Raw genomic sequence first — 57,018 nt, forward strand, 5'->3', positions numbered from 1 at the left:
CCCTGCCGTGCCAGAGCCGCCGTATCCCGCGTGTGGATATGCGCGATAGAGACCGTGCAACCTTCTGCCAGCAGCAGCAGAGCCAGCGGCTTGCCGACCAGATTGGAGCAGCCAATTACCACGGCGTGCTTGCCGCGCATGTCGCCCAGCTGGTCACGCAGCAGCAGCAGGCAGCCCAGCGGCGTGCAGGGGATCAGGCTGGGCAGGCCAATGGCCAGACGCCCGGCATTGATTTCCCCCAGACCATCCACATCCTTTTCCGGCTGAATGGCATTGGTCACCCGCCGCGCGTCCAGACCGTTCGGCAGGGGGAGCTGCACCAGAATACCGTGAATTTCCGGGTCATGGTTGAGCCGTTCAATCAGCGCGAGCAGCTCTTCTTCAGACGTTGTTTCCGGCAGCATGTGCATGAAGGAGCGCATGCCGGCATGGTGCGTCTGAATGGCCTTGTTGCGCACATAGACTTCACTCGCCGGGTCATTGCCTACCAGAATGACGGCCAGACCGGGGGTGACGCCATGTTCGTCATGAAACGTGCGCACATCTTCGCGGATCTGCTGCCGGAGGGTGGCGGCAAAGCCTTTGCCGTCGATGAGGGACGCCTGATGGTCAGACGGAAGGGAGGGGGATGTGCTCATCGTCACTGCTGCGGTCAATCCGGAAAAAAGGCGGTTGGAAGACCTGTCTGCCATACGCAAAAAAACGGGCGCCGACAATGGCAGGGCCTGCATGGAGGGCGTGCGGAAGAGGCAGAAAGCTGCCGAATATGGTAACGGTAGCTTACGAAAAACGCAGCAGTGAACCAGTGCACGAGGCGGTGCCTCAGGGCTGACCCTGTTCATCCTTTTTGTAAGGTGAAAAAGTGCTCAGCGCTTCCGCTTCGGCCCGTATGGCCGGACGTTCTTCCGCCAGAAAAGCGGAAACGGCGGAACGGAGTGACGTATTTTCCAGCCAGTGGGCGGAATGGGTCAGGCTGGGCACATAGCCCCGCTGAATTTTATGCTCACCCTGTGCCCCGGCCTCTACGCGTTTCAGTCCGTGGGCAATGGCAAAATCAATCGCCCGATAATAGCACAGCTCAAAATGCAGGAAAGGCCAGTCCCCTGTGCAGCCCCAGTTGCGGCCATAGAGCGTATCGCCCCCCAGCAGGTTGAGGGCGGCTGCGACGGGTCTGTCACCATGCCGGGCCATCATCAGCACAACCTTGTCGCCCAGCCGTTCGGAGAGCAGGGGGAAGAAAGCCGGCGTGAGGTAAGCGCTGCCCCATTTGCGGTCCACCGTGTTGCGATAGAACGTATAGAAGGCCTGCCAGTCTGCGGCGGTAATCTCATCGCCGCGGAGGGTATGGAAGGTTAGCCCGGCGGCGTTGGCATCCCGCCGCTCGCGCTTCAGCACCTTGCGCTTGCGAGAGGCAAGGGTGGCCAGAAAATCGTCAAAGCTGCTGTAGCCGTGGTTATGCCAGTGATACTGCACCCCAAGGCGGGGCAACCAGCCACGCTGGCTGAGCAGGGCGCTTTCCTGTTCCTGACAAAAGGTGACGTGCGCGGAGGAAAGGCCGGTTTCTCCACAAATCTGGCGGAGGGCATCTGCTAAGACGGCGGCTGTTTCTGCCGGGGCGGAAGGTGCGCATAGCAGGCGCGGGCCGGGGGCGGGTGTGAAGGGAACAGCCACCTGTAATTTTGGGTAATACTGGCCGCCAGCGGCCTCAAAGGCACGGGCCCAGCCCTGATCGAACACATATTCGCCCCAGGAATGGCCTTTCAGGTAGGCCGGGCAAACGGCGGCCAGAGTGCCGTCCGGGGCGTGCAGGGTGACATGCCGGGGCAGCCACCCGGTGCGCTGGCAGACAGATCCACTGTCCTCCAGCGCAGAAAGAAAGGCGTAGCTGACAAATGGATTGTCAGCGCCCGCGCAGGAGTCCCACGCGGCGGCATCGATGGCATGAAGGCCGTCATGCAGAGAGACAGACCAGTCAGACATGACGACGCCTCTTCATTCAGCCGATCTCAAACAGGCCTTCAACTTCAACCGGTGCATCCAGCGGGAGGGAGGGCACACCAACGGTGGAGCGGGCATGGCGACCGGCATCACCGAACACTTCAACCGCCAGATCGGATGCGCCGTTCATAACGGAAGCGTGTGCGGTGAAGTCCGGCGTACAGGCAATAAAGCCACCCAGACGCACGACACGTTTCACGCGGCTGAGGTCACCCACAGCGGCTTTGACCTGAGCAATCACGTTGATCATGCTGTAGCGCGCTGCTTCCACAGCGGTATCCACAGCAACAGCGCCACCCAGCTTGCCGGTGGCAAACAGCTTGCCATCAGCCAGCGGAAGCTGACCGGAGACAATCAGCAGGTTGCCGGTCTGCACGCAGGCGACATAGTTGGCCACAGGGGCAGCCGGTGTGGGCAGGGTGATGCCGAGGTCTTTCAGGCGGGCTTCAGGCGTGGTGCTCATGAGATGCGAGTCCTTGATTGAAAGGGTTCTGGCAGGCTCGGGCTAGCTGACCAGCCGCAGGCTGCCACGTTTGCGGGGAGCAGGTTCGCCCTCCTGCGTCGGGAAATCAAGCGGCAGGAGCGGGTCCGGGTCCATCTGGCTGTCCTGATGCGGGCCATCGGGCAGCTTTTTGTCCAGATACGCATCGGACAAGGCCCGAAACGTATAGTCCAGCATGGAGGTGGCGTAAGAGGCCACAGGGTCTCCCTCCACTGTGCCGGAGGGGCCGAAGCAGGAATAGGCAAAGCTGCTGACATACGCTTCCAGCGGCGCGCCATATTGCAGGCCAATGCTCACGGCTTCCCCAAAGCTTTCCATCAGGCCTTTGACCATGGAGCTTTCCCGCGTGGGGTTCAGGGCCAGTTCCCCTAATGTGCCGTCTTCATACTCACCCGTGCGCAGGAACAGCCGGTGGCCGCCAATGCTGGTTTTCTGTGTAAAGCCGCCGTGCCGCGGGGGCAGGGCGCGGCGCATGCCACGCTCCAGCTTGCGGACCAGCGTTTGCGCCGTCGGGTCAGGCCGGGCTGGCATCCGGTCAATAAAGCCGGTCAGAGCGCGATACATCGCCATATGGGCGTTCGGGCCGGGCAGCGGCAGCACAGGCTCACCCGCCAGTGCGCCGGCGAGTGCCGTTTCTGTCGTAAAGCCCCGGGCGTCCAGTCGGTTACGCGTGCTGGGGGACAGCCGGCCATCGGGCCGGAGCAGGGAGAACACCGGAGCCATCCCGCAGGCTTCTACGCCCAGAAGCCCATCCACTGCGCTGCATGTGGAAAAGCCGGTTTCTACCGTAGCCAGAGGGGTCTCGGTCGCTACGGCGGCTTCTCGCCATACGGCGCGCAGCGTCTCGCTCAGGCCGGGCAGAACGGTGCGCACGGGCGGCAGCGGCAGGGACTCGGGGCCGGTGCCGGAATGGGCCGTCAGGGTCGCCAGTGTGGCAATGGCGCAGGCGGCAGCGCGGCCATCTTCACTGTCATAATCCAGACCGACTCCAGCCAGACAGGCATCAAGATTGGTGAGCATAATGTCACCGGCGATGACCGGCGGGGCGGCCTGCTCATCACTGTCTTTTGCCGCAGGTTTGGCCGGAGCTTCCGCTTCCGGGACCGGGGCAAACAGGTCGGGCAGAGGCAGTTCACCATTCCGCTGGTCTGCCGTGGTGCGGGCCGCACTGCGCAGAACGGAGGAGAGCAGGCGGATAGCGGCCACAAAGGTCTCAGCCGCAAAGCCCTCACCGGGAGAGATAAAGGCGGCCAGATTCACCAGAAAGCCGGGCGGGCGATCAAATTCGCAGGACCAGACAGGCTCCGTGGGGGCGGCCTGCCGCAGCAGCAGCAGCCACACCAAAGAGCGGGCGGTTGCATCATCCTGCGTCAGCGCGTCCACCCAGCGGGAGGCGACGGTCGCAAGGTCCACGGCATCTGTACCGGGCACAAGCTGGGCCAGAGCGGAAGCTGCGTCAGCATCCCACTCAGCGGGCAGTGTCACGGAGCGAAGGGGCGCATCCGGGTCAGCTGCGGCCTGTAGCGTGCTCATAAGCACGCCGTTCCAATGGCGTCTGGCTCTTGTCATGCCGGGAGTTTACGCGTGTCCCAAACCCCGGTGGAACCCGTGCAAAGCGCCATTTGCGGTATACAATGCCCGGTATAACGAGGATATGGGGGATAACTTTTTACACGCCCGGTTTTGCTGGCAATCAGGGGGATCTGATCGAGTGGAGTTGATCAGTTTTCCCCCGAAAAACATGGACCAGCGGGGGTGTGGAGTCTTATTCTCGCACCCATGGCAAACTTCGGAACATGGCTGCATACCCGCCGCAAAGGCCGCCTGATTGGCAAGGATTGTGACGGTCGATGCTATTACGAATCCACAGGCCCCGCCCGGCGTGGCGGTGGTGTGGACCGGCCCGAACGCTGGGTCATTTATCTGAAGGGGGAAGACCCTTCCGCTGTGCCGCCGGAATGGTGGGGCTGGCTGCATCACACGCTGGATGCGCCCATCCCGCAGGAGGAGCGCAAGCTCTGGCAGCTCCCGCATCAGCCAAACCTGACCGGCACCGCGCAGGCCTACCGGCCAGCAGGCAGCCCGTATAAAACCGGCCAGCATCCTCCTGCGACAGGAGATTACGAGTCCTGGTCTCCTGAGGCGTGATCTGAAACGCATTCCCTGCTAAGGTGCGTGTCCAGACAGGGAGTAGACAGGACGCATGGCTTCAGTAACGGCAGTAAAACCCCGGCGCACTTCTATGGAATTGCTGACCGGCGTTCTTGTTCTCGGCCTGCTCGGGCTGATGCTTGTTGCCGCTGTGGTGGGGGAAGGTCGCAAGACCGACACCAGCGGATATCGGCTGCATGCCAGTTTCTCCCATATTGACGGGCTGGGCGTTGGTTCGGATGTGCGGCTTGCCGGTGTGACCGTCGGGCAGGTGGTCTCCGAACACGTCAATCCGCAGACGTTCAAGGCGGAAGTGACCTTTACCGTGCGCCCAGACATCAAACTGCCGACGGACAGTGCCGCCATCATCACTAGTGACAGTCTTCTGGGCGGCAAATACATCGCCCTTTCTCCCGGTGGGGATGACCACATGATGGCCGCGGATGCGACCATCAGCGAGACGCAGGGTGCCATCAGTCTGGAACAGCTACTCAGCAAATTCATCTTCTCGGTGACTGATACGCTCACCCGTGCGAACAAAGACGCCGCAGGTGGCAAAGCGCCAGCCGGGGATGCAGGCAAGGCCGACCTTCCATGAGCCGTTCTGACCTGACGCTGACTGTCTGAGGAGGACGCCCCGCGTGGAAAGCCCGAAACTCTGGCTGCAGGACGATGGGCAGCCTGTCTCCTGTCAGGAAAAATTACGTGTGCTGGATGAAAACTGGCAGGAAGTGCAGGAGATCCTGCGCGATGCGTTTGAGGATGCCGTGCTGATGGGCGTGAGTGAACAGGGGATGCGTGCGCGTCTGACTGATCTTGTCGCTTCTCTTCAGTCTCCGCATCAGGGAAACAAAGCATGAGCAAAAAGCATTTTTCCCCTCTGGCCTTTCTGGGCGGCCTGATGGCTGTGGCGAGCGGCGGCTGGGTGGTTGCACCGTCTGACGCGCAGGCCGTGGGCACTCCACTGGCTCCGCCCGCTGTCTATGGGCAGGGCGTATGGCAGGGAAAGGGAACTGCCGTGGTGCGGGTGCTGGACCGGCTGGATGCGCATGTCGAGATGATTTCGGTCCCGACGGGAACCACTGCGCACTACAAGAGTTTGGATATCAGCGCAGGCCGGTGCCTGGAACGGCCTAAAACACTGTCCCCCGATGCGGCAGGCTGGCTGGAACTGCATGATACGCATCCGGATGGCGCAACTTTCAAAGGCTGGATGCTGGCCGCGGAGCCGGGTCTGGGTGTGTTTGAAAGCGCTGTGTATGACGTGCGGATGGTGCGGTGTGAGGGTGCGGATGTCGCCCCCATGACGCCCCCGCTCCCAACGCCTGCCGTGCCCGTGCTGACGCCGTCCGCGGGTGACCAGTCCGCACCCACGGGTGATGTGCCCGGTAACGGGGGGAGCCATGCTCCTGCTGGTTCGGGTGCACCACCTGCGGGAGATGCGCTCCCTGCATCTCCTGAATCCGGCGGGGAATATTAAGCCGGACAGGCCTGACCGTTCATGAGGGTGCGGTCTGTCTTGCTTTTCAGGGAGTTGTCGGGCTGGACAGGGTCAGGCATCGTTTCAGGTAGCAATCGGACGGTCAGCGTAGGGTCTGGCCGGTCCGGTCTGTGACAAAACAAGACGAGGTGTACGTGATCGGTTCTTCTTCCAGTCAGGAATTTCGCTTTCAGGTTCCCTCTCTGGATCAGGCGGCGTTCCTCCTAGATTTTGACGGTACTCTGGTCGATATCGCGCCCACACCAGATTCCGTCGTTGTGCCGGAAGGGTTGCCGGAAACCCTGCGCCGCCTGCGCGCGGCGTGCGGAGATGCGCTGGCTATTGTGTCTGGCCGTTCGATTGATCAGATTGATCATTTTCTGGGGGATATTCCGTTTGCCGTGGCAGGTGAGCATGGCATCGCTGTAAGGCATCGCCCCGGTGGCCCGATTGAACGGGCCGCACTTCCGTCAGTTCCGCAATCATGGTTTGCCGAGGCGCGGGATCTTATTGCCGCATGGCCCGGTGCGCGGCTGGAGCATAAGCCGGGTGGCTTCGTTCTGCATTATCGCGCCGTGCCGGAAGCCGGCGCCGCCCTGCGTGAGGCAGCTGAGAGCTGGGTGAAAGGTACCAATGGTGCCTTTGAAGTCCAGACGGCCAAAATGGCGTGGGAAATCCGGCCTGCTGGTGTCGATAAAGGCTATGCCGTCAGCATGTTGATGAAATCTCTCCCCTTTACTGGCCGGAAGCCGGTTTTTGTGGGGGACGATGTCACGGATGAAGACGGGATGGCGGCTGCAAAGCGCCTTGGTGGCGTGGGCCTGCGTATCCCCACCGATTTTCCAAACCCCACAGCATTTCGTGCCTGGCTTGCGTCTCTGGTTGAGGGGAAGGGTTAAGCTATGGGGCGTTTAGTTGTTGTTTCCAATCGTGTCCCTGCGCCGCGGGACCGGTTGCAGCCCGCTGGTGGGCTGGCTGTTGCCCTGCGTGCGGCGTTAAAGGAAGGTAGTTGCCTGTGGTTTGGCTGGTCTGGTCAGCAGGTTTCTGAAAAAGAGGGGCATGACCCGGAGGTCAGTCTCGATAAGGTAGAGAACGTCACCTACGCCACCATTGACCTGACACACGCGGAATATGACGGATTTTACCAGAAATATTCCAACGGCATCTTGTGGCCGCTCTGCCATTACCGGGCAGGGCTGATGGATTATGATCGGAAAGATCAGGTCATTTATCACAACGTCAACGCGTTGTTTGCCCGCAAATTACTGCCGCTTTTGCAGCCGGGAGATATGATCTGGATTCACGATTATCATCTGTTCCCGCTGGGGCAGGCGTTGCGGGATCTGGGCGTGACAGCTCCCATCGGGTTCTTCCTGCATATTCCGTTCCCGCCATGGAGCCTGATGCGGGCTCTGCCGGAAGCGGATGCCCTGCTGCGCGCCATGCAGGCGTACGATGTGATCGGTTTGCAGACCGAGGATGATGCCCGGAATATGAATGACGGGTTCTCTCTCGGCGGCGTCAAGGCAAAGGCGGAGGTCTTCCCGATCGGGATTGATCCCGACAGTTTTGCAAAACAGGCAGAAGATGGGTTGAGCAATCCGGATGTTCAACGCCTGAAGGAAAGTCTGCGCGGCAAACCGTTTATTATCGGCGTGGACCGGCTGGATTATTCCAAAGGCCTCCCGGAGCGCTTCAAGGGATATGAAATCTTTCTGGAACGCTATCCCGAGCATCGGGGGAAGGTGGTGTATCTTCAGGTGACCCCCGTCTCTCGCGGGAATGTGCCGGAATATCGCGCTTTGCGGCGGGAGCTGGATGAAGCTGCGGGCCGCATTAACGGCACGTATGGTGATTTTGACTGGACGCCTATCCGTTATCTGACTCATCCTGTGCCGCGCGCCCTGCTGGCCAGTTTCTATCGGCTGGCGGATGCAGCGCTCGTTACCCCTCTGCGCGACGGCATGAATCTGGTGGCCAAGGAATATGTGGCTGCACAGGATAAGGCGAATCCGGGTGTGTTGATCCTCTCCCATTTTGCAGGTGCTGCCCCGGATATGGAGGCCGCTCTGATGGTCAATCCGCATGATGCAGATGATATTGCGGACGCTCTGCACAAAGCGCTCACCATGCCTGATGGGGAGCGACGTGCGCGGTGGGACCATCTGGAACCGGATGTCTGGCGCGTGACGGCGGTGACGTGGGCGCGTGACTTCATTCAGGCTCTTGGGAAGGCCCGTTTAGCGTGAGATCAGCATTTTCTACCAGAAAAATGGGTCTCTTTCTGGCGCTGGCCGGTGCTTTGGCGCTGGGTATTGCGTGGTGGGTGGAGCATGTTCTGCACATCATGCCCTGCGAGCTGTGTCTGGTTGAGCGCTGGCCCTGGCGTATTCTGATTGTTATTGGCGTGGTGGATGTCCTGCTGCCCGGTGCTGCAGGCGGCCCCGTGCTCTGGCTGTGTGTGCCCACTCTGCTGGCTTCTGTCGGTCTGGCGTTCTGCCACGCCGGGGTGGAGTGGGGCTGGTGGCCCAGCCCGTTGCCCGGGTGCCATGCCCCCCACATTAGCGGCACCACTATGGCGGAGCGGCTGGCTTCCATGCCGCTTCTGCCGTCCAAGCCCTGTGACGCACCGACGTATCTGATTCCAGACCTCCCCTTGTCCATGTCTGTCATGGGCGGCCTGTATGCGGCGGGTGTGCTTGGGGTGTTTGGGGTCTGGCGCTACCGCCTTAGCCGGACAGCGCGCAGAATATTTTATTAAGCAGAGATTAAAGAGCCGGAAGCTGCCTGTGTCTCAAATTACAGGCGGCTTCCGGCTCCTGTTTAGTCAGGCTGTTCTGTTCCCTGTCTGCATCCTGTGCTAATATTTTCGTAAGCAATGCGGGCTTGTTGCCCTGCTTCGTCTAAATATATAGTCACACTCAAATAGGCAGTTCTGGGAAATTTCAATGACGGCATATGATAAAAATAAGAAGCTGGACTGGAGTGTATTTGATTGCGTCTGGTATAAAGAGAAATATAAAGACGTTCTGAGCTTTTTACGGGTTGAGACGGACGAAGCAGTTCAGGATTTTTATAGAAGTGAAGGCGTCAGCCTTAAACACTCGCCCAATCCTTATTTTGATGAAGACTGGTATCTGAGCAAATATCCCGACGTTGCTGAGCAGATCGTTCGGGGTGATTTCCGGTCGGGGTTTGAGCATTATTGCCAGAAAGGCTTTGCGTCTCATAATCCTCACTGGCTCTTTGATGAAGAATATTATCTTAAGCGGCACCCGGATATTTCCGACGTCAGCCTGGCCGAGCAGGGTTTCAGAAATGGCTACGATCATTATCTGAATATCGGGGATTTCCAGTATAGTAGCGGCTCATGGTTCTTTGACCCGAATGCCTATCTGAAAGGCGGTCAGGCCACGACCACTGAACTGGGGCCATATTCTCAGTGTGTGCGGGCGACTAAGCCCGTCGCGGGCTATGGCCACAGACTGTCCTGGTATTTTGACCCGGAATGGTATCTGGAAACCTACCCGGAAGTGCGTAAGGAGCTGGATGCCAAAGAGTGGACATCCGCCCTTCACCATTATCTGGCCAATAAAACGCCGACATTGTTCAATCCTGATCCTTACTTTTCAGAAGAATTTTACGGCAGCGTGAATAACGATGTGTCCGGCGCAGTTGAAAGTAAACACTTTCGCAATTTCTTCGAGCATTTTCTGAAATATGGCGTGCATGAGCTGCGTAAGCCGCTCTCCACGGTGGATCTGGAAGGCTATTACCGGAACCCGGCTGTGCAACAGGAAGTCAGCCGGGGGGATTACCCTGATGCTTTTGCACACTACATTGCGCATGGTGGCAAGGTTGAGGATGACGCGGCTTTCCAGAAGGAAAGCGAGCATGTCTCCAAGAAAATCTACCATGAAATGTGCCGCATCAGGATGCCGCTTCTGTTGAATCAGACGCTGGATTTCACATACGAATATCCTGATTTTACCGTTATTATTATTGCGCATAACCATTTTGCCATGACGCTGAGCGCGCTGGCGTCTCTGCGTGCCAATTATAATGGCCCGATGCAGGTCATTGTGGTGGATTCCGGCTCAACAGACGGGATGCGCACTATTGAACAGCATGTGCGTGGGCTGGAAGTTATTCGTTTTCCGGGGAATATTGGCTTTTTGCTCGGTTGCAATGCGGCCCTTGAAAAAGTCCGTGGTCCTTTCACGCTCTATCTTAATAACGATCTTGAACTTATGCCGGGGGCCATCGGCAATGCGCTGGCGCGTTTGCGGAGTGAGCCCAAAACGGGGGCGGTTGGGGCCAAGCTGGTCCGGACGAATGGCATGTTGCAGGAGGCCGGAAGCATTGTCTGGCGAGATGGCTCCGTGTGCGGTTATCTGCGTGATAAGCGCCCGGATGTGCCGGAAGCCAACTTTGTTCGCTCGGTTGATTTCTGTTCCGGTGCGTTTCTGCTGGTCAGATCTGATCTGCTGAAAAAGCTGGGTGGGTTCGATACGGATTATGCCCCGGCCTACTTTGAAGAAACGGATCTGTGTATCCGGATTCATGAAGCCGGATTTGATGTGGTGTATGACCCGTCCATTGTGGTCATTCACTATGAATATGGAACCTCCGGCTTTATCAGCGGCGCGTCCATGATTGCGCGTAATCAGGAAATCTTCCGCAAGAAGCATGGGGCGTATTTGCGGCAGAAAAACCTGTTCCATGAGCGTTTGCTGGTGCGGGCGCGTTCGTCCGCTACGCGGCAGAAGCGGATTTTGTTTATTGAAGATCGCCTGCCATATCGCTTCCTTGGGTCAGGGTTTACGCGTTCCAATGACGTTATCCGGAGCATGATTGATCTGGGATACCACGTTACGGTGTATCCGGTTTATCGGCCGACGGAGCCAATGGAAGAGATTTGCAGTTCCTTCCCGGATCGTGCGGAAGTCATCTGGGATCGGGAATTGCCGGAACTGGAAGATTTCATCAAATCCCGTGCCGGGTATTATGACCTTGTCTGGATTGCCCGTACCCATAATGCGGACCGTCTGGCACCGGTGCTGATGCAGTGTGCGGACGCTATCTCGTCCCGTGCGGTGATTATTGACACCGAGGCCGTGGCCGCCCCGCGTGAACATCAGAAGCGTGTTCTGCGGGGTGAAGGTGATCTTGATCAGTCGGTGGAAGAAATGCTCACGCATGAATTCCGCCATCTGTTCATGGCCGAGAAAATCGTTGCTGTGAACAAAAAGGATGCCGACATTCTGAAAGAGAATGGCTTCCCGAATGTCGGTGTTCTGGGGCATATGCAAAAGGCGCTTCCGCATTCTCCGGGATGGGATGCGCGGCGGGACATTCTGTTCCTTGGTGCGATGCATGACATTGATTCTCCCAATGTCGACTCTCTCGCCTGGTTTAGCGGGCAGGTTCTGCCACTTCTGGATGGACGTCTGCCGGATGATGTGAAATTCACAGTCTGCGGTTACATCAATCCGAAGGTGGACCTTACGCCTCTGACGAAAAACCCGCGTGTTAAATTGCTTGGCCGTGTGCCTGATGTTGGCCCGGTTTATGACCGGCACCGGGTTTTTGTGGCTCCTACACGTTTTGCTGCGGGTATTCCGTATAAAATTCATGAGGCCGCAGCCCATGGTCTTCCCATTGTGGCGTCGTCCATTCTGTGTGAGCAGGTTGGCTGGACGTCGGGTGAGGATATGCTGAGCGTGAGCACCACAGATCCGCAGGCATTCGCGGATGCCATTGTTCGGCTTTATGAAGATAAAGAGCTATGGGAAAGCGTGCGTGAGCATGAACTTGCCCGGGTGCGGGATGATCATTCGCATCAGAAATATCTGGAACAGCTCAAGGCACTTCTCAGTTTTTGAGAAAAGCCTGTCGGTGTTGCCTGAGTAAAACTGGCGAGAGTATGTTCGGTGGGGTGTTACGGTATGACACCCTGCCAAACCCGACAGTGCATATGGGCTAAATTGTTCTTTCCTGTATTGCCTTGCAAAAAACAGCTATTATTTCGATAAATTTCAGTGATTTTGTGTCTGTGGCGCGGGTATAATTTTCTGCGTCAGTTCAAACAGGCGCGCGCAGGCTTTGGGGCCGAGGCTGCTGACTTCATTGTAAGAAAACCAGCGGGCTTCCAGGGCATCGTCTGAGGCGTGTGGCTCGGTGGGGTGGGGCGTGGCTTCCTCACACAAAATCGCAATAATCACATAATGGAAGGCCAGTGTACCATCGGGGGTGTGATGGAGGCTGTCAAAAACATCCACTGTTTGGAGGGCCTGCGCCGTCAGGCCTGTTTCTTCCTGTAATTCACGTTCAGCTGCCTGAAACAGAGTTTCTCCAGCTTCAACGCGCCCACCGGGGAAACCCCATAAGCCAGCATCTGGGGGATTGGCCCGGCGCACCAGCAGAACATTCTGGCCGTGCCGGACAAGAGCCAGAACGCCTACACGCGGCATGAAGGAAGGATTTGCAGAGGTCATAACCGGAAAATGCAGAAATTTTCCAGCAATGGTCAAGTGTTGCGCAGATTTTACGCGGCAGAACGGGTGCGTCCCTGTAGGAACATGCCCGCTTTTCGCAGGTTGAATGCAACACATGGGACGCAGAGCGTTTAAGCTACATGAATTCTGTCCGGCAGGTTTTGTAACGGGACTGGCGGGGCAGGACAGTTATCTTTGACGTTTCAGGAGTGTCTGATCATGACGGCAGAAACCCTTACCATTCCAGGGCTGGCCAAGCCCGCATCCCGTATCGCTCTGGGAACATGGGCGATTGGCGGAGCCATGTGGGGTGGCCCGGATGATGTGAACGCCGCTCAAACTATTGAGAAGGCACTGGATCTGGGCATCAATGTCATTGATACAGCGCCTGTGTATGGTTTTGGCCATTCGGAAGAAGTGATTGGCCGTGCGCTGGAAGGCAAGCGGGACAAGGTCATTCTGGCCACCAAGGTGGCGCTGAACTGGCAAGATGGCAAAGTGTTCCGCGATAGTCGCCCGGCCCGGATCGCGCAGGAAATTGAAGATTCTCTGCGCCGCCTGCGTACCGATCATATCGACCTGTATCAGGTGCACTGGCCGGACCCCAAAACCCCGATGGAAGAAACCGCCCGCGCGCTGGAAAAACTGGTGAAGGACGGCAAGGTGCGGGCGCTGGGCGTGAGCAATTTCTCACCTGCGCAAATGGATGAGTTCCGTAAATTTGCGCCACTGGCGACCATCCAGCCGCCGTATAATTTGTTTGAGCGTGAGATTGAACAGGACGTTCTGCCTTACGCCATCAAGAACAATCTGGTTGTGCTGGCTTACGGGCCGCTGTGCCGCGGGTTGCTGTCTGGCCGTATGACGGCGGACCGCAAGTTTGAAGGCGATGATCTGCGCAAGAGTGACCCCAAATTCCAGCAGCCGCGCTTTGGCCAGTATCTGAAGGCGGTAGAAGAGCTGAAGGCCATTGCGGAAAAGCATGGCAAGAGCATGCTGGCTCTGGCCATCCGCTGGGTGCTGGACCGTGGGCCGACCATTGCCCTGTGGGGTGCGAGAAAGCCGGAACAGATCAGCGGCGTCGATGAAGCGTTCGGCTGGAAGCTGGATGAGGCTGATATGAAGGCTATTGATGCCATTCTGACGCGCGATATTACTGACCCTGTCGGGCCGGAATTCATGGCTCCACCTGCCAGAAGCTGACAAAGGCTTTAAGACCTGTGGTGACCGCAGGGCAGGCGGTCAGGGGGAAGCGTTGACGAAAGGCTCCGTTTTTTCGCAAGCTTAACCCCCATGGAAAAGCCGCCCGCCCACGCTGACCGGCCCGCACAACAGGCCACAGTCTGCCAGTTTCCGCTCCAGCAGGTGCTGAACCGGACACAGGCTGCGGAGTATCTGGGTGTACCAGCGCGCCGGTTGCAGGCGCTGGCGTTACTGGGCGGCGGCCCGGAGCGGGTGCGCCAGCCCGGTGGTGCAGCCCAGTTCCGTAAGGATGATCTGGACCAGTATAGCGCTGAGATGTTCAGCAGGGCCGGTTTGTCCTCTGATGCGCTTAACCGTTATCGGGGCATGCGTGCGGCCAGCGGCTATGCCGGGCGCGATGCTTTTATGGATATGGCCAGCCGGGATGAACTCTCACAGGCCTGTGCATATGTGGGCGACAGGGTGATTATCCTGCTGGGCATGGTGGTGATTGTGTTGTCCCACACACCTCTGTCGCGTTTCCTGTTTCATATGCAGTAGGGCGTTAAGGGAGGCGGAGACGGCCAGCGTGCGTCTCGCTATCCGGTTTCGCCTGTGGAAATGAGGCTTGCAGGCCGTAAGGCCGCGCACCATGTTGGAAATCATGGCCACACGTACCGCTCCCGATTCCGCGTCTCACTCCTCCTCTGCTCCGGCGGCTAAGCGCGGTAAGAAGCGCGGCACGCTGAGTGAGCGGGCTGCAAGCCTGCCGCCAGTCACCTTTGAACCGGACCGGCAGGCCGCTCGCCCTAAGCTGCGGCGCATGGAAGTGGTGTCGGAATATGAACCGGCAGGGGACCAGCCACAGGCGATTGCCGATCTCCTCAAAGGGATTGAAGAGAACGAGCGGGATCAGGTCCTGCTGGGTGTGACGGGTTCGGGTAAAACCTTCACCATGGCCAAGGTGATTGAGGCCACCCAGAAGCCAACCCTTATCCTGGCCCCCAACAAGACACTTGCGGCGCAGCTTTACGGGGAAATGAAGCAGTTTTTCCCGAATAATGCAGTCGAATATTTTGTTAGTTATTATGACTATTATCAGCCGGAAGCCTACGTGCCCCGGTCCGATACCTTTATTGAAAAAGACAGCCAGATTAACGAGCAGATTGACCGGATGCGCCATGCGGCAACGCAGGCGCTGCTGGAACGGAACGATGTGATTATCGTGGCGTCCGTGTCCTGCATTTACGGTATCGGCTCAGTCGAAACCTATTCCCGCATGGTCGTCAAACTGGAACTGGGTGGAGAGATTGACCGGGACCGTCTGGTGCGCGGGCTGGTTGAACTGCAATATCGCCGGAACGATGCCGCTTTTACCCGTGGCACTTTCCGTGTGCGCGGCGAGACGGTGGATATTTTCCCCGTGCAGAATGAGGACCGCGCCTGGCGCGTCTCCCTGTTTGGTGACGAAATTGACGGGATTGTTGAGTTTGACCCGCTGACTGGCGAAAAGACGGCTGATCTTCAGGAAATTACCATTTACGCCAACAGCCATTACGTCACGCCACGCCCGACGCTGAAGCAGGCTGTTGTAGGGATTAAGCAGGAGCTGCGTCAGCAACTCGACAAGTTCACCAAAGAGGGAAAGCTGCTGGAAGCCGAGCGGCTGGACCAGCGCACCACGTTTGATCTGGAAATGATTGAAACGACCGGCGTGTGTAAAGGGATTGAGAACTACTCCCGCTATCTGTCAGGCCGCAAACCGGGTGACCCACCGCCGACGCTGTTTGAATACCTGCCCGAAGATGCTCTGCTGATTGTGGATGAAAGCCATGTGACCGTGCCGCAGATTGGCGGCATGGAGCGTGGGGATAATGCGCGAAAGTCCATTCTGGCCGAGTTCGGCTTTCGCCTGCCGTCCTGCCTTGATAACCGCCCGTTGAATTTTGCTGAGTGGGACAAGTTCCGCCCGCAGAGTGTTTTTGTCAGCGCCACACCCGGGCCGTGGGAAATGGGGCGCACAGGCGGTGTGTTTGCAGAACAGGTGATCCGCCCCACAGGGTTGATTGACCCCGTGACGGATATTCGCCCCGTGGAGCATCAGGTGGATGACCTGCTGGCTGAATGTCGCGCGACCGTTGCCAAAGGTGGCCGTGTGCTGGTGACGACGCTGACCAAGCGCATGGCGGAAGATCTGACCGATTATCTGCATGAAGCCGGGATTAAGGTCCGTTACCTGCATTCCGACGTGGATACGCTGGAGCGGATTGAAATTATCCGCGATCTGCGGATTGGCGCGTTCGATGTGCTGATTGGCATTAACCTGCTGCGCGAAGGACTGGATATTCCCGAATGTTCGCTGGTGGCCATTCTGGACGCGGATAAGGAAGGCTTCCTGCGTTCCCGCACGTCACTCATCCAGACCATTGGTCGCGCTGCCCGTAATGTGGAAGGGCGGGTGCTGCTGTATGCCGATAAGATGACGGATTCTCTGCAATACGCGGTGGAAGAAACTGCCCGCCGGCGTGAAAAACAGATGGCGTGGAACGAAGCCCACGGCATTACGCCCCAGAGCGTGCGCAAAAATATTGGCGCAATTGTCTCTTCCGTGTTTGAGCAGGATTACGTCACCGTGGCCCCGGATGAGGACACGGGTGTTGCGGAATTTGTCGGGCAGGATCTGGATACGGCTATTGCCGGGCTGGAAAAACGGATGCGTGAAGCTGCCGCGGATCTTGAGTTTGAAACAGCAGGCCGCCTGCGGGATGAAATCAAGCGGCTGGAAGCGCTGCAACTGGGGCTGGACGCGCCGCCTGCACCCGCGTCTACGGCGGGGCAGAAATCGTCCCCGCGTCGCAAGCCGAAGAAAGAGCAGGTTCCGCGTCCGCTGGGGCCGGGCGGTGGTGGGTATGAGCCCAAACCCAAACGGGGGCGCAGCCGCAGCAAGGCGTGAGACTGCGGTAAGGCTGGTTTTAGTCAGCCTGTGTCGGGTGTGGGACATCCTGCGCTGTATGGGGCAGGGATGGGAGCGGTGTATCCTCGGAGGAGGATGGCAGTTCGGCGTCTGAAAGCCAGCTTTTGACCAGTGTGTAGGTGACGGACAAAATCATCGGCCCGACAAAAATACCCACCAGCCCAAACGCAGCCAGCCCGCCAATGACGCCCACCATAATCAGCACCAGAGGCACATTGGCCTGTTTGCGGATGAGGAAGGGACGCAGCAGATTATCGATGACAATGGCGAGGATAGTGAACACCAGCAGCACCACAGCCGAGGTCACGCTGTGGAAGAAAAACATCCAGATTACTGCTGGGATAAGGGTCACACCCGGCCCCGCCTGAAGCAGGCAGGCTATAAAGGTAATGGCTGTCAGAATACTGGCCCAGGGCACGCCGGTGAGAAACATGCCAAGGCCGCCCACCGCACTTTCTGCCAAAGCCGTGACGGTCACGCCAATGGCGACGCCCCGGATGGTGCGGCCTGCCAGCAGGACCATTTCCCGCCCGCGTTCTCCGGCCAGAGCAAAACCAAAGTTCATGACCAGATTGGCAGCAGCTTCCCCACGTGTGTGGAGGGCGGCCAGAATAATCAGGGTCAGCAGGAACTGGAGCGCCAGCATGCCAAAGCTGCCCGCATAATCCAGAACCCACCCAATGATCTTGCCGGTATCAGGCAGAATACGGTTGGCCAGCTGTGGCAGGCGGACATTTTCAATCTGCTGCCACCAGACGGTTGTTTTGGGGCCAATAAAGGGCAGATGCTGTAGCCATTCCGGTTCTGAAGGAATGCGGAAGGCCAGAGCAGAATCTGCAAGGGTTTTCAGTTCGGCTGTGTGGGTCAGCACTGTGGTGGTCGCCAGCCAGAAGGGCAGGACATAGACCATCACAGCAACAAGACTGGTTACGGTGACTGCCAGCCCGCGACTGCCCCACAGAAATTTCTGGATATGCAGGAGTAGCGGCCATGTGGTGACCCCGATTGTCACGGCCCAGATGGTTGCCGGAAGAAAGGGACGGACAACCCAGAGAGAACAAAGGATCATGCCGACAGCCGTCATGGCCGCCAGAACGACTCGCGTCTGGTGCGCGGGCGTGTTGCTGGGGGGAGTGGTATTGATCGTCATCTCGTCCGTTTCATCCCTGTCTGGGTGGTGTAGAGGTAACGGAGGTCTTCTGGCATGCCAATCATGGACATGACGGAGGCGTCATTTTTTTCTACAAGAGCGTCAGACACTGCCAGAGGGCAGAAAAGAGCGCACCGTTTTTTATGAAAAACAGGGTGCGGGCAATTGAGGACGTAGATGTCAGATCAGATCAACGACAAACCCGCCACCTCTGAGGGGCATAAAACGCGGCGCGGCGCCGGCTTCTGGGCGCTGTGGGGCGGTGTTGGGGCTGTAGCCCTGATTGCGGCCTCTGGCGGCGCAGGCTGGATTTTTCTCAACAAGGTTGATCTGGGCGGCTTTGTTGCGCGGCGCGCAACGGCAGCACTGGGGCGGACCGTGCAGGTCGGCAGTCTGCATGTCACACCCGGGCGCTGGCTTAAGGTCGAGATTGCCAATGCGCGTCTGGCCAATATTCCTGGCGGCACCGGGCCGGATATGGTGCGCGTGGGGCGTCTGGCGGCGGAGGTCAAAGCCTCATCGCTGTTGCACGGCCCGATGCTGGTGCGGCATGTCGCGATTTCTGATGTGTATGTGATGGTGGAGCGCACCCCGCAGCGCCTGCCCAACTGGCGTTTTGGCAAGCAGGCTGAAGCCGGGGCAAAACCTGCGGCCAGCCACCCGCCAGCCGGGCCTGATGACCGGAGCCAGTATCCGACGGCGCTGGATGTCGCCGTTCAGAATGGTGAGGTCATTTACCGTACTGCCCATGGATCAGAATTCCGCACGACGCTGAAAACCGTCACCCTGCAAACAGATGGTGCGGATAAGCCCGTCCATCTGGCTGTCGATGGCGCCTATAATGATACGCCCGTGACCATGACGGCCACCATGCAGCCCTTCTCCATCCTGCGGCAAACCAAAACGCCTTACGGGATTGATATGGAGGCAAAGTCCGGGGACATGACCATCACCTTCAAAGGGACGGCGACGGACCCGATCAACGCAGATGGCATCAACGGCGCTGTGACTTTTAACAGCCCGACCTCCCGCCCGATGATGCAGATTGCCGGGCTGCCTGCCCAGCAGGACATCGCCATGCAGATGTCTGGCCAGTTTGAGCATGAAGGCGATCTGTGGAGCGTCACGCAGGGGAAAGGGATGGTCAAGGATAACCCCATGACCATTACGCTCATGCGGCTTGTGGAAGGGAACCATGGCAAGCCGGACCATGTGACGGCGGATATCGCTTTCAGCCAGCTCAACCTGAATGAATTCCTCAGCCATACGAAAACGGTCAGTCCGTCCCAGACGGATATTCCGCTGACGGTCGATGCCGCGCCGGACCCGCTGATTGACGCGCATCTGTCAGTCAATCAGCTGTCCTATAACGTGCTGCATTTCTCAAACATGACGCTGGCGGCTTCGGTCACACCCGGCACGGTGGCGGTTGATACACTGGCGCTTGATTATCTGGGGGCCAGTCTGAAGGCGTCCGGCAAGATTGAGGCGGCGGACAAAGGGGCGGCTCATGTGGGCGCTGCTGTGAACGTCTCCGGCGCGGATATTGAAAAACTGCGTCAGGCACTGGGCTTCGGCCCCGTGCCTCTTGCGGGTCGTGTGGATATGCAGATGCGGGCCGATGCCACCCAGAAGACGCTGAACGCCGCCGTACATGCGGCCGATGTCGCGGCGGCTGTCTCCATGACCAGCGGCAGTCTGGACCGGAAGGTGATTGGCCTTGTCTCGGCTGATTTGCGGATGCTGTTCAACAAGCCAAAAGGCATGACACCGGTGGCCTGCATGCTGGGTGTGGTCAGCTCCCACGGCGGGGTGGGGCAGGCGCTGCCTCTGCGCATCCGCACGGGGGATGGCACTGTGGCGGCCAATGCCCGCTTTGACCTGAACAGAAAATGGTTTGATCTGACATTTGGCAGTCAGGCCTCCACCACCGGGCGTTTTGCGCTGGATATTCCGGTGCGCGTCAGCGGGAGTTTCAGCAGCCCGATGGTGCGTCCGGCCAGCTGGTCTGCCGAGGGACGGGCCATGATGGCGCAGACCGACCGCCTGAATGTGCTGCCCGCCGGGGTGAAGGAGTTTGCCCTGAAGAACGCCTGTTACCGGGCTGTCGGGAAGTAAGTGGCTGCGGCAGGGCTTGTTCCTGCCGCACTTCCCTTCTACCGTCCGTCTGGCAAAAGTGTTCATATCTGGACGGAACGCATGACTATGTCAGACACCTCGATACAGCCGGATTACGCGGCTCTGGCCACAGCTCCTGTCTGTGCCGACCCGTTCCCGCATGTGGTTGTCCCGCATTTTATTCGCAAGGATGATCTGCCCCGGCTGTTCGCCAGCCTGCCGGACATCCAGTCTGGCGGCTCCTTCCCGCCATCAGCTCTGATGCTCTCTCCGCTGATGCAATCTGTTGTGCAGGCTATGGAAGGGCCGGAATTGCGGCGGATTATTGCCGAAAAATTCCATCTCGATTTGGATCACGCGCCGACCATGCTGACCATTCGTGGCCGCACGCGGGAGAAGGATGGCCGGATTCATACGGATTCCCTCGCCAAGCGTGTGACTGTTCTGCTGTATCTGAATCCGGCGGAACAGGAGAGCTGGCACAAGCAGGAAGGCTGCGTACGCCTGCTGCGTGGCCCGCATGATATTGAGGATTATGCGAAGGAAGTGCCGCCAGTGGAGGGGACGTTGCTGATTTTCCCCAATGGCCCCACCACATGGCATGGTCACCGTCAGTTTGTGGGCCAGCGTTATACCATTCAGTTGAATTACATGACGGAAGATGCCCGCGCACGGTCTGAACTGCGGCGGCACCAGCTTTCCGCTATGGCAAAAAAATTCTCACTCCCCGGCCTTGCGGGCTGAGACGCCTGATTTTTGTAAGCTCAGAGTTCAAAACAAAGGATTTAAGAATGGCTTTTCCTTTTTCCACAACATTCCGCAAAAAGCAGTCTGGCAGACGGGCAATGTTGCGGACTCTGGGGGCGTCTCCTCTTGTTCTGGGTGCTGCCATTCTGGCGGGCACCGCACTGTCCTCCGTGGCGTCTTTGCCGGTGGCCTGCGCGCAGCAGATGCCGTCTGCTCTGGTGCCAGCGGCTCTCAGCAGTGCGCAGGTCGTACGGGCGACATTGCCCAATGGCCTGCGCGTGGTGATTGTGCCCAACCGTCTGGCTCCGGTAGTCACAACGGAAATCAATTATCTGGTGGGTTCGGCAGAAACACCGGAGGGCTTCCCCGGCACGGCGCATGCGCTGGAACATATGATGTTCCGTGGCAGCGCGGGGCTGGATAAAGACCAGCTTGCGGCTGTGGGGACACGTCTGGGTGGCAGCTATAATGCGGACACGACCGAGGATGTCACACAATATTTCTATACCGCACAGGCGCAGGACCTGCCGGTTCTTCTGAAAATTGAAGCCCTGCGCATGAAGGGTCTGACGCTCTCGGAAGCAGACTGGAGCAAGGAGCGCGGGGCGATTGAGCAGGAGGTCTCGCGTGATCTGTCCAGCCCGGCCTATCGCTACCTGCAACAGTTGCAGTCCATCCTGTTTGCCGGAACACCTTATGCGCAGGATGCGCTGGGAACCCGTCCGTCCTTCGATAAGACAGATGCTGCCCATCTGCGCGATTTTTATGAAAAATGGTACGCGCCCAACAACGCCGTTCTGGTGATTGTAGGGGACGTAAACCCGGTGACTGCGCTGGATCAGGTGCGGGAAACCTTTGGCGCTGTTCCGCGCAAAACTCTGCCGGAGCGCCCCAAAGTGGCCCCGGTGCCGCCGCCGGCCAAAACGCTGACCTTCCCGACAGATTATCCGGTTGGCTTTGCAACGCTGGCGTACCCCATGCCGGGGCGCACGGCAGACAATTTTGCTGTGGCGGATATCCTGTCCGACGTGCTGGGCAGCCAGCGCGGGGCGCTGTATGATCTGGTGCCGCAGGGCAAGGCGCTGTTTGCCGGGTTTGAATATGCGCCCAAAAAAGAAGCCGGTTTTGGTCTGGCGCTTGCCGCGTTCCCCAAAGGGGGTGATTCCGCAAAAGCCCTGAGTGACGTGCGGGATGTTCTGGAAAAAATCCGCAAGAATGGCGTCCCGGCCGAGTTGGTGGAAGCCGCCAAAAAGCGCGAGATTGCGCAGCTTCAGTTCTCCGCCAACTCCGTCAGTGGCCTTGCGGCGCAGTGGTCCACGGCGCTGGCTTTCCACAATCTGGATGCGCCGGGTGATATTGTCGCTGCCTATCAGGCCGTCACGCCGGAAGCCGTCAACCGTCTGGCAGCAACCCTGCTGGACCCGGCCCATGCCGTAACGGCTGTGCTGACGCCGGAAGCTTCCGGCAAGCCTGTAGCTGGCAAAGGGTTTGGCGGTGCAGAATCCTTCGCCTCTACGCCTGACAAGCCGGTCAAATTGCCAGACTGGGCAGAAAAAGCCTTGTCCCATCTGGAAGAACCTAAACCCACGCCGCAGCCGGTGGTCAGCACTCTGCCGAACGGCCTTAAGCTGATTGTCTGGCCGTCTCATGTCAGCCACACCATCCAGCTTTCTGGCGAAATCCGTCAAAATGCTACCCTGCAGGAACCCGCAGGGAAGGAAGGTGTGGCCGACCTGACGGAATCTTTGTTCTCCTACGGCACCACAACGCATGACCGTCTGGGATTCCAGAAAGCGCTGGACGATATCCCGGCGTGGGAAAGTGCCGGGAGTGGTTTTTCTCTTCAGGTCTTAACGCCTGATTTTGAAAAAGGGATTGCGCTGCTTGCAGAAAATGAGCTGCATCCGGCTTTCCCAGAAAAGGCGTTTCAAATTGTGCGCATGCAGGCTGCACAGGGGCAGGCCGGCCTGCTGGTGTCCCCCGGCTTCCTGTTTGGCAAAGCTGTAAAAACAGCGCTTCTGCCGGAGAAAGATCCGGAACTCCGGAACGCGACCCCGCAATCCATCATGAGTGTTTCTCGGGATGACGTGGTCAAATATTATCAGGCAGCCTGGCGGCCTGATCTCACTACCATTGTGGTGACCGGGGACATCACGCCGGAAAAAGCACGTAGCGTGGTGGAACAGACTTTTGGCGGCTGGAAGGCGGAAGGCCCGAAACCGGTGGTGGACTTGCCGGCGGTGCCGCTGAGCAAAGCGTCCCGCGCCAATGTGCCGGACAAAAGCAGTGTGCAGGATACAGTGGTGCTGGCGGAAACGCTGGGCCTGACTGCCTCGCATCCTGACCATTTCCTGTTGCAGCTAGGCAATGAGGTGCTGGGGGGCGGCCTGTTCTCTTCCCGCCTGTATCGGGACCTGCGGGTGAAGACGGGGTATGTCTATTCTGTCGGGAGCAGTTTTGACTGGGGTCGCACACGCGGCGCCTACAATATTGATTATGGATCTGACCCGGATAAGGTTGGTAAAGCGCGTGTTGCAGCCTTGCAGGATCTGAAAGCTATGCAGACAGCCCCGCCGACTGAGGATGAACTCTCTCTGGCAAAAGCTTCTCTGCTGCGCAGTCTGCCGCTGCGTCGGGCCAGCCTGAGCGGAATTGCCGCGCAGTATCTGGGGCTGGAAGAGCTGGGGCTGCCGTTGGATAATACGGACCGTGCCGCGCAGGTTTATTATAAAGCGACAGGGGCTGATGTGCAGGCGGCATTCCGGAAATGGATCCGCCCGGATGATCTGGCCCAGATTGTCAAAGGACCAGCGCCAACCTGGTAAGGATATAAAACGCCTCTCTTCAGAAAAATGCTGAAGAGAGGCGTCTTTTTAAATTTGGCCTTCTTCCGCCCGGACTGTCTGTTTGAGTGGGAAGAGTTCAAAATGGGACAGTGTTGCCCCGGCTCCGGTGGCACTCAGGCGCAGCCGGTCCAGTGGGGTGGCGGGGAACAGTAAGGCTGAACCCGTTTGCTGGCCGTTATTGACGAAGACTTCCACAGAACACTTATCCAGAACAATGTGCAGCGTGATTTTGCGCTGGTCCGGCGTGAGTGCTGCGGAAAAGCTGTTTGTAAAAAACGGGTGTGAAAAGCCTTTGAGTTTGCCACGGTCCAGCCAGAGCTGGGCGGTAAAGGCGTCAAACCCGATGGAGAGGGTTTCCTCATTACTGTTCAGGAAGTTGAGGACAAATCGCCCACTTCGCCCTTTATCCCCCGGCGGCAGGCCTGCGGGCTGGGCATCAATTTCCACACTTATCCGTACTTCATGCGCGGCAGAGGCGGGTAAGGGTGTCTCCCAGCTACTCCCGGCGTCCATGCGTGAGGGAGGCGTTGCGTCCGACGCCGTGCCACGAAGTGGGGCCAGATCTTCAGGCTGCTGAATGAGCTTAAGTCGCTGTGTCGTATCAGGCGCAAGGCTGACCCGGCGCGGGAGAGACATGACCCCTCGCCATGAATTGGCTGGTGTTTCCTGACAATATTGCCAGTTGTTCAGCCAGCCAATGGATACCGGATTGCCGGATGGGACGTTGGTGAAAAACTGAAGAGCGTAGAAGTCTTTTGCAAAATCGACAAATTCTGTGGTGTCAGATTCCGGCACAAACCGGATGCCATCAAACGTCCCGACAAAATATTGTGTGGCACTCCCCCCCTGTGGTGCGCCGGGGTTGATGGACACAAACAGAACCCACGCTGTCTTGCCGCCGTCTATCGGGACTTCCACAAGGTTGGGACATTCATAATCCACCCCGGTTATGCCGGAAGGTCCAAAGCGGCTGAGTTCTGTCCATTGTAAAAGATTGGTGGAGCCAAAAAATGCAATCTGATGGGCCCGGGAGAGGGCGACACACATAATCCAGCGTTGTGTTGGCGCATGGAAAAAGACCTGAGGGTCCCGGAAGGAAGAAAGCTGCAAGTCCAGAACTGGATTTTGAGCGTATTCTGTAAAGCTGATCCCGCCATCCGTGCTCCAGGCCAGATACTGGCTTTGGCGGTCTGGTGCGGCCCGTGTGTAGAGTGCAACAATTCCGCCAGTGCCTGCCGGAAACAGGCCAGAGGTGTTGTGGGTATCCAGCACGGCGCTTCCCGAAAAGGCTTCTCCGGCCGCAGTCTGATCAATTGCAACAGGCTGATCCTGCCAGTGATACAGGTCCGGGCTGGTGGCATGGCCCCAATGGACGCGGCCTGCATAGGGCGCGAAGGGATCAAACTGATAATAAAGATGCCATTGCTTACCATCATGAACCAGCCCGTTCGGGTCGTTCATAAAGCCAATGCGGGGTGAAAAATGGATGGCAGGCCGGTATTCCGCATCACTTAATGTGGGGCTTGGCGTGGCTGTAATGCCACCGGGTCGGTCAGCGGGTTCTGGATGGGAGGCTTCGGGTTCCGTCTTGCCGCGACGGAGTGGGCTCCCCCCTTCTGTGGGGGCTGCTGCGGCAGCGGGTTTCGCGGCAAACAGGCTGAGAATGCTCTGTGTAGCGGCAGCAAAAAGGCCAGCGGTGCGGCGGCGTGTCAGCATGGTCTGGTCTTTCTCCGTCTGGCCTGAGGAAACAGGAAGCCCTGCTTTTAAGGCCAGAACAGAGGAGAGAAGACCGTCAGGCCCTGAGAAGAGGGCCCTGTTTCACTCAGGCGTTAAAAAATCAGTTTTCTGGCTGCGGTGAGGGGTGGCGGAATTCCATCACCAGTTCAAGGTCATAATGAGCGCAGAGGGCTTCGGTTGCCGTACGGGATGTGTTGTGGACACGATAGCGGCACAGAATTTCCGGCAGGTAGCCAGGGCTGAGGTCGCAATCAATGAATTTCAGCCAGAAATCATAATCTTCCCAGCCTTCTTCAATATGGCAGAACCCGCCCACGCGTTCCCAGGCATCCTTGCGGATCAGGGCCATGACGTCCACGTAGTTGTTTTTCTTCATCCGGGCTGCATCCCAGATGTCGGCATGCCCAATACCCTTGCGGTCACCAAATTCTTCAATCTGGGTGTAGACAGCCGGGAAGCGACCTTTGATCAGCGCAGTGTAAGTCTTTTCCAGCGCTTTGGGGTAAATGGTGTTGTCTGCATCCATGATGAAGACGGCTTCACCCAACGCATTCTCAAACGCGACGTTTCGGGAGAAGGACGGCCCCTGATTGCGCTTATTCTGGATCAACGTCGCGCGGTAGAAGCGCTGCTTGTTCTCTTCCATCCATTCGGTGATGACTTCGATTGAATCATCACGCTCGGACAGATCATCCACCACCACGAGGTCAATATTTTCGTGCGTCTGGTCAACAATAGAGTCCAGACATTCACAGATGACAGCCGCATAATTGAAGTTGGTGACGCAAACTGTAATCAGGTCTTTGGGTTTTCTGCTTTTTTTCTTGAAAGAAAACTCAATATTGCCAGCTGGGGCCCAGGGCTTCAGAACGCTCATTTCAGGTTGCTCCACACGGAAGAAATATAGTTTTTCAGATCCAGGTTTTTCGAATTGAAGATGTCTTCGTTCTGCAGAACCTCAAAAATATTCTTCTGGATTCTGGCTGCTTCTTTCTGGCCATCTTCCGTACGGATCAGCCATTCTATCAGATTAGGCATGTGGCGCGGTGTTTCGGCCAGATAGTGCTCACCATTCTTGTAAAGAGGATGGGGGAAGCATTCTTCAGTTACGATAATGGAACCGGACGCCATGCCCTGTTTGACAATACGGTGCCATTCAAAAAAGCAGTTATCATCGCGATGAACGTTGAGAGAAATTTTTGAATTCTCGGAAACGTAGCGCGGCAGACGGGAGAGAATATCGTAAAGACCGGAACTCGGAATGGGGCCATCAGCCTTCCGATAGTACAGGAAGTTCTGATAATCTGACAGGAACGCCGCAGCACGGGAGAAGAATTTTTCTCTCTTACGGGAGGCATTCCCGAAGAAGCTGACGTCAATGCTCCGATCATTGATCGGCGTGAACGGGGAAGAGGCCTTTTGCGCCGGCTCAGGCAGCACACGGAACAGCGGGTGCTTTTTGTCTTCTGCCGAGAGCTCGCAGGCTTCCATCTTCACTGGCGGGTCAAAGTGGAAAACGTTCAGCCCGACGTCCGAGAAGGATTTCAGGTTCTGGTAGCACAGATCCATCACGCCAGCGGACATCATGATGTAGATGATTCCACGGGTGAACCACAGTGTTTGCGGCTGTTCCGTATTGAACATGATGGACCGCTTGATGATTTCGTCTTTTTTCCAGGTTTCATTACCGGAAAGGAAGAAGAATTCATGCGGCGCACAGAAGATGCACAGCTCGGGCGCGTCTTCCTCCGGTGTATCTTCCGTCATGACGCGGGAGTTTACCCCGCTGTTTCTGAGATACTCATCCAGGCATTCAGCAAGCTCCTTGATAAAGGAATTGCCCTCAGAGTGGTAAAAAACGCCAACGGTCTTGGGGAGAGCTTTACTGGTGTCTTTCTTACAAATTTTGTAGTCGATGTCGTGCTTACATTCTTTTCCGAGAAAGCTGACAATCGACCGTTTAGAGAAAATCTCCCGTCCTTCACCAATCCCGTAAAGCAGGGCGTGGCGGGCTGGTGACATTTTGGCAGATGAAATATCCGCATTCATGCGAAGGTAGTCATCAGAGCTGAAGAAGGGATATTTCTTCAGTCTGTTTAAGGCGCTACTAATGGAATCATAGCTATATTCCTGAAGTAAGCCTTTTTCAAAGAAATAGAGATTTTCGTTATTTCTGATGTAATGTGCAAACGGGTTTTCGTCTTGACCGATAACGTTCTTGTAAAGGTTGTAATATATTTCGGTATTGAAATTTTCGTTGGGGTTTCTGTTTTCCTGCCAGCCATACAGAACATAATGCACAATAGGGTCAAGGCCCGACTGTTTTACATCAGGATTTTCGACAAGATAAAAGTCAAGATCAAATTTCTCTGAATCAACAATCGTCTTTATATCTTTTTTATTCCATGCTGTTAAGGCAACCATCATACTTCCCGTTTGCACTGGTTTAACTTTTAAGTCTTATAACCATACCGTAAAAAACAAGGCATGAGAACGGGCAACTTCCCGGGATTGTGTTACAAATCTGAGGATATATATATTCAAAAAATAAATAAATTAAGTTGAAAAAATTACTTTAAGATACAAATAATTACTAAAGAATAAACAAATAAGAAGAATAGACAATATTTTTAATATTGTATTTAGGGTGTAATGATAAATTTGGGTTGGAAGACGTAACATTGCCAGAATCAGATTTGAATGTGTAAAAAGAAAAACATTTTTCTTCGTTTGTTTGGTTAATGTGCAAGTTTTTCTCTTTCTTGCTACTGCCTGTAATTTGGAAAATGGTGTAAACATTCTTAATGCAACGCGGTAGTGGGCGGGAAGTGCGTCGGTGCGTCCACAGAGAGAGGAAATACGGCGCAAGAGTGTTGAGTTATCAACGAGCGTAACAGGAACAAGATGATTATGGTGCAACAAAAAGAGCAGGGTATGTCTGCCGCAGAGTTTCTGTTTCCTTCTGATCTGGAGCGGACAGAAAAAAAGATCAATCGGATTCTGCTGGTCGGTTCCTGTCTGACGGCTCTGTATTTTGAGCAGTTCAAGATTCGTCACCCTGAAACAGCGTTTGATTATATTCCGTATAACTTTGTGAGCGTTTTGCCGCAGAAGCCGCCTTCACCGGTTGAGAGTTATGATCTGCAATATGTTCAGATCCCTTTGCGAACCTTGCTGAGTGATCGGGTTATTGAGGGATTTCACTTCAATGAGCCGGGTTTTGCAGAGAAAATTCTTGAAGATGCGAAAAATCTTCTCGATGTCATGCTTTCAGCAGCCATGGTTTATAATGAATCGCACGGCCTTCTGACATTTGTATCGAATTTTATTGTCCCGCAAATGAGCAGCGCTTCCAGCCTGCGGGGCAAGGGCGGTAGTCGTGATCTGGTGACGATTGTGCATCAGCTGAATGATTATCTGAACGAGCGGGTTGAGGCTTATAAAAACGCCTACGTGCTTGATGTGGACGCTGTCGCCAGTGCTATCGGCAAACGTTATGTTCTCGACGATGTCGTGTATTTCTACTCACACGGCGGCGTAACTTTTCAGGATTGGGATGATTTCGGGGCGATTGCCCGCAATGAGCCCATTCCGCCGCTGGAAACGGTTTATCCGATCAAGCGGGATGAGTTTCTGGACGCTGCGTATCGCCAGATTGTGACGTCTTATCGGACTGTGCATCAGGTAGATCAGGTCAAGGCTGTGATCTTTGATCTGGATAACACGTTGTGGCGTGGCCAGCTTGCCGAGCATTATCGCCCGGATGTGCAGCCCTGGCCGCGTACGGATGGCTGGCCGCTTGGGGTCTGGGAGGCCATTCATTACCTGCGGTCGCGCGGTATTCTGGTCGCGATTTGTTCGAAAAATGACTATGAGACTGTTAAACAGAGATGGGATGATGTGGTTAATCCCAAATTTGTTGCTCTGGAGGACTTCGCGTCCCTCAAGATCAACTGGCAGCCCAAGGCAGAGAATATCGCGGCGATCTGTAAGGAATTCAACATCAAGCCCAAGAGCGTGGTTTTTGTTGATGATAACCCAGTAGAACGTGCCGCCGTGGCCTCCGCCTTCCCGGATATCCGGGTTATGGGCGGCAACCCTTACCTGACACGGCGTATTCTGCTCTGGTCTGCCGAGACGCAAATTGCGCAGATGACGGCAGAGTCCGAGCGCCGGGAAGATATGATCCGCGGCCAGATTGTGCGGGAAGAAACCCGCTCCGCCATGAGCCGGGAAGAGTTCCTTGCTTCTCTGGAATGTCGGGTTGCCTTTAAATATATTACGGACACGGCTCAGCCTGAATTTGCGCGGGCCTTAGAGCTGACTAATAAAACCAATCAGTTTAATACTTCTGGTAAGCGATGGGCTTTTAAGGAGGTTGCTGACTTCCTGAAGGATGGCGGCCAGCTTCTGGCATTTACTGTGCAGGACAAGTTTACAGACTATGGATTGGTTGGGGTTCTGTATCTCAAAAAATCTGAAATTGTTCAGTATGTCATGAGCTGTCGTGTGCTGGGGATGGAAGTCGAGGAGTTTGTTGTGGCAGAAGCCGTTGCGCATGTGCGTAAAGCGCATGGAAATGTTCGCGTGACAGCATCTGTGCATGAACTGCCGGATAATACCCCTTGCCGGGATGTTTATCTGCGAGCGGGTTTCCGAGAGGACTGGGTTTCAGAAGGTATTCATTATTACATTCTGGATGAGGGAAAGAACCCCAAAGGCACGTCTCACATTAAGGCTGTCTAGTATAAAAAATGTTCTGAATTATTGTTTTTCTAAGTGCCGCATTTCTATGCGGCACTTTTTTTGAGGGAATACTCTCTATAGAGCTATAGTGTGCGCGGTTTTGTTCTTTTATCAACAAATTTGCGACCAATGGTTAAATGAATGAGCGTTAGCGCGCACATTATTATTTTTTCACGTCATATAAGGAAAATTAAGCTCGCTTTGAGCCGGTTTTTACTGGACAATACCTAGAGAAAATTACTAATGAAAATGCAAATATATTAACGGTGTGAGTTGGCATATGAGTGTGCGTACTAGCAAGGTTCAAACCAAGGCGGCCAAGGTAACAAAACCGAAATTGGTAAAGGATCTCAAGGTCGCACGTCGACCCAGAGCCTCTAAGAAAGCAGTGGCGTCTCCCCCAGTACCCGTTGCTGAAGCACCAAAAACAGAAGAGCTGCAACAGGCTGTTGTACAGGATACAGCACCTTTGCAGGATGCAATTAGCGGAGTACAGCCGTCCATGCAGGAAAATCAGGAATTTCAGTCTGCCATTTATTTTGATGGGGGCTGGTATCTGGATATGTATCCCGACGTACGGGAAGCCGGGATCGACCCGCTGGAACATTTCCTGAATCATGGGTCTCAGGAAGGCCGTAGTCCCAACGCCCTTTTTGACAGTCAGGCTTATTTGAGAGCCAACCCGGATGTTGTTGAGTTTGAACGCGGGCCGTTCATTCACTACATTTGCTTCGGTTTTCAGGAAAAGCGCCCTCTGCGCTGAGAAGCATTCTCTTGTTGCCGCCAGCGGTCATAGCAGGCTGTTGAAGGCAATCTGAGGAGAGAGAATGATGCCGGTGGTATCGCCTGTAAAACAGGCCATGACACCGGCAATTCCCCTAAAGCTGGGTGACCAGTTCTATTCTATGGCGGGCGCCCTCTGCCCAGTCCCGTGCCAGATCCACGGCCAGAACCTATTTTTGGTTCACTCCAAATTCCACAGAAAACCCGTTCTGCCCGGATATTGCCGGTTGCTCTTTGCAGCGGAAGCTTTTGCGCGCTCCGTAACCGGGGGGGGGGATCCCGTAAAGACACCGATGTGAGCGGGTCTACGAAAGGCGTCCCATACCCGCTGGCGCAGTTTCTGCTGGACGGGTAGGAGAAATGGATTGTTCCGTCAGCACGGCACAGAATATGTATGTGCTCTTGCCGACGCCATCCTGTGTGCGGTCAAGCCTGGGATACTCGCCGCCTGGAAAAGATATGCCTGTAAACAGGCTGACTGTACATCATAATACGGCTCCCAGGCGAAAACCTACTTTTCTGACAAGACGTCCGAAGGGGAAACCAGAGAGCCCGTATGCCATTGAAGTTTTTTAAGAGTGATATCCTGTCATCTGGCGTCCTGACTGTTACCCGTATTGTCCCCCGCGGCAGCACGCCATAGGGCAATGAGACGCAGACGGGCGAGGAGCGCACAGTCTTTCACAAGCAGACCGGAGAGCAAATGGCTCCCCGGTCTTTTCTGCACCGTGCGTTTACGGCTTGTACGGACCCGAGGGGGGAGCCGTGTCTGGCTTGGATTTAGGACTGGTTTCGATGAAGTCATCCGTCAGAGCAATAGATGGCATGGTTTGGGGTGCCAGAGTGGCAGCCGGGTCTGGCGTGTGGCGGAAGACTTTCCATCCGATGGCCAGCAATACAGCCAGCAGGGGAATGCAGCAGATAGTCCATGTGCCGTTGGGGTAATCAAATGCCATCAGCACCAGAACGCAGGCAAAAAAAGCCAGTGTGAGCCATGCGCTGATGGGGGCCCATGGCATGGGGAAGGTGGTGGCGGGCAGGTCGCCCCGATTGATCGCCTTACGGAGGCGCATCTGGCACAGGACGATGAAGCTCCATGTGCTCAGAATACCCAGTGATGCCATGTTCAACACAATTTCAAAAATCTGGGTTGGCAGAAAATAGTTCAGCACCACGCCCACCAGATAAATAGAGACCGTCAGGAGAATGGCGGCAGAGGGCACGGAGCGGGAGTTCATGTAGGTCAGGAAGCGCGGGGCGGAGCCGTCTAGCGCCAGAGCCCGCAGAACACGCCCTGTGGAATAGAGGCCGGAGTTCAGACTGGAAAGGGCTGCTGTCAGCACCACAATATTCATGACGGTATCAACCCCCGGCACGCCCAGCCGCTCGAAAAACGTGACAAACGGGCTGACGCCTGCGTGGTAGGCCTGCCAGGGCAGGAGCAGAACAAGCAAGGTGACGGTACCCACATAAAACAGGGCAATCCGCCAGATAACGGCATTGATGGCTTTGGGAAGAACGTGTTGCACATCCTCGCACTCACCGGCGGCCGTGCCGATCAATTCAATGGCGGAATAGGCAAACACCACGCCTTGCACGAGGACAAGTGCGGGCAACAGACCATGTGGAAACAGGCCGCCATTCTGGGTGATGAGGTGCAAGCCGGTGGTCTCACCTCCAACGGGCACACGCAGGCCAAGGATTGCAGCACCAATAATCAGGAACAGGCCAAGAGCTGCGACCTTGATGAGCGAGAACCAGAATTCCAGCTCCCCAAACCAGCGTACGCCGATCATGTTCATCCCGGTAATGAGGATGAGGGCGAGTAGCGCAAAAACCCATTGGGGTACAAAGGCAAATGTTCCCCAGAAATGCATGTAGAGGGCCACGGCGGTGATATCGACAATGCCGGTCATGGCCCAGTTGAAGAACGCCATCGCGCCTGCCACAAACGAAGCCTTAGGGCCAAGAAATTCCTGCGCGTAGGAGACAAAGCTGCCACTGGTGGGGCGGTACATGACCAGCTCCCCAAGGGCGCGCAGCATCAGGAAAGCAAAAATACCGCAGACCAGATAGACCAACGCCAGCGAGGGGCCGACCTGCTGCAAGCGTGAGCCTGCGCCCAGAAACAGCCCGGTTCCGATAGCCCCGCCAATGGAGATCATCTGAATTTGTCGCTTACCAAGGCCGCGATGATAGCCTTCCGGCGTCAGGGAGGAGGCAGGTGGTGCGTCGGGCTGGGGAGAAGCGTTAGGCGGCATTGAGGCATCCTTGCAGGCAAGGAAGGACTTGCTCCTCAGGCTCTTGTTAAAGAGGACGCGTAATCAGGGGTAGTGAGTGCCGGACGCGTCAGGAGTAAGTCATTCCAGAGTGGATATGAAAAATGACAAGTCTCTTGAACGTTTTTTTGAATTCCGGCGCAAGACTTTCTTTGTTTTTCTTCATTATAAAAATTTTAAGACACTGGATATAGAATATAACAAGTATAAAATGAAGTATATTTCCATTGTTTTTCAGTTTCACTTAAAAGTGAGACAGAAGGGAAAGTTGTTCCGTTGCTGGCTGCTCTTCTGTGGAGGTAAGGGATGAGACGGTAATTCCAAGCAGACGCACGGGCCGGGGAAGCGGCAGAAGCGGGCGCAGCAGGAAATGGGCTGTCTCTTCCAGAGCGGTGGCGGAGGGCACCGGGTCTGTAAAGGAATGACTGCGGGTGAGCTGCTGGAAGTTCACGTAGCGCAGCTTCAGCGTGACAGTGCGCCCGGAGGCATTTCGCCGAGAGCAGGCATGCCAGACGCTTTGCGCCAGCGTGGTAAGCGCAGGGTAGAGTTCTTCCTCTTGGCGCAGATCACGCTCATAGGTTGTTTCCTTGCCAATGGATTTACGGGGGCGGTGCGGTTCTACGGGGCGTGGGTCTTCCCCGCGAGCGATGCCGTAGTAAAAGGTGGCGGCCTTGCCAAAATGGCGGGCGAGGGTGGCCAGAGTCTGCGTTCGCAGATCAGCCCCAGTGTAGATGCCCAAAGCGTTCATACGGGCCGCTGTGGCTGGACCGATTCCGTGGAAACTGCTGACCGGCAGGTCCGCCACAAAAGCCTCACCCGCGCCGGGTGGGATGACAAACTGACCATTAGGTTTGCGGTAGTCGGACGCCAGCTTGGCCAGAAATTTGTTGTAGGACACGCCCGCGGATGCAGTCAGGCCGGTTTCTGCGTGGATGGCGGCTCGAATTTCCTGCGCAATGGCTGTGGCGGACGGGCGTGGGAGAAGCGGGGCGGTGACATCCAGATAGGCCTCATCCAGCGAAAGTGGCTGAATAAGTGGCGTATAGCGGGCAAAAACCGCATGAATCTGGGCTGAGATGGCGCGATAGACCTCAAAGCGCGGCGGCACGAAAATCAGTTCCGGGCATTTCCGTAGCGCCACAAGGGACGGCATGGCGGAGCGGACTCCAAACTTCCGGGCTTCGTAACTGGCGGCCGCCACTACGCCGCGCTCCTGACTGCGCCCGACAGCTACCGGCCGTCCGCGCAGTTCTGGCGCGTCCCGTTGTTCGACAGACGCATAAAAGGCATCCATGTCGATATGAATAATCCGGCGTACAGGCTCAGTCATCCCACACAGAGTAGCATGGTCTCGCGTGCAGCAGGATAAGCGGGGCGTGAAAAAAGCGCGACCCGGACCGCAGGAAAGCGCTGCGTCCGGCATGGCGTGGGAGAAAGCGGTTCGGGAGAGCGCCGTAAAGGCTGGCGCTTCTCCGCAAGGCCACTTGTCAGTTGTGTGGGGCCGGCTGGTCCTGCGATGACCCTCTGAAGGTAAGAAGATTAGTGCGGCAGAGCGATGGCGTCTGATGCGGCAGAATTGCGTCTTAGCGCCTGCGGCCAGCTGACCGCAGCGGAAGTGATATCAAAATCATGCCAGCGGGTGAGGGAGAGCGCTGCGGCTGTTGTCGGTAGTTTTCGTGCTGTGGCAACGGGTTTGCCATCGGGCTGCGCCGGACCAGTGGGCACAACAGAAGCCGGAGCGGGCCAGCCGGTGTGGTGAGACAACCAGTATCCAGCCCCGGCCAGACAGGCCCCCAGCGTGGTGATGGCATTCGTCAGGCGCCCCAGCAGGTTGGGGAAGGACATCAGCGGTTTGAGCAGTGCGTGGACGGTGGTGTCCTGCTCGTTCTGCGCGGCTTCTGTTGCCAGCAGCAGACTATATTCCGTGGGGGTAATGGCCAGTGCGCTGCCGGAGCGGATATCCAGCGAGGGCAGTTCCAGCGCGGCCATCTGGGCCAGTGTTTCATGAAACGCATGCGCTACGGCCAGAAAATCCTGCCGGAAGCACGGCAGAAACAGGCTGGTGGGCGTAGTGTTGCGGGCATGGGGGCAGCAGGAGGCAGTGCCGGCCAGGCGGCGAATGGTCCAGATGGTCAGCCGTTCGCTGCAGGCAAGGTCTGTCAGGTAAACCGGTGAGCGTGTCATGGCATCATCCTGAAGGGGGCAGCCCTTCGGTCCTCTTTTGCGGTGGTGTTTTGATTTAAATGAGAACAATTCTCATTTGCAAGATAAAAATGCAGAGGCCTGCCTCCCGCTGCCAGCAGTCTGGTTTTTTCCCTTTTCTTGTCTGGCGGCTTGGGGCAGTACAGAAGCATGTCTCTGCTTGCATCTCTCTCCCTTCCGCTCCTTCGTAAGATGGACCCTGAAACCGCGCATGAACTGGCGCTGGATGCCCTGCAAATGGGTGTGTCCGTGCCGGTCAATCGCCCGAAGGATGACCCCGCACTGGCCACGCGCACCATGGGGATGCGCTTTTCAAACCCGCTGGGGATTGCCGCCGGGTTTGATAAAAATGCCCGTGTCATTCGCCCGCTGGCCAAACTGGGATTCGGGTTTGTGGAGGCGGGAACGGTCACGCCGCGTCCGCAGGCAGGCAACCCTAAGCCCCGCCTGTTCCGCCTGACGGAAGACCGTGCCGTCATCAACCGCATGGGCTTTAACAATCAGGGGATTGATCGGTTTACAGTCCGTCTGGCCCGCCTGCATCGTCCGTTGCCGTCTGGCCGGGGTGCGGGGGCAGGGGTGCCGATTGGCGCAAACCTCGGCATTAATAAGACAGGGGCAGACCCGGAGCGGGATTATCCGGCACTGGTGGCGCGGGTTAAGCCGTATGTGAACTATATTGTGCTGAATGTGTCCTCGCCCAACACGCCGGGCCTGCGCGGCTTGCAGGATGCGGCTCGCCTGCGTGGGATTCTGGATGCCATTGCAGAGCGGCACCCGGAACGCCCTCCGTTGCTCGTCAAACTGGCTCCCGATCTGGAAAATGATGCCGTTGGTCCGATTGTGGAAGCCGCTATTGCCGGTGGCGCACAGGGGCTGATTGTCACCAACACCACGCTGGCCCGGCCTGCCACGCTGCTCAGCCCGAATAAAACGGAAAGTGGTGGTCTTTCTGGCCGTCCGCTGCGCACGCGGGCTACGGAAATGCTGCGGCTGGTCGCGGAGGCTTCTGCTGGCCGCATGGCGCTGATTTCCTGCGGCGGGATCGAATCCGGGGCGGATGTGCTGGACCGTATTCGTCTGGGTGCGGACCTCGTGCAGTTCTATGCAGCCTTTTCTTATGAAGGCCCGGCCATTATCGCCCGCCTGAAGCAGGAAATGCTGGACCGCATGCGGGCAGATGGCGTGGAAACGCTGGCGGATATCCGGGGAGCGGATCTGTAAGATGACGAAAACACAGCCTGAGATGCAGACGCTCACGGGGCTGGCTGCCATAGCAGACCAGTATGATGGGTATATTATTGACCTGTGGGGCACAGTGCATGACGGCGTGCAGCCGTATCCGGGTGCTGTCGCCTGTCTGGAAGCTTTGCGGGCGGCGGGCAAACGCGTGGTCATGCTCTCCAATGCTCCGCGCCCGGCAGAGGTGGTCTGCCGCCAGCTTGAAGGCTTTGGCATCAGCCGGGACCTGCATGATGGGGTGATGACCAGCGGGGAAGAAGTGCGTCGTCTGCTGCGTGAGCGGGATGATCCGTGGTTCGCCCGGCTGGGGCGGCGTGTGCTGCACGTGGGGGGCACGCATGATCTGGGCCTGTATGACGGGCTGGATCTGGACCGGGTGACAGACCCGGCAGAAGCGCAGTTCATCCTCAATACCGGGCCAGATGCGGAACGCGGGGCGGACTCGGTAGACCCGTATCTGCCGGAACTACGGGCGGGGCTGGAACGTGGCTTGCCCATGCTGTGCGCCAACCCGGATATGGTTGTGGTCAAAGGTGGCCGCCGGATGATCTGCGCGGGTGTTCTGGCATCGTTTTATGAGCAGGAAGGCGGCAATGTGCGGTGGGTCGGCAAACCCTACAAGGACATTTATGCCCCTGTGTTTTCCATGCTGAATGTGCCGCAGGATCGTATTCTGGCAATTGGCGATGCCCTGGCGACCGATATGCGCGGGGCCGCCGTTGCCGGGATTGCCGGCGCGTGGATTCTGGGCGGTATTCATCAGGAGATGATTGGCGACAATGCAGAGCTTGCCGCCAAAGAAGCCGAAGCTGCAGGCCTGAAGCCTGTCGCAACCTTGCCCCGGCTGGTCTGGTAAGTCTTAAAAGTCTGGCAGGGTCTGGGCCAGATGGCCGCCCTGCCGAATGGGAGCGATGCGGCGAGCCAGACCCGTGGCATCATCCGTTTCCACCATAATGCCACACATAGTGGCCTCGCCTTCCGCAGGTTGCAGGCGTTCGCCGGGCATCTTGCGGATAAAGCGCGCCATGGCCGGTTCCTTGGTCATGCCGATGACACTGTCATAATCCCCGCACATACCCGCATCCGTCTGGAAGGCGGTTCCGGCAGGCAGAATCCGATGGTCTGCCGTGGGGGTATGGGTGTGCGTGCCCACCACAAGAGAGACGCGGCCATCCAGCACATTGCCAAAGGCCCATTTCTCACTGGTGGCTTCCGCATGGATATCCACCACAATGGCCTGCGTGGTGACTCCCAGACGGTGGCGGCTTAGCAATTCGTTCATGCAGCGGAAGGGATCATCCAGCGGGTCCATGAACAGGCGGCCCATGGCATTGACCACCAGCGCCTTGCGGCCATCTGCCAGTTCAACCTGCACGCTGCCGTTCCCCGGTGTGCCGGGCGGGAAATTGATAGGGCGGATAATGCGCGGGGCAGTGCCGATATGGCCAATCATGTCCCGCCGGTCCCAGCTATGGTTCCCCAGCGTGATGACATCCACGCCGCCTTCAAACAGGTCCGTGGCAATGGCGGGGGAGAGGCCAAATCCGTGGCTGGCATTTTCCGCGTTGACCACCACCAGATCCAGCGCGAGCGTTTTCCGTAATGTTGGCAGGCGGGACAAAACGGCCTCACGGCCACACCGGCCAACAATATCACCCAGAAAAAGAATTCTCACGCCGTCGTCTTTCCTCGTTTGCAGTCAGTCAAAATGCAGGGTCTCCCGCTCTGTTACCAGACAGGAGAGGGGCTGGTCATACGGGCCTGTGGGAAGCTGCTCCACTTCCTGCGCTGCCAGTGCATAGCCCACGCTGCGCACGCCCGGCAGAGAGGCCAGCGTGCGGTCATAATAGCCGCCACCATATCCCAGACGGTTACCTGTGCGGTCAAACCCCAGCAGGGGGACCAGCACAAGGTCAGGTGTGAGTGTGGGGCCGTCTGGCACCTGTGTGCCAAAGCGCCCGCGCAGCATGGAAGTGTGAGGAGTCCACAGCCGGAAGCTCAGCGGTTGCCCGCGTGGGGGCGTGTCCGGCAGCAGAACATGGCGTCCGGCGGAACTGAGCTGATGGCAGAGGGCGCGAAGGTCAATCTCGTGGGGAAGGGGCCAGACACAGGCAATGTGCTGACACTCTGTTGCCAGCAGCGTTTCTGCAAGACGGGCGCAGAGCAAAGCGTCCAGCCCAGCCGGCCGGGCTTTGAGAACAGAGAGGCAGCGTGTGCGCTGTGCCTGCTTGGCCTCGGCTATGGCCGGAGGGTCTGAAATCAAAGAAGATGAGTGCGAAGCCGCCATGGCCGTTGGTCTTTCAACCTCCAGGACCTGCTTGTACAGGTGGGCGCCGGATAATGTGACCAGGGCCACAACAGAGCCAGCTCCCTAGGAAGTGCTTATCGGCCCAGGGAATGACTCGCCTGACGCACCGGGCAGCTCCGCCTCTTCTATGTAGGCGTCCTCAAGGCTGGCTGCAATAGCTTCCGCATGTTCTGCCATATCAGTCAGGCGGCTGTTCATCAGCATCTGCTCTGTACGCAGGCGCTCGGCCTCCTCCACAGCCTGTGTTGTGCTCTCTGGCACATGCTGGCTGGAGAGGTCTTGAATTTCATCCGCCATGAACAGGGCGGCCAGCACCAGCACCCGGCTTTCCCCGGTAAAGCCGAGGTCCCGCACGCGCTGCACGCGGCGCTCAACCTGCTGGGCCATGGCCTGAACGTGCCGTTCCTCGCCGTTTTCACACCCGACGGAATAGCTGTGGCCATTAATGCGAATTGAAACAAGCGCCATGGTTATTTATCTTCCGGTCGGTCCGCGTGGGCCAGAGCGTCGCGCACGCGGCTGATCAGCACATCAACATTGGCGACGAGTTCCTGCGTATCCACACTCTTGCGCTGTTCGGCCTGACGGCTTTTATCAAGAGCGAAGGAGATACGCTGCAAGGCGCGGTTCAGCCGGTCAATCGGATCAATTTCTGCAGGTGAGGGTGTTTCTGCCGGCACAGGGGCGGCAGGGTCGTGTAATTCTGTCAAAGATGGTCCGGGACCCTGATCTTGCATTCTTGTCTACCCTTCTCTCAAAAGGAATCACCCGCAAACGCGGCGGCGTCAAGCATGGTCATGGAAAACAATCCACTTTTATCCCCTTCTTTTCTGCCTTTGGGCTTCTTTACACTTCATGATTACGCCACCGGTATGGCAATCTGTCACGCCGCGCGGAATGCAGGCGTGCTGACGCAGCAAACTGCCATGGCCCCCTTCGGGTTCCTTTCCGCCCCCGGTGCAGCGGGGTTTATGGGGGTGCCGTGGTGGCAGGCGCTTATCCGCCAGCTGGAGCAGGAGAGCGGTTTCCAGTATTTTCATGCTCTGGATTGCGGCGGCAGTGTGGGACATGCGGTGATGGCGCGAACGCTCGGTCAGAAAAATGTCATTTTACAGACCGATTCTGAACGCATGACCGCCGTTCGCGTTCTGTATCAGACATCTGGCGGGCACCTTTTTTCAGTCCGTCCGCCATCATTTGACCTTACGGGTCCGCTATCTGCAAAAACGCATCTTGCCGCGTATTTCATGCGCAGTTATTGCCAGTGAATGGTTCCGGGAAATACAGGCCCGGATGAAAGCCAAGAGGAAGGATTTCCCAATGACGCTTACCCCCCAGGTTAAGGCTATTCTTGATCAGTACGAGAGCGATAATCCCGGTACAAAAACAAATCTCGCCCGTTTCCTGAATGCAGGTAAACTTGGTGGCACGGGTAAGCTGGTCATCCTGCCGGTTGATCAGGGCTTTGAGCATGGTCCGGCGCGTTCCTTTGCGGCTAACCCGGCAGCATATGACCCGCACTATCATTTTGAACTGGCGATTGAAGCCGGACTGAGCGGCTACGCAGCCCCTCTGGGCATGCTGGAATGTGGCGCGGCAAAATATGCGGCTGAAATCCCTCTGATTCTCAAGTGCAACAGCTCCAACAGCCTTGCTACGGAAAAAGATCAGGCTGTGACCGGCACCGTGGCTGACGCGCTGCGTCTGGGCTGCGCAGGCATTGGCTTTACCATCTATCCGGGGTCTGAATACTGCTTCGACCAGATGGAAGAATTCCGTGAACTGGCAGCAGAAGCCAAGGCAGCTGGTCTGGCTGTTATCCTGTGGAGCTACCCGCGTGGCCCGCTGCTGGATAAACCGGCTGAAACCGCTGTGGACGTGTGTGCCTATGCAGCCCATATGGCGGCTCTGTGTGGCGCGCACATCATCAAGGTGAAGCCGCCGACGGAACTGGTTGCTCTGCCCGCCAACAAACCGGCTTATGAGCAGAACCACATTGACGTCTCCACGCTGCCGGCCCGTATCCGCCACGTAGTACAGTCTACCTTTGCCGGCCGGCGCATCGTGATCTTCTCCGGTGGTGAAAAAGCCGGGACGGACAACCTGCTGACGACAATCAAGGGCATTCACGATGGCGGCGGCTTCGGCTCCATCATCGGTCGTAACGTCTTCCAGCGTCCGAAGGCGGAAGCTCTGGATCTGCTCAACCAGATCATCACCATCTTCAAAAGCTGAAACAGCAGACGTGACGACAGGACAGGGGGCCGGGATGACGGCGTATGATGTCTATCTCGCAACCCCCGTTCTGCGGGATGTCGAGGCTTTTCTGCCAGATCTGGTGCGGGGGATGCAGCAGCACACCCCCGCTGCCGTTCTGCTCCGGCTGGCCGATGCGCCAGAGGCGGACCTGATTAAAAAAATTCAGACCATTCAGTCTGTTGTCCATGCGCAGGATATTGCCCTGATGCTGGAAGACAGACCGGCTCTGGCTGCCAGAAGCGGGTGTGATGGTGTGCATCTGTCCACCGGGTTTGCTGATGCCTCCGTCAGGGATGTGCGGAAGCAGATTGGGGATGATCTCCAGCTGGGCGTGTCTGTTGGCGGGAGCCGTGATACCGCGATGCGGGCCGGTGAATCCGGGGCTGACTATATCAGTTTTTCAACCGCTATCCCTGTGGTTGCGGCAGAGGGCGAAGCCCCGGAAAGCCTGACAGACCTTGTGCGCTGGTGGTGCCTGGTAATGGAACTGCCCGCCGTGGTGGAGGTTGAAGAGCCTGCGCAGGTTGCGGCGTTTGAGCAGGCGGGGGCGGACTTCATCCTGCCTGGCCCGGCGTTTTGGGAAAATCCGTCCCTCTGGCCATAGTTCAGCCATGTCCCTCTGCCATGCCTGCACCCTGATCTTCAGCTTGAAGACCGGCCTTTATGGCCGCATACAGGCTGAGGACGTTTCAAAAAGGGTAGTCCCATGATGAACAAGAAAACTCTTCTGGCGCTGGTTGCTGTCGCCGGGCTGACGGGTGCAGCCTCTTCCGCACAGGCGCAGAGCTTTGGCAGCATTGGGCAGAACGCTCTTTCCGCTGCTACCAGCAGCGCCAAGAGCAGTGCCACTGGTATGGTGGGCAACATGCTTCCCAGCCTGTCTTCCGCCAGCACCAGCAACCTGACGGGTGTTCTGGGCTACTGCGTGCAGAACAATGTGCTCTCCGGTGCAAACGCAAGCTCCGCCAGCTCTCTTCTGAGCAACCTGACGCAGCAGCAGGGTGTGACGTCTTCCAGTGGCTATAGCGCAGGTCAGCAGGGCCTTCTGCAGACGGGTGATAACCAGATGTTCTCTCTGGCAAACCTCAAAGGCCAGCTGAAGACCAAACTGTGCAACATGGTGCTGAGCAAGACGCAGTCTCTGCTGTAATCAGCTGAGTAGCGCATTAAAAAAGCCTGCCGGTTGAAAAACCGGCAGGCTTTTTTTGTGCTTAGCGCGTGGCGCTGTTTTGCAGGACTGGTGGGGTCGCAAGAGTATTTGCGCCTCCCGTGGCCCGATGGCCGGGGATAGGCTGCGGCACAACCGGGGTAACCGCAACCGGGGCCGGGATACCTTTTGGTGTGTCTGCCCGTACCGCCTGCGTTGCACGTTTGGCGATGGTCAGAGGGGGATCATTTGCCGGGGGCAGCAGCAGGGACTGCGTGAAATACAGCCTGCCGTTGGACTGCGGGATGCCCGTAACCCACAGGCGTGTCGTCATGCCTGCGCCATTGCCTAGAATAATCTGGCCGGTTGGTTGATCAACCCAGGCGGACAGAATACGGCCATTCAGCGTCGGCAGGCCGACGGAATGGGTGGGAGAGGCCTGAGCCGCAACGCGCAGCTGATCAACCGACCATTCTCCCTTCACAATGGAATAGGACAGAATATCGCGCAGAAGAGCCGCATTTTCAGGCGCGTTCAGCTTGCTACCGGTCGGGGTCTGGTAATTTTCCAGCACGGCATTCGGGATGCCGAACACAGTATAAGGCCCGCTCTGCTGGATGGTGCCAAACAGCCCTGTTGTGTTCAGGCCGTGCACATAATTGGCCATCTCAATAGCGGTGGGCAGCGTGTCGGAAAGCGGACGGTCGCAAAAGGCCGGGCTTTCCGGGTCCGCATACGCAATGGCGCTGTCCGGAATACCCTTCTGGTTTTCTGCTGCCGTCTTACCCGGTGCATAGGTCCGCTCACCAGAGACGGTGGGGAGCATATAGGAACAGGTGGAGGTCGGCGTAACGTAAGGGTCCTGCCGTGCCTGACTCTGGCACCCGGCCAGAGCTGTCAGAGCAAGGAAGGCAGGGGCCAGAAGAGTCGGCTTTAACGGTGTGCGTGCCTGTGCGCAGCGATGCCACATGGGCGTCTCCCAAAAAATCATGCCCTGAAAAATCCAAGTAGAGTCGTGTGGCAGATTGCGCCGGGCATGGTCAGCATCCGTCTCCCCGCATTGTCCAGGCGGAGACAACTCCGTTTACCAGCTCAAAATTGGTCTGGCAGGTGTAGGTATAGGCCGTGCCTGTGCCGCCCCAGCCGCCACCGCCCCATCCGGGGCCGCCCCAGCCACCACCCCAACCACCATAGCCGCCCCAGCCGCCACCCCAGCCGCCGTAACCCCAGCCGCTCATGGGCATCATGGAGTAGTCAGTCTGTTGGTTGATGTAGGAGAGGAAGGTATGATTGCCGGAAACAAACTCGCGGGTGGGAACACCATAGGTCCGCACCACATCAACAGCCTGTTTGCCAATCATGGAATCCAGCTGGCGGCGTTCTTTGGCCGTGGGAACCTGGCAGGCAGCCAGAGAGAGCATGCTCACCAGAAGAAGAAGTTTTCTATGGGTCATGACGAAGATCCAGACAGGGTGAAACATGCCACCCCGGTACCGTGTGCGCAGACTACCGGGGGCGGGTTAACAAACACATACGCTAAATCTTGCAGACTAACGGCTCAGCCACAAGACATCCTGTATTCGCCGCGCCCCGCAGCTTAACATGACCAGCCTGTCAAACCCCAGTGCAATCCCGGAACAGGGGGGCATATGGGGCAGGGCGTCTAGAAGGCTTTCATCCATCGGCCAGTCTGGCCGGGTGGGGTAGAGTGCGTTGCGGGCTGCGCGGTCAGCCAGAAAGCGGCGGCGCTGTTCCGCTGCGTCTGTCAGCTCCTCAAACGCATTGGCCAGCTCCATGCCTGCGGCATACAGTTCAAACCGCAGGGCGACGCGCGGGTCCGTGGGGTCACGCCGGGCCAGAGCAGCCTGACTGGCGGGCCAGTGGGTCAAAAAGGTTGGTCGTGCGCGGCCTATGGCGGGTTCCACCCGTTCCAGCAGGAGCCGGAAAAACAGATCTTCCCAGTTTTCCCCGGCGCGGAGGGTGCAGCCTGCGGCCTGCGCCAGTGCTGTAGCGTCCCCTTCCGTGGGAAGCAGGTCTACACCGGCGTGAACGCGGAAGGCTTCTTCCATAGTCAGCCGCTCAAAGGGAGACTGGATGTCCAGCGTCTGGTCCAGACCGGGGCCGGTATGCTCCAGCCGGGGCGGGAGCACGGCGCGAACCAGCGCTTCGGTCTCATCCATCAGCCCGTCCAGACCGATGCCGGGGTGATACCATTCCAGCATGGTAAATTCCGGAGCGTGCAGAGCGCTCTTCTCGCCATTGCGCCAGACTCGCGCAAACTGGAACACCGGCAGGCCCGTTGCGGCGACAATCCGCTTCATCGCAAATTCCGGGCTGGTGTGCAGGAACAGGTTTTCCTGCTCCCCCTGCGGTGTTTCCTGCACCGTGTAGAACGGGTGCAGATGTACTTCTTCCCCCGGTGTGGGCACGGCATAGGGTGTTTCCACTTCCATATGGCCTCGGGATTCCAGAAAGGCGCGGATGCCCCGCGTCATTAATCCGCGACGGCGCAGGAAGGGCAGGCGATCCCGAATATGGTCCGGGTCAGAGGAAGCGGAATGGGTTTGTGGGATTGCAGGAGAGGACATGGTGAGAGTAGAGCCGTGACATGTCTCATCCGGTCAAGCCCCTTCCGTCCGCCCGCAGGCTTTTGCGTACCCCAGAGGATCTGATTGCCGCGGGTCTGGTTCCGCCTGAGCAGAAAGATGCGCTGGAAGCCGTAGCGCAGGATTATGCCACCGCCATTCCGCCCGCGTTTCTGGACCTGATCGAACAGCCGGATGACCCCATTGGCGTGCAGGTCATCCCCTCCCCAGAGGAACTGCTCATCACGCCTGAGGAACGCTCGGACCCGATTGGAGATGAGGCGTTGTCTCCCGTGCCGGGCATTGTGCATCGTTATGCGGACCGCGCGCTGCTCAAGCCTCTGCTGGTGTGTCCGTTGTATTGCCGTTTCTGTTTCCGGCGCGAGCATGTCGGGCCGGATGGCGGCGTGTTGGATGACGCCGCGCTGGAAAAGGCACTCGACTGGCTCCGGTCCCATCCCGCCATTCGGGAAGTGATCCTGACGGGCGGGGATCCGTTGATGCTGTCCCCTCGTCGGCTGGGGCAGATTATTACGGCCCTCTCTGCCATGCCGCATGTCACCACCATTCGTCTGCATACCCGTGTGCCGGTGGCAGCACCCGAGCGGGTAACGGATGCACTGCTGGACGTGCTGGAAACCGATAAAGCCTTGTGGATGGCGGTCCACATCAATCACGCGCGGGAAATGTCAGAGGCCGCACAGGCCTGCCTGAAGCGCCTTGTACGGCGCGGTGTGCCGTTGCTGGGCCAGTCCGTGCTGCTGCGTGGCGTGAATGATAGCGAGCAGGCGCTGGAAGATCTGTTTCGTAGCATGGTGGAAGTGCGGATGCGGCCCTACTACCTGCACCAGCTCGACCCGGCTCCCGGCACGGCGCGCTTCCATGTGCCCGTCGAGGAAGGCCAGAGGCTGCTGGCGGGCTTGCGCGGGCGCGTTACGGGGCTGGCCTGGCCAACCTATGTGCTGGATATTCCCGGTGGCTACGGCAAGGTGCCGCTTGGCCCGGACTATGTGGACGGCGCGTTGCAGGTGCGGGACCCGGAAGGCCGCTCGCATACGCTGCAAAGGTTATAGGAGGGTCTTATCGTGGCCGGCGACCGGCTGCGACCTCCTGCCCCAGATCCCTGGGCATCCGGGCAAAGCCGAACGTGCCGATCAGGACAATGACGGCGGTAATCAGAAACGCCATGTGAATTTCCGGCAGCCCTACAGTCGGATGCCCGTAAAAAGACTCCAGTAGTGTCAGGCAAAAGGCGGTGAAGGCGACCCCCGCGGTTGAGCCGGTCTGGCCCAGTATGGACATCATGCTGGTCGCTTTGCTGCGCTCAGCCGTGGAGATATCGGCAAAGGCGACGGTTGAGAGGCTGGTCAGTTGCATGGAGCGTGTCATGCCCGCAAAGGCCAGCGCCAGCATCAGCAGAATATCCGGCGTCTGTGGGGTGAGAAACACGAACAGCGCCAGCGAGAGCGCGACCAGAAACCCGTTGAAGAACAGGATATTCCGAAAGCCGCCCCAGCGCAGAATGGTGGAGGTAAACGGCTTGATCCCCAGATTGGCGCAAAAATAGGCCAGAAGCCATGTGCCGGCTCGTGCCGGGGAAAAGCCAAAACCAAGCTGGAAAAACAGCGGCAGCAGGAATGGCGCGGAGGAGAACACACCCCGGAAAATGAGACCCGGATAGAAAGACGCATACCGCAGGCTGTCATGCTTCAGCACAGCCAGCGAGAGGATAGGTGTGGGATGTTGGCGCAAATGCCGGATGGCCAGCACGCCCGTCACACTGCCCACCAGAATGAGGGCCAGAGCCATCAGACGGGCGGGGCCGGTCTCGGCAGAGCGTTGCAGACCCGCCAGCAGGCAGGTCAGGCTGCTGGCGCATAGCACAAGCCCGCGGATATCCAGCGGAGGTGCTTCTTCTCGCGGGGCGGAGGGCACAACCCGCAACACCGCGATAATCGCCAGCAGGCCGACAGGCAGGTTCAGCCAGAAGTTCCAGCGCCAGCCGATGGTCTGGGTAATATAGCCACCAAGCACTGGGCCGATAATAGGCGCTGTCAGAGCAGGCCAGACGGTGACGGACTGCGCCCGCATGAGATCCTGCTTAGGCGTGTAACGCAGCATGATGGCGGTGCCGATGGGCATCATGACAGCCCCGGCAAGCCCTTGCCCAATACGGGCGCAGACAAATTCTGTCAGCCCATGCGCCACCCCGCACAGAAAGGAAGAGAGCGTGAACAGCAGCATAGCCATCCACATGATGCGCTTTTCACCAATTCTGGTCGCCAGCCATGCAGCCAGCGGGGCGACGGCAGCGGAGGCCAGCATATAGGCCGTCACCCCGAGCGACAGATCCAGCGTCTTGACCCCAAAGGAGCGCGCCATCTGCGGCAGAGAGGTGTTGATAATGGCCCCGTCCAGATTCTGCATGAACGTCGCCATGGCCATAATCAGGGCCAGAAGAGGCGAGTAACGCTGAACAACGTCAGATGTGGAGGCAGGGGAAGAAGAGGGGAGGGAAGTATCAGTCCGGGGCATAGGCTTTGCGTAGCTGATTTTTCAGACAAACGCGCTATGAAAGGACGCCGTTCCCTCCCGCAGGATTATTCGCCGACTGCGCCGCCGCCGGGATGACGGCGGTCATACCCGCCATAATAGCGGGCGGTGCCTTTTTCCCCCAGACGCGGGCCGCCGACCAGAATGCCTTCCGGCATGCCCCACGGCGCATGAGGCGAGAACGTATAGCCTTCATGCTCCAGCGTTTTTTCAACGTCAGGAGAGACGGCGCCACTTTCCACTTCCACAGCTTCCGGGAGCCACTGCTGGTGCAGGCGCGGCAGGTCAATGGCCTGCTGGATATCCAGCCCGTAATCCACCACGCCTGTCACAACGGAGAGAACAATAGTGGGAATGCGGGAGCCACCGGGGCTGCCGATGACCAGCACCGGCTTGCCATCCCGTGAGAGGATGGTTGGGGACATGGAGGAAAGCGGAGTCTTGCCCGGCGCAATGGCATTGGCAGCGCTGCCCACAATACCAAACATGTTGGCGGAACCGGGCTTGGCGGAGAAGTCATCCATCTCGTCGTTCATGAAAATACCGGTGTTGCCGCCAATCACCTTCGCGCCGAACCAGCCGTTCAGCGTGTAGGTGGTGGAAATGGCAAACCCGTTCTTATCAATCACGGAGAACTGGGTCGTCTCGTGCTTCTCCGGCGTGCTGTCCCCGGCTTGCAGGGTGCTGGAAGAGACCGCTTTATCCGTGGGGATATGGGCCCGCACTTCTGCCGCGTAGGCCGGGTCGAGCAGGTGGTCTTCCGGGTTCTTCACAAAGGCCGGGTCGCCAAGGTCACGCCGGTCGGAATAGGCGTGGCGCATGGCTTCAATTTCATAGTGCAGCGCGGGGGCTGTGTGCAGGCCAAGTGCGTGCATGTCATAGCCGGAGAGAATATCCAGAATTTCGCACAGAGCGATGCCGCCACCGCTGGGCGGGGGAGCAGTTTCCACCTGAAACCCACGATACTGGCAGCGCAGCGGCGTCAGCTCACGCGGTGCGTAATGGGCAAAATCCGAGGCCTGAAGCAGGCCGCCATTTTTGTTGGACTCCGCCACAATGGCCCGCATGATCGGGCCTTTATAGAAGGCATCCGGCCCATGCTGTTCAACCTGCTCTAAAGAGCGAGCAAGGTCTTTTTGCACCAGACGGTCCCCAACCTGCAGGGGGGAGCCATCGGGCCGCAGGAAAATGGAGCGCGCAAACGGGTCCGCCCGGAAGGCGTCAGTTGAGGTGTTGAGAAGGGCAACATCGCCTTCTTCCAGCACAAAACCGTCCCGCGCCAGCGCAATGGCCGGGGCCATGACGGCTTTGCGGGAGAGGTGCCCCCATCTCTGATGCACACTATCCAGCCCGGCCACGGTGCCGGGCACGGCAACTGCTTTCCAGCCGGTGACGGACAGATCCGGGATCACATTGCCTTTGGCGTCCAGATACATATCGGCGCGCGCAGCAGCAGGTGCTTTTTCCCGGAAGTCGATAAATACGGCCTGTTTGCCCGGCTCCCGCAGCAGCATGAAGCCACCACCGCCAATATTGCCTGCTGCCGGATAGACAACAGCCAGAGCGTAGCCCATGGCGACTGCCGCATCCGCTGCGTTGCCACCCTGCGCCAGAATACGGGCCCCGACCTGCGAGGCGAGCTTTTGCGCGGAGACGGCCATGCCATGCAGCCCCGGTGTAGGGGCCTGTGGAGGCAGGCCTTCCGGCTGGCTGGTGCCGTAGGCGAGCGGATCCGGTGCATCGGCAGCCTGTGGGGCTGCGGCGAAAGACAGAGTAGGCAGGCTGCCTGCCCCGCAGGCCAGCAGAACCAATGCGGCAGAACGCAGTGCAGACAGAGTGCGGTCAGGCAGAACAGGCATGAGGCTCAGCTTTCAGTCGGGTAGGGCGGGCAGGTGTAGCCAGCGGGAGAGAGAGTGAAAATCTCATAGCCGGTTTCTGTCACGCCCAGCATGTGCTCGAACTGAGCAGACAGAGACCGGTCCCGCGTGACAGCCGTCCAGCCATCATCCAGAATTTTCACGTCAGCTTTGCCGATATTGAGCATCGGCTCAATGGTAAAGACCATCCCGGCTTTCAGCTTCATGCCTTCTCCCGGTCTGCCGTAATGCAGCACGGTGGGTTCTGCATGGAAGGTGCGGCCAATGCCGTGCCCGCAGAAATCTTCGACAATGGAGTAGCGGTTTTTTTCAGCCAGCGTCTGAATGGCGTGGCCGATATCACCCAGTGTTGCACCGGGACGCACCACTTCAATACCGCGCATCAGGCAGTCATAGGTGGTTTTGATGAGCTTGGAGGCCTTCAGCGGCACCTTGCCGACGGTGTACATGCGGCTGTTATCACCATACCAGCCATCCACAATGGAGGTGACGTCAATATTGACGATGTCACCTTCCTGCAGGGCCTTGTCACCCGGAATGCCGTGGCAGACCACATGATTGATGGAAATGCAGCAGGATTTGGGGAAGCCGCGATAGTTCAGCGGGGCCGGGATGGCACCGTGATCCAGCGTGTATTCATGAATAATGCGGTCAAGTTCCCCGGTGGTCACGCCCGGTTTGACGTAAGGGGTAATCATATCCAGCGTGGCGGCCGCAAGGCGGCCCGCGGCGCGCAGACCCACAAAATCCTGTTCGTTATGCAGAACAATACCGTTTCTGCCCGCCATGCTGAGACTCCCTTATTTATACAGCTCTCGTTTTAAAGAGAGGTGCAAAATGGAGTCAGGGCGCGGCAAAGGCAACCCGCTTCCGGGAGGGAAGCGGGTATTAAAGAAAAAATCAGGTATGATTACGTGAGGTATGGCCAGCATGCGCCCGATGTGTTGTGGCGGTAGCCGGGCGCACCTTCGCCCCGATCAGGCGGATATGGTGCCCGTTGGCAACCGGCGTTGCCAGCACGTAGCGGCGTCCATGACGCACTGTTGTGTGGCGCGCTGCCGGGGCTTCCGCCACTTCCATGGGGGCGTGGCGTGAGGAAGCCGCCGCCAGCATGATCACACGGCCACCGCGTGTGCGGTGGGAGGGAACAGTGTTGCGGGCCAGAACCAGCGGACGGGCAACAGGAGCCACACCCTCAGCGTCAAACCCACGGTCAAGCTGATCCGCCATGGCGAGTGTACGCTGGGTGTTGGAGGACGCCCCCATCACCACGCCGACCAGCCGCACATCATTGCGGAGGGCGGAGGTCACAAGGTTACGGCCTGCTTCCTGCGTGTAACCCGTCTTCATGCCGTCTGCACCGACATAGGCTTTCAGCATCGGGTTGTGGTTGGGGATCATCCGCCCGTGGAAGCGGAAGGCCGCGACAGAGAAGTAATGATAATCTTCCGGAAAGTCCGTCACGATATGGCGGGCCAGAACAGCCAGATCACGCGCGGTGGTCAGCTGGTCCGGGTCAGGCAGGCCGGAGGCATTGCGGAAGGTGGTGTTGCTCATGCCCAGTGCGCGGGCCTGCTGCGTCATCATCGCAGCAAACTGAGGCTCACTGCCGCCGCCCAGAAGTTCACCCAGAGCGCAGGCGGCATCATTGGCGGATTTGGTCACCAGAGCCAGCATGGCCTGCTCCACCGTGAGGTGAGAGCCGGGAACCAGACCGAGCTTTGAGGGTTCCATAGTGGAGGCATGGATGGAAACAGGTACAGCCTGATCCAGCGTGATGGTGCCGGCGCGCAGAGCAGAGAACGCCATATACAGCGTCATCAGTTTTGTCAGACTGGCAGGATAGCGGCGCAGATCCGGATCTTCCTGAGAAAGGACAGCTCCCGTTCTGGCGTCCATGACAATGGAGCTGATCTGCCCGGCATACTGTGCGTGAGCGGCACGCTGCGTCACAAAGCTGCCCAGCGCCACGCCTGCCATCAGGCCTGCCCATTTGCGCAGGCTGGAGCGGCGTTTACGTGGGGTTTCAGCCTGTTTGCGGCGGCCTGTTCCGTCTCCTGCTGCGTGAATATCTGGCACTGCGCGATCCTACCTGGTTTTTCTTCAGGATATTTAAGTGTGGTAATTCAGATAGTAAGACCGCGTCTATAAGAAATCTGGAGACCCCGGACTCTGGCGCGGTGATGTTGTGTGTAAAATGTCAGACCTGCATGTGGCACAAATAAGGCATTTTCCCCAGTATTGTCTTGATTTTGGAACGTTTCTCAGGCCCTAAGCCTCTTCCATCCCTCAGGTGAATACCAATATGATGTCTCATGATTTTTTCTGTCAGAAACCGGACCCGGAGTTCTAGCCCGATGGTATCGCGTCATTTTTCAGTCCTGCATGCGGGCAACGGGCCGTCACGGCGTGATGCCGGGGGGGCCGATTCGGGTGATGATCTGAACGACGTTGGCGTGGTGGTGCGGGCGCGTCCTAAAACGCGCAAGCCCGCCATGTATAAGGTTCTGATGCTCAATGATGACTACACGCCAATGGAATTTGTCGTGCATGTGCTTGAGCGTTTCTTTCAGAAGACTCGGGATGAAGCCACCACCATCATGCTCAGCGTGCACAAGCGCGGTGTAGGCGTGTGTGGTGTCTTTACGTATGAGGTGGCCGAAACCAAGGTCACACAGGTGATGGATCTGGCCCGCCAGAACCAGCATCCGCTGCAATGCACGCTTGAAAAGGACTGAGTGCGGAGCAGCAGAAAAAGCACAGGCTCCATTTTTTGTGCAGTTGTGACTCGCAATTCCTCGCAAAGCAGCCAAATATGATGTGAAGGTCCCGGACAGGGCGGCGGTTAAGCCACACCATTCCGGGCATCTGGGGAAAGGAGCGTCTCGTCATGTTGTCACGCAATCTTGAGCAGACGCTACATCGGGCACTTATTCTGGCCGGCGAGCGGCATCATGAATATGCCACGCTGGAGCACCTGCTGCTTGCCCTGGTTGATGATGCGGACGCCGTAACGGTGTTCCGGGCGTGCGGTGTTGATCTTGAACGCCTGCGCACCGATCTGACAGGTTTTCTTGATAAAGATCTGGCCGGGCTGGCCTCAGACCGCCCGACCGAACCCAAACCAACGGCCGCGTTCCAGCGCGTGATTCAGCGTGCGGCCATTCATGTACAGTCCACCGGGCGGGATGAAGTGACCGGGGCCAATGTGCTCGTGGCCCTGTTTGCCGAGCGTGAAAGCCATGCTGTGTATTTCCTGCAGTTGCAGGACATGACGCGGCTGGATGCTGTCAATTTCCTTTCTCACGGTATTGCCAAGGCACCGGACCGTTCAACGCGCCGCCCTGTAACGGGCACCGGCAACAATTCCGGCCCTGAAAAGGGTGAAGACTCTGAACGCGGTGAAGCACGCACCCAGAAAAATCAGGATGCGCTGTCGACGTATTGCGTCAATCTCAACGCCAAGGCGGAAGCCGGTAAGGTCGATCCGCTGATCGGGCGTGATGAGGAAGTTGAACGCACCATCCAGATCCTGTGCCGCCGCACCAAGAACAACCCGCTGTATGTGGGCGATCCGGGTGTGGGCAAAACAGCGATTGCCGAAGGGCTGGCCCGCCGCATTGTGGAAGGCAACGTGCCGGAAGTGCTGCTGAAGGCCACCATCTATTCTCTGGATATGGGGGCGCTACTGGCTGGCACCCGCTACCGTGGGGATTTTGAAGAACGCCTGAAAGCTGTGGTGACGGAGCTGGATCAGGACCCGCACGGCATCCTGTTTATTGATGAAATCCACACGGTCATCGGCGCCGGGGCGACGTCTGGCGGGGCGATGGATGCGTCCAACCTGCTCAAACCTGCACTGGCTGCGGGAACGCTGCGGTGCATTGGCTCCACGACTTATAAAGAGTTCCGCCAGCACTTTGAAAAGGACCGCGCACTGGTGCGCCGGTTCCAGAAAATTGATGTGCCGGAACCGAGTGTGGATGATGCCGTCAAAATTCTGCGCGGCCTGAAGAGCAGCTACGAAAAGCACCACAAGGTGCGCTACACGGATGACGCCATTCGTGGGGCGGTGGAGCTATCGGCCAAATATATTCATGACCGCAAGCTGCCGGATAAGGCGATTGACGTGATTGATGAGGTCGGTGCGTCCCGTATGCTTCAGCCGGAAGGGCGGCGGCGGAAAACCGTCAACCTGAAGGACGTGGAAGACATCATTGCCCGCATTGCGCGCATTCCGCCCAAGAGCATCTCGGCGGATGACAAGGAAGTGCTGCGGTCTCTGGAGCGCGACCTGAAGGGCATGGTGTTCGGGCAGGATCAGGCGATCGATACGCTCTCTGCGGCGATCAAGCTGTCCCGTGCCGGGCTGCGTGACCCTGAAAAGCCGATTGGTAACTATCTCTTCTCCGGTCCTACAGGCGTAGGGAAAACCGAGGTGGCGCGCCAGCTGTCCACCACGCTGGGGATTGAGCTGATCCGCTTTGACATGTCCGAATATATGGAGCGGCACTCCATCTCGCGTCTGCTGGGGGCTCCTCCGGGCTATGTCGGGTTTGATCAGGGTGGCCTGCTGACCGATGCCATCGACCAGCATCCGCATGCAGTCCTGTTGCTGGATGAAATCGAGAAAGCCCACCCGGACCTGTACAACGTGCTGCTGCAGGTGATGGACCACGGGCGGCTGACGGACCATAACGGCAAGACGGTCGACTTCCGGAATGTCATCCTGATTATGACCACCAATGCCGGGGCCTCTGACCTCAGCAAGGAAGCGATCGGCTTTGGTCGGGATGCGCGGGAAGGGGAAGATGAGGAGGCAATCAAACGCCTGTTCACCCCGGAATTCCGCAACCGCTTGGATGCCATTATCCCGTTTGCCAACCTCACGCCGGAAACGGTGGGCTGCGTGGTCGAGAAGTTTGTGCTTCAGCTGGAAGCTCAGCTTGCAGACCGTAACGTGACCATCGAGCTTTCTTCCGCAGCCAAGGAGTGGCTGGCAGAGCGTGGGTATGACCGGCTTTACGGTGCGCGTCCGCTGGGGCGTGTCATTCAGGAGTTCATCAAGAAGCCGCTGGCTGAAGAACTGCTGTTTGGCAAGTTGACTAAGGGCGGCGCTGTGAAGATCGGCCTGAAGAACGACGCACTCGTGTTCGATATCCTGCCGACCAAAACATCTGGCAGTGCAAAAGAAGATGAGGCCGGCAATGAGCGGGAAGAAGAAGCCGCCGACTGATCCGGCTTATGATTAAGACAAAAGGAAACGGCCCGTCTGGATAGTCAGACGGGCCGTTTTTTTATTCGTAGCGCGTGCCATTTACAGTCACGTAGCCCGGCACATGCCAGGATCTGCCGGTGCCGTGATGCGTCCAGTCCACGCCCTGCCGGCGGATGGAATCGTAATAGTAGCGGCCAACGACTTCCACCTGATCCCCTTTGTTGACCCACGGCCAGGCCGGGGCGTGCATTTCATCCAGCCCCGAGACAATACGGATGGACACCGTGGGCGTTACAGCAAGATAGAAATAACCATGCCAGCCGCTACGGGTGTGCTGCGCTTTGGGGCTGACAGCCAGCACGCTCCCGCAGATATGCACAGGGGTGTCTGTTCTGGCCCCGCCATTTTCAAAAGCGAGCTGTTTGGACAGAAAATCCTGATTGTCGCAGGTGGGGGAGACAGTCTGGGCGACATCAGTCCTTTCGGTATGTCTGCTGCGGGCCTGTGCCGGCGGTGTCAGGCTTGTAAGGCCTGCAAGCAGCAGAGCAGCGGCAGGAAGCAGGCGGGAATATGCCATCATAAACAACAGGACCTTTTACTTTTTCTCAGCCATCAGGCGGGCGCGATAGTCATCCAGAGATTTGGAGACTTCCGGATCAGGCTTCGGGGCTGTCTGATTTAGCCCCTTCAGGGCGCGGATAATCGCCCCAATCACCACAAGCCGGGCATACCATTTATGGTTGGAGGGCACCACAATCCACGGTGCATGCGGGCGCGCGGTCTCGGCAATGGCGTCCTGATAGGCCTTGGTATAGTCGTCCCAGTATTCCCGCTCATGCATGTCAGAGGGGGAGAATTTCCAGCGTTTTTCCGGCACGTCCAGCCGTTCCAGAAGGCGCTGGCGCTGTTCTTCTCTGGAAATATGCAGGAAGAATTTCAGCACAATCGTCCCTTGCCGGTTCAGGTAGTGTTCCAGATGGCGGATATCGCTGTAACGGCCTTTCCAGAATTCCGGCGTGTTGATTGGCCCGGGTAGATGCTCGTGGTCCAGAATTTCCGGGTGCACCCGGGTGACCAGCACATCTTCATACTGACTGCGGTTGAAAATCGCGATGCGGCCAACCTGCGGCGCTGCGGCGTGGATACGCCACAAAAATCCATGCTGGAGTTCTGCCGGACCGGGCTGCTTGAAGGAGGTGACGGTGACGCCCTGCGGGTTCACGCCGGACATCACATGCTTGATGGTGCCGTCTTTTCCCGCAGCATCCATCCCTTGCAGGATAATCAGCATGGAACTGGTCTGGTTGGCGTAGAGCAGATCCTGTAATTCCTGCAACTGCTCCTTTACTGTCTTGAGCAGCTTGGCGCCGTCTTCCTTGGTCAGTCCGAGATTACCATCATCATCCGGGTTGAATTTACTGAGATCGAATTTGTCTCCATCAGTAACGTGGTAGCTGTCCAGAGCGCGCAGGAATTTAGCGAGTTTATTCATAAATCTGCTTCTTCATTCTCTTTCCTGCCCACAGGCACGTCTGAGGGCGGAGGGTGATAAGACGGGCCACAAAGGCCAAATGGTCAGGGCCTGAAATCAGGCAGACCCACGCTGAAAAGGTTGCTAAAAAAACGCGGGCACCACATATGCACCCTATGGCTTTTCCGCATATTTCCCTTCTTGAACGCTCAGTCCGCCCCGGCGGGACGTTAACCGGCCTGCTTCTGGTGGCAACGCCAGCCCTCAGCGTAACCCCTTTTGACAGAAGTGTCATATATTTGTGCGCACATGCCTCGGGAGAGGGGGCGATGGGTCTGGTCATTAACCGTCGTCTGCCCAAACCGGGCTTTGAAGACCTGCTTGAACAGTTGGAAATTGCTCCGGCGCCGCCGTTGCGGCGGCTAGGCTTGTGTGCCGGAGGCCCGCTGGAAGATACGCGTGGTTTTGTTTTGCATTCGTCCGACTGGAAAGGCGAGGGCAGTATGCCGGTCACAGGTTCGGCCACGCTGACTGCCAGCCTGGATGTGCTGAAGGAGATTGCCGAGGGTGGTGGCCCGCGGGATGCCCTGTTAGCCATGGGGCATGCAAGCTGGGAGGCCGGGCAGCTGGAAGAGGAAATTTTCCAGCATGACGCATGGCTGCTGGCGCCCGCCAGCCGTGAGATTGTGTTCGGGCATGACCATGCCGCCAAATGGCGGCAGGCTCTGGCCTCGATCAATATCGACCCCATTCGGCTGACCGGACGCGCCGGTCACGCCTGAGGCTGGCTTAAAAGCGAAAGACGAAGTTGGACTGGTAATAGGTGCCGCTGGAGCCGCCGGCACGGTTCAGGGCGTTGGACGTCATGAAGCGCGAGACATACTGCGTCCAGGAGAGATGCGTGTTGATCTGCCAGGCAAGAGACGCCTGCGGAGCCATGCCCACAAACTTCCCCTTAAACTGATA

Annotated in this window: 51 protein-coding genes, 1 other RNA gene and 1 pseudogene (1 of these 53 only partly in view); 26 read left to right on the forward strand and 27 right to left on the reverse strand. The window is 57.8% G+C overall.

Translation table 11 applies throughout. The annotated features are described in order from the left end of the window. From HK23_RS04090 to HK23_RS04105, 4 genes are all read right to left on the reverse strand, one after another. Positions 1-638, reverse strand: a 638-nt coding sequence (locus HK23_RS04090; RefSeq protein ID WP_179193789.1) for a tetrahydrofolate dehydrogenase/cyclohydrolase catalytic domain-containing protein, incomplete at its 3' end; no start/stop codon positions are given. A 184-nt stretch (positions 639-822) separates the two neighbouring features. Beyond that, positions 823-1,980 carry a GNAT family N-acetyltransferase gene (locus tag HK23_RS04095; protein ID WP_086652988.1) on the reverse strand — a complete coding sequence of 386 codons (1,158 nt, stop codon included), beginning with the start codon at positions 1,978-1,980 and terminating at the stop codon, positions 823-825. Positions 1,981-1,996: 16 nt separating this feature from the next. Next, positions 1,997-2,461, reverse strand: a complete 465-nt coding sequence (locus HK23_RS04100; RefSeq protein WP_086652989.1) for a RidA family protein — start codon at positions 2,459-2,461, stop codon at positions 1,997-1,999. Between the two features lie 42 nt (positions 2,462-2,503). After that, complete coding sequence (locus tag HK23_RS04105; RefSeq protein ID WP_086652990.1) at positions 2,504-4,069, reverse strand: TSCPD domain-containing protein; 1,566 nt, start codon at positions 4,067-4,069, stop codon at positions 2,504-2,506. A gap of 210 nt (positions 4,070-4,279) precedes the next feature. Between HK23_RS04105 and HK23_RS04110 the strand changes: the two genes are divergently transcribed. The 8 genes from HK23_RS04110 to HK23_RS04145 all read left to right on the forward strand — a co-directional run bounded on the left by HK23_RS04110 (position 4,280) and on the right by HK23_RS04145 (position 12,016). Then, a complete protein-coding gene (locus HK23_RS04110) occupies positions 4,280-4,648 on the forward strand; it encodes an NADH-ubiquinone oxidoreductase subunit NDUFA12 family protein (RefSeq protein WP_086652991.1) in 369 nt (122 codons plus the stop codon). Positions 4,649-4,703: 55 nt separating this feature from the next. Beyond that, positions 4,704-5,249 carry an outer membrane lipid asymmetry maintenance protein MlaD gene (mlaD, locus tag HK23_RS04115; protein WP_086652992.1) on the forward strand — a complete coding sequence of 182 codons (546 nt, stop codon included), beginning with the start codon at positions 4,704-4,706 and terminating at the stop codon, positions 5,247-5,249. 43 nt (positions 5,250-5,292) lie between these two features. Then, complete coding sequence (locus HK23_RS04120) at positions 5,293-5,511, forward strand: hypothetical protein (RefSeq protein ID WP_063907693.1); 219 nt, start codon at positions 5,293-5,295, stop codon at positions 5,509-5,511. Beyond that, a complete protein-coding gene (locus HK23_RS04125) occupies positions 5,508-6,131 on the forward strand; it encodes a DUF2155 domain-containing protein (protein ID WP_256940065.1) in 624 nt (207 codons plus the stop codon). Before HK23_RS04120 ends, HK23_RS04125 begins: the two co-directional genes overlap by 4 nt. Positions 6,132-6,286: 155 nt before the next feature. Next, positions 6,287-7,030, forward strand: a complete 744-nt coding sequence (gene otsB, locus HK23_RS04130) for a trehalose-phosphatase (RefSeq protein WP_063907692.1) — start codon at positions 6,287-6,289, stop codon at positions 7,028-7,030. Between the two features lie 3 nt (positions 7,031-7,033). Beyond that, the gene (locus HK23_RS04135; RefSeq protein ID WP_086652993.1) at positions 7,034-8,380 is read left to right on the forward strand and encodes an alpha,alpha-trehalose-phosphate synthase (UDP-forming); all 1,347 of its coding nucleotides are present in this window, start codon (positions 7,034-7,036) and stop codon (positions 8,378-8,380) included. Further along, a complete protein-coding gene (locus tag HK23_RS04140) occupies positions 8,377-8,892 on the forward strand; it encodes a disulfide bond formation protein B (RefSeq protein ID WP_179193790.1) in 516 nt (171 codons plus the stop codon). Before HK23_RS04135 ends, HK23_RS04140 begins: the two co-directional genes overlap by 4 nt. A gap of 187 nt (positions 8,893-9,079) precedes the next feature. Continuing rightward, a complete protein-coding gene (locus tag HK23_RS04145; protein ID WP_086652994.1) occupies positions 9,080-12,016 on the forward strand; it encodes a glycosyltransferase in 2,937 nt (978 codons plus the stop codon). A gap of 153 nt (positions 12,017-12,169) precedes the next feature. Here the strand turns inward: HK23_RS04145 and HK23_RS04150 are convergent, their stop codons facing one another. After that, positions 12,170-12,628: an NUDIX hydrolase gene (locus tag HK23_RS04150; RefSeq protein WP_086653028.1), complete on the reverse strand. Its 459-nt coding sequence runs from the start codon at positions 12,626-12,628 to the stop codon at positions 12,170-12,172. A 219-nt stretch (positions 12,629-12,847) separates the two neighbouring features. Between HK23_RS04150 and HK23_RS04155 the strand changes: the two genes are divergently transcribed. From HK23_RS04155 to uvrB, 3 genes are all read left to right on the forward strand, one after another. Further along, a complete protein-coding gene (locus HK23_RS04155) occupies positions 12,848-13,831 on the forward strand; it encodes an aldo/keto reductase (protein WP_086653029.1) in 984 nt (327 codons plus the stop codon). Between the two features lie 90 nt (positions 13,832-13,921). After that, positions 13,922-14,371, forward strand: coding sequence for a hypothetical protein (locus tag HK23_RS04160; protein WP_086652995.1), 450 nt, complete (start codon positions 13,922-13,924; stop codon positions 14,369-14,371). A 103-nt stretch (positions 14,372-14,474) separates the two neighbouring features. Continuing rightward, positions 14,475-16,763: an excinuclease ABC subunit UvrB gene (uvrB, locus tag HK23_RS04165; RefSeq protein WP_179193791.1), complete on the forward strand. Its 2,289-nt coding sequence runs from the start codon at positions 14,475-14,477 to the stop codon at positions 16,761-16,763. Between the two features lie 19 nt (positions 16,764-16,782). Here uvrB and HK23_RS04170 read toward each other — a convergent pair whose 3' ends face one another. Next, positions 16,783-17,934 (reverse strand): AI-2E family transporter, encoded by a 1,152-nt coding sequence (locus HK23_RS04170; protein WP_086652996.1) that lies wholly within the window; start codon positions 17,932-17,934, stop codon positions 16,783-16,785. Positions 17,935-18,111: 177 nt separating this feature from the next. Here HK23_RS04170 and HK23_RS04175 point away from each other — a divergent pair, with 177 nt between their 5' ends. The 3 genes from HK23_RS04175 (at position 18,112) to HK23_RS04185 (ending at position 23,624) form a co-directional block, all read left to right on the forward strand. After that, the gene (locus HK23_RS04175) at positions 18,112-20,052 is read left to right on the forward strand and encodes an AsmA-like C-terminal region-containing protein (protein WP_086652997.1); all 1,941 of its coding nucleotides are present in this window, start codon (positions 18,112-18,114) and stop codon (positions 20,050-20,052) included. 81 nt (positions 20,053-20,133) lie between these two features. Next, positions 20,134-20,796: a 2OG-Fe(II) oxygenase gene (locus tag HK23_RS04180; RefSeq protein ID WP_086653031.1), complete on the forward strand. Its 663-nt coding sequence runs from the start codon at positions 20,134-20,136 to the stop codon at positions 20,794-20,796. Between the two features lie 47 nt (positions 20,797-20,843). Beyond that, positions 20,844-23,624: a M16 family metallopeptidase gene (locus HK23_RS04185; RefSeq protein ID WP_373270307.1), complete on the forward strand. Its 2,781-nt coding sequence runs from the start codon at positions 20,844-20,846 to the stop codon at positions 23,622-23,624. Between the two features lie 48 nt (positions 23,625-23,672). Here HK23_RS04185 and HK23_RS04190 read toward each other — a convergent pair whose 3' ends face one another. From HK23_RS04190 to HK23_RS04200, 3 genes are all read right to left on the reverse strand, one after another. Further along, entirely contained in the window at positions 23,673-25,361 is a 1,689-nt protein-coding gene (locus tag HK23_RS04190; RefSeq protein WP_086652998.1) for a glycoside hydrolase family 32 protein, read from the reverse strand. Positions 25,362-25,482: 121 nt separating this feature from the next. After that, the gene (locus HK23_RS04195) at positions 25,483-26,259 is read right to left on the reverse strand and encodes a glycosyltransferase family 2 protein (RefSeq protein WP_086652999.1); all 777 of its coding nucleotides are present in this window, start codon (positions 26,257-26,259) and stop codon (positions 25,483-25,485) included. Then, on the reverse strand, positions 26,256-27,431 hold the full coding sequence (locus tag HK23_RS04200; RefSeq protein WP_256940066.1) for a CgeB family protein: 1,176 nt from the start codon (positions 27,429-27,431) through the stop codon (positions 26,256-26,258). Before HK23_RS04200 ends, HK23_RS04195 begins: the two co-directional genes overlap by 4 nt. 855 nt (positions 27,432-28,286) lie before the next feature. On the opposite strand from HK23_RS04200, the gene HK23_RS04205 reads away from it, so the two are divergent. Then, positions 28,287-30,128 (forward strand): HAD-IIIC family phosphatase, encoded by a 1,842-nt coding sequence (locus HK23_RS04205; protein WP_086653000.1) that lies wholly within the window; start codon positions 28,287-28,289, stop codon positions 30,126-30,128. A 388-nt stretch (positions 30,129-30,516) separates the two neighbouring features. Further along, positions 30,517-30,891, forward strand: a complete 375-nt coding sequence (locus tag HK23_RS04210) for a hypothetical protein (RefSeq protein ID WP_256940068.1) — start codon at positions 30,517-30,519, stop codon at positions 30,889-30,891. Between the two features lie 754 nt (positions 30,892-31,645). On the opposite strand, the gene HK23_RS04220 is transcribed toward HK23_RS04210, so the two are convergent. The 3 genes from HK23_RS04220 to HK23_RS04230 form a co-directional block, all read right to left on the reverse strand. After that, positions 31,646-33,172 (reverse strand): amino acid permease, encoded by a 1,527-nt coding sequence (locus HK23_RS04220; RefSeq protein ID WP_143217476.1) that lies wholly within the window; start codon positions 33,170-33,172, stop codon positions 31,646-31,648. A 262-nt stretch (positions 33,173-33,434) separates the two neighbouring features. Beyond that, positions 33,435-34,520 (reverse strand): DNA polymerase IV, encoded by a 1,086-nt coding sequence (dinB, locus tag HK23_RS04225; protein ID WP_086653003.1) that lies wholly within the window; start codon positions 34,518-34,520, stop codon positions 33,435-33,437. Positions 34,521-34,729: 209 nt separating this feature from the next. Continuing rightward, positions 34,730-35,374, reverse strand: coding sequence for a hypothetical protein (locus HK23_RS04230; RefSeq protein ID WP_086653004.1), 645 nt, complete (start codon positions 35,372-35,374; stop codon positions 34,730-34,732). 168 nt (positions 35,375-35,542) lie between these two features. Here HK23_RS04230 and HK23_RS04235 point away from each other — a divergent pair, with 168 nt between their 5' ends. Together HK23_RS04235 and HK23_RS04240 are read left to right on the forward strand one after the other, a co-directional pair. Beyond that, complete coding sequence (locus HK23_RS04235; protein ID WP_063907682.1) at positions 35,543-36,616, forward strand: quinone-dependent dihydroorotate dehydrogenase; 1,074 nt, start codon at positions 35,543-35,545, stop codon at positions 36,614-36,616. A 22-nt stretch (positions 36,617-36,638) separates the two neighbouring features. Continuing rightward, positions 36,639-37,490, forward strand: a complete 852-nt coding sequence (locus HK23_RS04240; protein ID WP_373270308.1) for a TIGR01459 family HAD-type hydrolase — start codon at positions 36,639-36,641, stop codon at positions 37,488-37,490. Positions 37,491-37,493: 3 nt separating this feature from the next. Here the strand turns inward: HK23_RS04240 and HK23_RS04245 are convergent, their stop codons facing one another. The 5 genes and pseudogenes from HK23_RS04245 to HK23_RS04265 form a co-directional block, all read right to left on the reverse strand. After that, the gene (locus HK23_RS04245; protein WP_061507459.1) at positions 37,494-38,309 is read right to left on the reverse strand and encodes a TIGR00282 family metallophosphoesterase; all 816 of its coding nucleotides are present in this window, start codon (positions 38,307-38,309) and stop codon (positions 37,494-37,496) included. Between the two features lie 24 nt (positions 38,310-38,333). Next, positions 38,334-38,921, reverse strand: coding sequence for a 5-formyltetrahydrofolate cyclo-ligase (locus tag HK23_RS04250; RefSeq protein WP_086653006.1), 588 nt, complete (start codon positions 38,919-38,921; stop codon positions 38,334-38,336). After that, positions 38,908-39,062: non-coding RNA, 6S RNA (gene ssrS, locus HK23_RS04255), on the reverse strand. Before ssrS ends, HK23_RS04250 begins: the two co-directional genes overlap by 14 nt. 156 nt (positions 39,063-39,218) lie before the next feature. Beyond that, positions 39,219-39,410 (reverse strand): annotated as a pseudogene (locus HK23_RS14720) (cell division protein ZapA); the annotation flags it as partial. A 2-nt stretch (positions 39,411-39,412) separates the two neighbouring features. Next, positions 39,413-39,652: a hypothetical protein gene (locus tag HK23_RS04265; protein WP_086653007.1), complete on the reverse strand. Its 240-nt coding sequence runs from the start codon at positions 39,650-39,652 to the stop codon at positions 39,413-39,415. Between the two features lie 162 nt (positions 39,653-39,814). Between HK23_RS04265 and HK23_RS04270 the strand changes: the two genes are divergently transcribed. The 4 genes from HK23_RS04270 (at position 39,815) to HK23_RS04285 (ending at position 42,351) form a co-directional block, all read left to right on the forward strand. Continuing rightward, positions 39,815-40,210, forward strand: coding sequence for a hypothetical protein (locus HK23_RS04270; protein WP_143217477.1), 396 nt, complete (start codon positions 39,815-39,817; stop codon positions 40,208-40,210). A 52-nt stretch (positions 40,211-40,262) separates the two neighbouring features. Then, the gene (locus HK23_RS04275; RefSeq protein ID WP_063907677.1) at positions 40,263-41,177 is read left to right on the forward strand and encodes a class I fructose-bisphosphate aldolase; all 915 of its coding nucleotides are present in this window, start codon (positions 40,263-40,265) and stop codon (positions 41,175-41,177) included. 10 nt (positions 41,178-41,187) lie between these two features. Beyond that, positions 41,188-41,805 carry a thiamine phosphate synthase gene (locus HK23_RS04280; RefSeq protein WP_256940070.1) on the forward strand — a complete coding sequence of 206 codons (618 nt, stop codon included), beginning with the start codon at positions 41,188-41,190 and terminating at the stop codon, positions 41,803-41,805. Between the two features lie 102 nt (positions 41,806-41,907). Further along, positions 41,908-42,351, forward strand: coding sequence for a DUF2501 domain-containing protein (locus HK23_RS04285; protein ID WP_086653010.1), 444 nt, complete (start codon positions 41,908-41,910; stop codon positions 42,349-42,351). Between the two features lie 61 nt (positions 42,352-42,412). On the opposite strand, the gene HK23_RS04290 is transcribed toward HK23_RS04285, so the two are convergent. The 3 genes from HK23_RS04290 to epmA all read right to left on the reverse strand — a co-directional run bounded on the left by HK23_RS04290 (position 42,413) and on the right by epmA (position 44,936). Next, positions 42,413-43,339 carry a fasciclin domain-containing protein gene (locus HK23_RS04290; RefSeq protein WP_086653011.1) on the reverse strand — a complete coding sequence of 309 codons (927 nt, stop codon included), beginning with the start codon at positions 43,337-43,339 and terminating at the stop codon, positions 42,413-42,415. 49 nt (positions 43,340-43,388) lie between these two features. Next, positions 43,389-43,802, reverse strand: coding sequence for a hypothetical protein (locus HK23_RS14725; RefSeq protein WP_086653012.1), 414 nt, complete (start codon positions 43,800-43,802; stop codon positions 43,389-43,391). 96 nt (positions 43,803-43,898) lie between these two features. Then, entirely contained in the window at positions 43,899-44,936 is a 1,038-nt protein-coding gene (gene epmA, locus HK23_RS04300) for an EF-P lysine aminoacylase EpmA (protein WP_086653013.1), read from the reverse strand. Between the two features lie 20 nt (positions 44,937-44,956). Between epmA and HK23_RS04305 the strand changes: the two genes are divergently transcribed. After that, entirely contained in the window at positions 44,957-46,006 is a 1,050-nt protein-coding gene (locus HK23_RS04305; RefSeq protein ID WP_086653014.1) for a lysine-2,3-aminomutase-like protein, read from the forward strand. 7 nt (positions 46,007-46,013) lie between these two features. Here HK23_RS04305 and HK23_RS04310 read toward each other — a convergent pair whose 3' ends face one another. The 4 genes from HK23_RS04310 to HK23_RS04325 form a co-directional block, all read right to left on the reverse strand. Continuing rightward, on the reverse strand, positions 46,014-47,468 hold the full coding sequence (locus HK23_RS04310; RefSeq protein ID WP_086653015.1) for an MFS transporter: 1,455 nt from the start codon (positions 47,466-47,468) through the stop codon (positions 46,014-46,016). Positions 47,469-47,533: 65 nt separating this feature from the next. Further along, on the reverse strand, positions 47,534-49,345 hold the full coding sequence (ggt, locus tag HK23_RS04315) for a gamma-glutamyltransferase (protein WP_086653016.1): 1,812 nt from the start codon (positions 49,343-49,345) through the stop codon (positions 47,534-47,536). A 5-nt stretch (positions 49,346-49,350) separates the two neighbouring features. Continuing rightward, entirely contained in the window at positions 49,351-50,151 is an 801-nt protein-coding gene (gene map / locus HK23_RS04320) for a type I methionyl aminopeptidase (protein WP_061502163.1), read from the reverse strand. 112 nt (positions 50,152-50,263) lie between these two features. Then, positions 50,264-51,343: a D-alanyl-D-alanine carboxypeptidase family protein gene (locus tag HK23_RS04325; RefSeq protein WP_082881688.1), complete on the reverse strand. Its 1,080-nt coding sequence runs from the start codon at positions 51,341-51,343 to the stop codon at positions 50,264-50,266. Between the two features lie 377 nt (positions 51,344-51,720). Here HK23_RS04325 and clpS point away from each other — a divergent pair, with 377 nt between their 5' ends. Then, positions 51,721-52,101: an ATP-dependent Clp protease adapter ClpS gene (gene clpS / locus HK23_RS04330; protein WP_063907671.1), complete on the forward strand. Its 381-nt coding sequence runs from the start codon at positions 51,721-51,723 to the stop codon at positions 52,099-52,101. Between the two features lie 152 nt (positions 52,102-52,253). Continuing rightward, positions 52,254-54,599, forward strand: coding sequence for an ATP-dependent Clp protease ATP-binding subunit ClpA (gene clpA / locus HK23_RS04335; protein WP_063907670.1), 2,346 nt, complete (start codon positions 52,254-52,256; stop codon positions 54,597-54,599). Between the two features lie 61 nt (positions 54,600-54,660). On the opposite strand, the gene HK23_RS04340 is transcribed toward clpA, so the two are convergent. Both HK23_RS04340 and HK23_RS04345 read right to left on the reverse strand, forming a co-directional pair. After that, a complete protein-coding gene (locus tag HK23_RS04340; protein ID WP_086653035.1) occupies positions 54,661-55,158 on the reverse strand; it encodes a DUF3465 domain-containing protein in 498 nt (165 codons plus the stop codon). A gap of 18 nt (positions 55,159-55,176) precedes the next feature. Next, positions 55,177-56,073 carry a polyphosphate kinase 2 family protein gene (locus HK23_RS04345; RefSeq protein WP_086653017.1) on the reverse strand — a complete coding sequence of 299 codons (897 nt, stop codon included), beginning with the start codon at positions 56,071-56,073 and terminating at the stop codon, positions 55,177-55,179. Positions 56,074-56,228: 155 nt separating this feature from the next. Here HK23_RS04345 and HK23_RS04350 point away from each other — a divergent pair, with 155 nt between their 5' ends. Next, positions 56,229-56,834, forward strand: a complete 606-nt coding sequence (locus tag HK23_RS04350; protein WP_063907669.1) for a YqgE/AlgH family protein — start codon at positions 56,229-56,231, stop codon at positions 56,832-56,834. Positions 56,835-56,841: 7 nt separating this feature from the next. On the opposite strand, the gene HK23_RS04355 is transcribed toward HK23_RS04350, so the two are convergent. After that, positions 56,842-57,018, reverse strand: partial view of an alginate export family protein gene (locus HK23_RS04355; RefSeq protein WP_143217478.1) — the end only. The gene runs 1,344 nt beyond the window's last position; only the last 177 of its 1,521 coding nucleotides appear in the window; its start codon lies beyond the right edge, outside the window — the gene reads right to left on this strand; it ends in the stop codon at positions 56,842-56,844.

The organism is Acetobacter malorum, from assembly GCF_002153605.1.
In the GTDB taxonomy this organism is placed as follows: domain Bacteria; phylum Pseudomonadota; class Alphaproteobacteria; order Acetobacterales; family Acetobacteraceae; genus Acetobacter; species Acetobacter malorum_A.

Excerpts from the sequence above, each read along its gene's own strand:
- HK23_RS04135 (WP_086652993.1), top strand. The coding sequence starts at position 7,034 with ATGGGGCGTTTAGTTGTTGTTTCCAATCGTGTCCCTGCGCCGCGGGAC.
- HK23_RS04110 (WP_086652991.1), top strand. The coding sequence starts at position 4,280 with ATGGCAAACTTCGGAACATGGCTGCATACCCGCCGCAAAGGCCGCCTG.
- HK23_RS04290 (WP_086653011.1), bottom strand. The coding sequence starts at position 43,339 with ATGATTTTTTGGGAGACGCCCATGTGGCATCGCTGCGCACAGGCACGC.
- HK23_RS04170 (WP_086652996.1), bottom strand. The coding sequence starts at position 17,934 with ATGACGATCAATACCACTCCCCCCAGCAACACGCCCGCGCACCAGACG.
- ggt (WP_086653016.1), bottom strand. The coding sequence starts at position 49,345 with ATGCCTGTTCTGCCTGACCGCACTCTGTCTGCACTGCGTTCTGCCGCA.
- HK23_RS14725 (WP_086653012.1), bottom strand. The coding sequence starts at position 43,802 with ATGACCCATAGAAAACTTCTTCTTCTGGTGAGCATGCTCTCTCTGGCT.
- HK23_RS04185 (WP_373270307.1), top strand. The coding sequence starts at position 20,844 with ATGGCTTTTCCTTTTTCCACAACATTCCGCAAAAAGCAGTCTGGCAGA.
- HK23_RS04235 (WP_063907682.1), top strand. The coding sequence starts at position 35,543 with ATGTCTCTGCTTGCATCTCTCTCCCTTCCGCTCCTTCGTAAGATGGAC.
- HK23_RS04145 (WP_086652994.1), top strand. The coding sequence starts at position 9,080 with ATGACGGCATATGATAAAAATAAGAAGCTGGACTGGAGTGTATTTGAT.
- clpS (WP_063907671.1), top strand. The coding sequence starts at position 51,721 with ATGGTATCGCGTCATTTTTCAGTCCTGCATGCGGGCAACGGGCCGTCA.
- HK23_RS04270 (WP_143217477.1), top strand. The coding sequence starts at position 39,815 with ATGGCAATCTGTCACGCCGCGCGGAATGCAGGCGTGCTGACGCAGCAA.
- HK23_RS04350 (WP_063907669.1), top strand. The coding sequence starts at position 56,229 with ATGGCTTTTCCGCATATTTCCCTTCTTGAACGCTCAGTCCGCCCCGGC.
- HK23_RS04105 (WP_086652990.1), bottom strand. The coding sequence starts at position 4,069 with ATGACAAGAGCCAGACGCCATTGGAACGGCGTGCTTATGAGCACGCTA.
- mlaD (WP_086652992.1), top strand. The coding sequence starts at position 4,704 with ATGGCTTCAGTAACGGCAGTAAAACCCCGGCGCACTTCTATGGAATTG.
- HK23_RS04150 (WP_086653028.1), bottom strand. The coding sequence starts at position 12,628 with ATGACCTCTGCAAATCCTTCCTTCATGCCGCGTGTAGGCGTTCTGGCT.
- HK23_RS04125 (WP_256940065.1), top strand. The coding sequence starts at position 5,508 with ATGAGCAAAAAGCATTTTTCCCCTCTGGCCTTTCTGGGCGGCCTGATG.
- HK23_RS04175 (WP_086652997.1), top strand. The coding sequence starts at position 18,112 with ATGTCAGATCAGATCAACGACAAACCCGCCACCTCTGAGGGGCATAAA.
- HK23_RS04180 (WP_086653031.1), top strand. The coding sequence starts at position 20,134 with ATGACTATGTCAGACACCTCGATACAGCCGGATTACGCGGCTCTGGCC.
- epmA (WP_086653013.1), bottom strand. The coding sequence starts at position 44,936 with ATGTCCTCTCCTGCAATCCCACAAACCCATTCCGCTTCCTCTGACCCG.
- HK23_RS04095 (WP_086652988.1), bottom strand. The coding sequence starts at position 1,980 with ATGTCTGACTGGTCTGTCTCTCTGCATGACGGCCTTCATGCCATCGAT.
- HK23_RS04285 (WP_086653010.1), top strand. The coding sequence starts at position 41,908 with ATGATGAACAAGAAAACTCTTCTGGCGCTGGTTGCTGTCGCCGGGCTG.
- HK23_RS04100 (WP_086652989.1), bottom strand. The coding sequence starts at position 2,461 with ATGAGCACCACGCCTGAAGCCCGCCTGAAAGACCTCGGCATCACCCTG.
- HK23_RS04190 (WP_086652998.1), bottom strand. The coding sequence starts at position 25,361 with ATGCTGACACGCCGCCGCACCGCTGGCCTTTTTGCTGCCGCTACACAG.
- HK23_RS04220 (WP_143217476.1), bottom strand. The coding sequence starts at position 33,172 with ATGCCGCCTAACGCTTCTCCCCAGCCCGACGCACCACCTGCCTCCTCC.
- HK23_RS04200 (WP_256940066.1), bottom strand. The coding sequence starts at position 27,431 with ATGAATGCGGATATTTCATCTGCCAAAATGTCACCAGCCCGCCACGCC.
- HK23_RS04205 (WP_086653000.1), top strand. The coding sequence starts at position 28,287 with ATGATTATGGTGCAACAAAAAGAGCAGGGTATGTCTGCCGCAGAGTTT.
- HK23_RS04250 (WP_086653006.1), bottom strand. The coding sequence starts at position 38,921 with ATGGCGGCTTCGCACTCATCTTCTTTGATTTCAGACCCTCCGGCCATA.
- HK23_RS04155 (WP_086653029.1), top strand. The coding sequence starts at position 12,848 with ATGACGGCAGAAACCCTTACCATTCCAGGGCTGGCCAAGCCCGCATCC.
- HK23_RS04310 (WP_086653015.1), bottom strand. The coding sequence starts at position 47,468 with ATGCCCCGGACTGATACTTCCCTCCCCTCTTCTTCCCCTGCCTCCACA.
- HK23_RS04275 (WP_063907677.1), top strand. The coding sequence starts at position 40,263 with ATGACGCTTACCCCCCAGGTTAAGGCTATTCTTGATCAGTACGAGAGC.
- clpA (WP_063907670.1), top strand. The coding sequence starts at position 52,254 with ATGTTGTCACGCAATCTTGAGCAGACGCTACATCGGGCACTTATTCTG.
- map (WP_061502163.1), bottom strand. The coding sequence starts at position 50,151 with ATGGCGGGCAGAAACGGTATTGTTCTGCATAACGAACAGGATTTTGTG.
- HK23_RS04305 (WP_086653014.1), top strand. The coding sequence starts at position 44,957 with ATGTCTCATCCGGTCAAGCCCCTTCCGTCCGCCCGCAGGCTTTTGCGT.
- HK23_RS04345 (WP_086653017.1), bottom strand. The coding sequence starts at position 56,073 with ATGAATAAACTCGCTAAATTCCTGCGCGCTCTGGACAGCTACCACGTT.
- HK23_RS04195 (WP_086652999.1), bottom strand. The coding sequence starts at position 26,259 with ATGAGCGTTCTGAAGCCCTGGGCCCCAGCTGGCAATATTGAGTTTTCT.
- HK23_RS04340 (WP_086653035.1), bottom strand. The coding sequence starts at position 55,158 with ATGGCATATTCCCGCCTGCTTCCTGCCGCTGCTCTGCTGCTTGCAGGC.
- uvrB (WP_179193791.1), top strand. The coding sequence starts at position 14,475 with ATGGCCACACGTACCGCTCCCGATTCCGCGTCTCACTCCTCCTCTGCT.
- HK23_RS04230 (WP_086653004.1), bottom strand. The coding sequence starts at position 35,374 with ATGACACGCTCACCGGTTTACCTGACAGACCTTGCCTGCAGCGAACGG.
- dinB (WP_086653003.1), bottom strand. The coding sequence starts at position 34,520 with ATGACTGAGCCTGTACGCCGGATTATTCATATCGACATGGATGCCTTT.
- HK23_RS04240 (WP_373270308.1), top strand. The coding sequence starts at position 36,639 with ATGCAGACGCTCACGGGGCTGGCTGCCATAGCAGACCAGTATGATGGG.
- HK23_RS04325 (WP_082881688.1), bottom strand. The coding sequence starts at position 51,343 with ATGGCAGGCGTGGCGCTGGGCAGCTTTGTGACGCAGCGTGCCGCTCAC.
- HK23_RS04160 (WP_086652995.1), top strand. The coding sequence starts at position 13,922 with ATGGAAAAGCCGCCCGCCCACGCTGACCGGCCCGCACAACAGGCCACA.